Source organism: Burkholderia sp. BCC1977 (assembly GCF_905339595.1).
In the GTDB taxonomy this organism is placed as follows: Bacteria; Pseudomonadota; Gammaproteobacteria; order Burkholderiales; family Burkholderiaceae; genus Burkholderia.
Genome location: NZ_CAJPGQ010000034.1, coordinates 1 through 57,671 on the forward strand (window position 1 = coordinate 1; position 57,671 = coordinate 57,671).

General features: G+C 61.4%; 46 protein-coding genes and 2 pseudogenes (1 of these 48 running past the window's edge). 29 read left to right on the top strand and 19 right to left on the bottom strand.

The window, feature by feature from the left end; all coding sequences use genetic code 11:
- From U5771_RS24680 to U5771_RS24715, 8 genes and pseudogenes are all read right to left on the bottom strand, one after another.
- Positions 1 to 527, bottom strand: a pseudogene (locus U5771_RS24680) (integrase); the annotation flags it as partial.
- The gene (locus U5771_RS24685) at positions 524 to 1,183 is read right to left on the bottom strand and encodes a hypothetical protein (RefSeq protein WP_322026377.1); all 660 of its coding nucleotides are present in this window, start codon (positions 1,181 to 1,183) and stop codon (positions 524 to 526) included. The gene U5771_RS24685 and the pseudogene U5771_RS24680, both read right to left, overlap by 4 nt.
- 299 nt (positions 1,184 to 1,482) lie before the next feature.
- The gene (locus U5771_RS24690) at positions 1,483 to 2,085 is read right to left on the bottom strand and encodes a hypothetical protein (RefSeq protein WP_322026378.1); all 603 of its coding nucleotides are present in this window, start codon (positions 2,083 to 2,085) and stop codon (positions 1,483 to 1,485) included.
- Positions 2,086 to 2,311: 226 nt separating this feature from the next.
- Positions 2,312 to 2,878: a hypothetical protein gene (locus U5771_RS24695; protein WP_322026379.1), complete on the bottom strand. Its 567-nt coding sequence runs from the start codon at positions 2,876 to 2,878 to the stop codon at positions 2,312 to 2,314.
- Between the two features lie 123 nt (positions 2,879 to 3,001).
- On the bottom strand, positions 3,002 to 3,553 hold the full coding sequence (locus tag U5771_RS24700; protein ID WP_322026380.1) for a hypothetical protein: 552 nt from the start codon (positions 3,551 to 3,553) through the stop codon (positions 3,002 to 3,004).
- A gap of 204 nt (positions 3,554 to 3,757) precedes the next feature.
- Positions 3,758 to 4,078 carry a hypothetical protein gene (locus tag U5771_RS24705; protein WP_322026381.1) on the bottom strand — a complete coding sequence of 107 codons (321 nt, stop codon included), beginning with the start codon at positions 4,076 to 4,078 and terminating at the stop codon, positions 3,758 to 3,760.
- A gap of 77 nt (positions 4,079 to 4,155) precedes the next feature.
- Positions 4,156 to 4,815: a hypothetical protein gene (locus tag U5771_RS24710; RefSeq protein WP_322026382.1), complete on the bottom strand. Its 660-nt coding sequence runs from the start codon at positions 4,813 to 4,815 to the stop codon at positions 4,156 to 4,158.
- A gap of 218 nt (positions 4,816 to 5,033) precedes the next feature.
- Positions 5,034 to 5,429: a hypothetical protein gene (locus U5771_RS24715; protein ID WP_322026383.1), complete on the bottom strand. Its 396-nt coding sequence runs from the start codon at positions 5,427 to 5,429 to the stop codon at positions 5,034 to 5,036.
- A gap of 66 nt (positions 5,430 to 5,495) precedes the next feature.
- Between U5771_RS24715 and U5771_RS24720 the strand changes: the two genes are divergently transcribed.
- Entirely contained in the window at positions 5,496 to 5,753 is a 258-nt protein-coding gene (locus U5771_RS24720; protein ID WP_322026384.1) for a helix-turn-helix transcriptional regulator, read from the top strand.
- Positions 5,754 to 5,756: 3 nt separating this feature from the next.
- Here U5771_RS24720 and U5771_RS24725 read toward each other — a convergent pair whose 3' ends face one another.
- The 9 genes from U5771_RS24725 to U5771_RS24765 all read right to left on the bottom strand — a co-directional run bounded on the left by U5771_RS24725 (position 5,757) and on the right by U5771_RS24765 (position 12,464).
- A complete protein-coding gene (locus U5771_RS24725; RefSeq protein WP_322026385.1) occupies positions 5,757 to 6,056 on the bottom strand; it encodes a hypothetical protein in 300 nt (99 codons plus the stop codon).
- Between the two features lie 84 nt (positions 6,057 to 6,140).
- Complete coding sequence (locus tag U5771_RS24730; RefSeq protein WP_322026386.1) at positions 6,141 to 6,548, bottom strand: hypothetical protein; 408 nt, start codon at positions 6,546 to 6,548, stop codon at positions 6,141 to 6,143.
- Between the two features lie 106 nt (positions 6,549 to 6,654).
- On the bottom strand, positions 6,655 to 7,461 hold the full coding sequence (locus U5771_RS24735; RefSeq protein WP_322026387.1) for a DUF4942 domain-containing protein: 807 nt from the start codon (positions 7,459 to 7,461) through the stop codon (positions 6,655 to 6,657).
- 66 nt (positions 7,462 to 7,527) lie between these two features.
- A complete protein-coding gene (locus U5771_RS24740) occupies positions 7,528 to 8,655 on the bottom strand; it encodes a hypothetical protein (RefSeq protein ID WP_322026388.1) in 1,128 nt (375 codons plus the stop codon).
- Positions 8,652 to 9,557 carry a phage capsid protein gene (locus U5771_RS24745; protein WP_322026389.1) on the bottom strand — a complete coding sequence of 302 codons (906 nt, stop codon included), beginning with the start codon at positions 9,555 to 9,557 and terminating at the stop codon, positions 8,652 to 8,654. Before U5771_RS24745 ends, U5771_RS24740 begins: the two co-directional genes overlap by 4 nt.
- A gap of 56 nt (positions 9,558 to 9,613) precedes the next feature.
- The gene (locus U5771_RS24750) at positions 9,614 to 9,841 is read right to left on the bottom strand and encodes a hypothetical protein (RefSeq protein WP_322026390.1); all 228 of its coding nucleotides are present in this window, start codon (positions 9,839 to 9,841) and stop codon (positions 9,614 to 9,616) included.
- A gap of 12 nt (positions 9,842 to 9,853) precedes the next feature.
- Positions 9,854 to 10,849, bottom strand: coding sequence for a lambda-exonuclease family protein (locus U5771_RS24755; protein WP_322026391.1), 996 nt, complete (start codon positions 10,847 to 10,849; stop codon positions 9,854 to 9,856).
- A gap of 70 nt (positions 10,850 to 10,919) precedes the next feature.
- The gene (locus U5771_RS24760) at positions 10,920 to 11,891 is read right to left on the bottom strand and encodes a DUF932 domain-containing protein (RefSeq protein WP_322026392.1); all 972 of its coding nucleotides are present in this window, start codon (positions 11,889 to 11,891) and stop codon (positions 10,920 to 10,922) included.
- Positions 11,892 to 11,987: 96 nt separating this feature from the next.
- A complete protein-coding gene (locus U5771_RS24765) occupies positions 11,988 to 12,464 on the bottom strand; it encodes a hypothetical protein (RefSeq protein WP_322026393.1) in 477 nt (158 codons plus the stop codon).
- Here U5771_RS24765 and U5771_RS24770 point away from each other — a divergent pair.
- The 20 genes and pseudogenes from U5771_RS24770 to U5771_RS24865 all read left to right on the top strand — a co-directional run bounded on the left by U5771_RS24770 (position 12,463) and on the right by U5771_RS24865 (position 42,367).
- Positions 12,463 to 12,759, top strand: a complete 297-nt coding sequence (locus U5771_RS24770; RefSeq protein WP_322026394.1) for a hypothetical protein — start codon at positions 12,463 to 12,465, stop codon at positions 12,757 to 12,759. The two genes, U5771_RS24765 and U5771_RS24770, sit on opposite strands and share 2 nt — an antisense overlap.
- Positions 12,756 to 12,887 (top strand): hypothetical protein, encoded by a 132-nt coding sequence (locus U5771_RS24775; RefSeq protein ID WP_322026395.1) that lies wholly within the window; start codon positions 12,756 to 12,758, stop codon positions 12,885 to 12,887. The genes U5771_RS24770 and U5771_RS24775 overlap by 4 nt, the downstream gene beginning before the upstream one ends.
- Positions 12,888 to 13,738: 851 nt before the next feature.
- Positions 13,739 to 23,077: a hemagglutinin repeat-containing protein gene (locus U5771_RS24780; RefSeq protein WP_322026396.1), complete on the top strand. Its 9,339-nt coding sequence runs from the start codon at positions 13,739 to 13,741 to the stop codon at positions 23,075 to 23,077.
- Positions 23,078 to 23,084: 7 nt separating this feature from the next.
- On the top strand, positions 23,085 to 23,414 hold the full coding sequence (locus tag U5771_RS24785) for a hypothetical protein (RefSeq protein WP_322026397.1): 330 nt from the start codon (positions 23,085 to 23,087) through the stop codon (positions 23,412 to 23,414).
- 103 nt (positions 23,415 to 23,517) lie between these two features.
- Positions 23,518 to 25,275 carry a ShlB/FhaC/HecB family hemolysin secretion/activation protein gene (locus U5771_RS24790; protein WP_322026398.1) on the top strand — a complete coding sequence of 586 codons (1,758 nt, stop codon included), beginning with the start codon at positions 23,518 to 23,520 and terminating at the stop codon, positions 25,273 to 25,275.
- 404 nt (positions 25,276 to 25,679) lie between these two features.
- On the top strand, positions 25,680 to 26,267 hold the full coding sequence (locus U5771_RS24795; RefSeq protein WP_322026399.1) for a hypothetical protein: 588 nt from the start codon (positions 25,680 to 25,682) through the stop codon (positions 26,265 to 26,267).
- Between the two features lie 277 nt (positions 26,268 to 26,544).
- Complete coding sequence (locus tag U5771_RS24800; RefSeq protein ID WP_322026400.1) at positions 26,545 to 26,979, top strand: hypothetical protein; 435 nt, start codon at positions 26,545 to 26,547, stop codon at positions 26,977 to 26,979.
- A gap of 253 nt (positions 26,980 to 27,232) precedes the next feature.
- Positions 27,233 to 28,603 (top strand): hypothetical protein, encoded by a 1,371-nt coding sequence (locus U5771_RS24805; RefSeq protein WP_322026401.1) that lies wholly within the window; start codon positions 27,233 to 27,235, stop codon positions 28,601 to 28,603.
- A 232-nt stretch (positions 28,604 to 28,835) separates the two neighbouring features.
- Positions 28,836 to 29,501: a hypothetical protein gene (locus U5771_RS24810; protein WP_322026402.1), complete on the top strand. Its 666-nt coding sequence runs from the start codon at positions 28,836 to 28,838 to the stop codon at positions 29,499 to 29,501.
- A 110-nt stretch (positions 29,502 to 29,611) separates the two neighbouring features.
- Positions 29,612 to 30,937 (top strand): SWIM zinc finger family protein, encoded by a 1,326-nt coding sequence (locus U5771_RS24815; RefSeq protein ID WP_322026403.1) that lies wholly within the window; start codon positions 29,612 to 29,614, stop codon positions 30,935 to 30,937.
- Positions 30,934 to 32,517 (top strand): DUF5691 domain-containing protein, encoded by a 1,584-nt coding sequence (locus U5771_RS24820; protein WP_322026404.1) that lies wholly within the window; start codon positions 30,934 to 30,936, stop codon positions 32,515 to 32,517. The genes U5771_RS24815 and U5771_RS24820 overlap by 4 nt, the downstream gene beginning before the upstream one ends.
- A complete protein-coding gene (locus U5771_RS24825) occupies positions 32,514 to 33,605 on the top strand; it encodes an AAA family ATPase (protein WP_322026405.1) in 1,092 nt (363 codons plus the stop codon). Before U5771_RS24820 ends, U5771_RS24825 begins: the two co-directional genes overlap by 4 nt.
- Positions 33,605 to 35,881, top strand: coding sequence for a DUF5682 family protein (locus tag U5771_RS24830; RefSeq protein WP_322026406.1), 2,277 nt, complete (start codon positions 33,605 to 33,607; stop codon positions 35,879 to 35,881). Before U5771_RS24825 ends, U5771_RS24830 begins: the two co-directional genes overlap by 1 nt.
- A gap of 1 nt (position 35,882) precedes the next feature.
- The gene (locus tag U5771_RS24835; RefSeq protein WP_322026407.1) at positions 35,883 to 37,040 is read left to right on the top strand and encodes a VWA domain-containing protein; all 1,158 of its coding nucleotides are present in this window, start codon (positions 35,883 to 35,885) and stop codon (positions 37,038 to 37,040) included.
- A gap of 150 nt (positions 37,041 to 37,190) precedes the next feature.
- The gene (locus U5771_RS24840; RefSeq protein ID WP_322026439.1) at positions 37,191 to 37,598 is read left to right on the top strand and encodes a hypothetical protein; all 408 of its coding nucleotides are present in this window, start codon (positions 37,191 to 37,193) and stop codon (positions 37,596 to 37,598) included.
- 198 nt (positions 37,599 to 37,796) lie between these two features.
- Entirely contained in the window at positions 37,797 to 38,372 is a 576-nt protein-coding gene (locus U5771_RS24845; protein ID WP_322026408.1) for a hypothetical protein, read from the top strand.
- A gap of 67 nt (positions 38,373 to 38,439) precedes the next feature.
- Positions 38,440 to 38,822 (top strand): annotated as a pseudogene (locus U5771_RS24850) (integrase core domain-containing protein); the annotation flags it as partial.
- Between the two features lie 161 nt (positions 38,823 to 38,983).
- On the top strand, positions 38,984 to 39,436 hold the full coding sequence (locus U5771_RS24855) for a hypothetical protein (RefSeq protein ID WP_322026409.1): 453 nt from the start codon (positions 38,984 to 38,986) through the stop codon (positions 39,434 to 39,436).
- Positions 39,437 to 40,016: 580 nt separating this feature from the next.
- Positions 40,017 to 40,847 (top strand): hypothetical protein, encoded by an 831-nt coding sequence (locus tag U5771_RS24860; protein WP_322026410.1) that lies wholly within the window; start codon positions 40,017 to 40,019, stop codon positions 40,845 to 40,847.
- A 536-nt stretch (positions 40,848 to 41,383) separates the two neighbouring features.
- A complete protein-coding gene (locus U5771_RS24865; protein ID WP_322026411.1) occupies positions 41,384 to 42,367 on the top strand; it encodes a hypothetical protein in 984 nt (327 codons plus the stop codon).
- A gap of 152 nt (positions 42,368 to 42,519) precedes the next feature.
- On the opposite strand, the gene U5771_RS24870 is transcribed toward U5771_RS24865, so the two are convergent.
- Positions 42,520 to 43,932 (bottom strand): hypothetical protein, encoded by a 1,413-nt coding sequence (locus tag U5771_RS24870; protein WP_322026412.1) that lies wholly within the window; start codon positions 43,930 to 43,932, stop codon positions 42,520 to 42,522.
- A 104-nt stretch (positions 43,933 to 44,036) separates the two neighbouring features.
- Positions 44,037 to 45,470 (bottom strand): integrase family protein, encoded by a 1,434-nt coding sequence (locus tag U5771_RS24875; RefSeq protein WP_322026413.1) that lies wholly within the window; start codon positions 45,468 to 45,470, stop codon positions 44,037 to 44,039.
- Between the two features lie 599 nt (positions 45,471 to 46,069).
- Between U5771_RS24875 and U5771_RS24880 the strand changes: the two genes are divergently transcribed.
- From U5771_RS24880 to U5771_RS24915, 8 genes are all read left to right on the top strand, one after another.
- Positions 46,070 to 47,080, top strand: coding sequence for a zinc-binding dehydrogenase (locus tag U5771_RS24880; protein ID WP_322026414.1), 1,011 nt, complete (start codon positions 46,070 to 46,072; stop codon positions 47,078 to 47,080).
- Positions 47,081 to 47,473: 393 nt separating this feature from the next.
- Positions 47,474 to 47,935, top strand: a complete 462-nt coding sequence (locus U5771_RS24885) for a (2Fe-2S)-binding protein (protein WP_322026415.1) — start codon at positions 47,474 to 47,476, stop codon at positions 47,933 to 47,935.
- Positions 47,932 to 50,256, top strand: a complete 2,325-nt coding sequence (locus U5771_RS24890; protein WP_322026416.1) for a xanthine dehydrogenase family protein molybdopterin-binding subunit — start codon at positions 47,932 to 47,934, stop codon at positions 50,254 to 50,256. Before U5771_RS24885 ends, U5771_RS24890 begins: the two co-directional genes overlap by 4 nt.
- A 797-nt stretch (positions 50,257 to 51,053) precedes the next feature.
- Positions 51,054 to 51,248, top strand: a complete 195-nt coding sequence (locus U5771_RS24895; RefSeq protein ID WP_322026417.1) for a hypothetical protein — start codon at positions 51,054 to 51,056, stop codon at positions 51,246 to 51,248.
- A gap of 151 nt (positions 51,249 to 51,399) precedes the next feature.
- Positions 51,400 to 52,677 carry an HlyD family secretion protein gene (locus U5771_RS24900; protein WP_322026418.1) on the top strand — a complete coding sequence of 426 codons (1,278 nt, stop codon included), beginning with the start codon at positions 51,400 to 51,402 and terminating at the stop codon, positions 52,675 to 52,677.
- Positions 52,678 to 52,688: 11 nt separating this feature from the next.
- On the top strand, positions 52,689 to 54,908 hold the full coding sequence (locus U5771_RS24905) for a peptidase domain-containing ABC transporter (RefSeq protein WP_322026419.1): 2,220 nt from the start codon (positions 52,689 to 52,691) through the stop codon (positions 54,906 to 54,908).
- Between the two features lie 3 nt (positions 54,909 to 54,911).
- Positions 54,912 to 56,339 carry a TolC family protein gene (locus U5771_RS24910; protein ID WP_322026420.1) on the top strand — a complete coding sequence of 476 codons (1,428 nt, stop codon included), beginning with the start codon at positions 54,912 to 54,914 and terminating at the stop codon, positions 56,337 to 56,339.
- Positions 56,321 to 57,671 carry the 5' portion of an acyltransferase domain-containing protein gene (locus U5771_RS24915; protein ID WP_322026421.1) on the top strand. Its footprint extends 236 nt past the window's final position, so 1,351 of the gene's 1,587 nt are visible here — the first part of the coding sequence; the start codon lies at positions 56,321 to 56,323; the stop codon falls past the right edge of the window. Before U5771_RS24910 ends, U5771_RS24915 begins: the two co-directional genes overlap by 19 nt.

Below are 57,671 nucleotides of genomic sequence, written 5' to 3' on the forward strand. Positions count from 1 at the left end.
GGGTAGTGCTTGCTCGATAGATTCAGTTCACGGCAACGGCTGAGAAATTCCCGGTGCGTTGCGCGCAAGCCGCGCAGTTCTCCACGCGTGCCGAAGTAGACTTTGCCGAGCTGAATCTGCCGTTGCAGGAATGCCGTCAGCTCTTCATAACGTTCGAGCAGTTGCGCCATTGCTCCCGCGGCGCCTCCGTGCTTGCCTGGACGGCTGGGTTGTGTGGGTTTGGTGCGGATATAGTCGCGCGTGCGCACGTGAGGAATCAACGCACGAAAACCTTGTATACGGCCGTCCACATGCGGCGTGGCACAGCGGGCCAGCAACTGATACAACTGAGCACGCCGGATACCGGTTGTGCTTTCGATGAGCGCGAAGCGCTGACCTTGCATATACTGGCGGATCGCTTGTTCGCGCCGCAAGAATAGCGCGCGTCTCGGCTCCGGAAGCGCCGCTGGATCGACCGTTGGCCAACAGTGCAGATCGTGTAGTTCGAGGGCAAGCGCTTGACGTGTGAGGGAGGTTGCAGTTTTCAAGATGCCCCCTCCGCCGCCATAGCCTGCTTGAAGCGCGTATGCTTGCTGAGCGCGTCGACATGCAGATCTGGACTCGTCAGTCGCCCCCTCCGAGTCAGATCGAAGACCGCGGTTCGGGTCAGCATGGGATCGGCGGGCAAGGCATCGTGTTCGATGGTGTATAGCGGTTTCGGTGAGACTAGACTCTGCTCGACTCGTTCGAAAAGCTCGTGCGCCACGAATCGTGCGTTGCTGGTGATGTACGGCAACATCCGCAACCAGTTATCGATCCACTGACGATGAGAGGCTAACGCCTCGGCCGTCACAGTTGTGATCGGCAAGGGATCGAGGAGCTCGCGCACGCCGGAATCAACCGCGGCGAGGGGTGTGGCGTTCAAGACAACAAACTCGTTCGCGCCATCCCGATGGAGCACAAAATCTGCGATACGAGGTTTCTCGTCAACCAAGATGAAGCCCGGGTATTCGCAAAATGTCAGGATCGTCGCATGGGATTCGATCATGGCCCAGAAGTCGATCGCCTGTTGCGAATAGAGTACGAGGCGTCGCGACAGCTTCGGGCTCCAGACATGGAACTGATGCAGCCATTTCGATCGCTGGATGGCGATCGGCTGAAAGGCAAAGCGCTGTGTGGGATCATCCGGAGCGGAATCTTCCACCACCACCTCCTCGCGAAGTCACGACTTTACTTCTCGACGTCAACAAGATCGGAGTTTAGTTCGCATCTGCGAAAAGTAAAGTCAGATGCGTGAGCTGGCCGCCTTACGGGCCGACGGGGATTTCTTTGGGGACAGATGTCACAACTTTACTTCGTGGGACGCTAACGGCGAGTACCAGTGCCTTGGCTAGTGCGTCCATGTCTGCCTTCGAAATACCAAATTTGACGTGAAGCATAGGCACAGAAGAGTGCTATGCGTGTCCGATTTCTTGCTGCGGCTCTTAACGCTGCGCACGCCGCTTAACGGTGCCTTCGTTCCAACTGGTACACGACCTCGCGCCAATCGGGGATGCTTTGCAATTTGCTCACAATTGCGGCGACTTCCGGCTCGAACTTCGCGCGATGCAATAGCGGGGCTACGGCATATTGCTTTGCTTCCTCGGCAACGTGTTCGAAGTTGTGGTGAAAATCCTCAATCGTTTGTTCTCGTCCGATGCCCTTGGCTGCCAGGCGAACCAAAATCTCTAGCGCGTTACCTTGCGTCCAATCATATTCGCCCCAAGCGATTTCGCGAAGGCTATCGAGTGCAGAATCATGAAAATGGAAGAGAATCTCAAAGGTGGCGAATTGCCACGCGACGAGCCATCCCCCCAAGCCTCGCACACTAGGTTCGAATGCTTCCGGAGCTGGATATGAGGGCGAGTGGAGGCGAGATACTAGCATGTCGATGGCACGAGGGCCCAATCGCGCGGCGACGTCGGCGGCTTGCGAGCTGAACGCTACAAGATCATCGACGAGTATTGCGACTGAATGAATTGCCGTGGAGATAACCTCCGTCGTTACGTTGTCAACTGCTTGATCGCTTTTGAGTCGAGAGGACAGTAGATTGAGAATTTTTCGCATTCGAGGGCGGTCAGTAGTTGTATTCCGACAGCGGTTCGTTACCACATGCTAATCGCCTGATCCCGAAGTGAAGAAGCCAGCGCCCGTGCGAGCATGAAAGTGCGATACGGTTGCCCGGTCCGATCGTCCTTTCATTCGATTGTCAACGGCACAAGGCGTGTTGTTGAGCGTGACGCGATGGTTGTAGATTTCCGGCGCGGTGGACCGTAGCTCGGTCGCGTGTGCTCTAGTGAAAGACGATGGCGCCATTGTTCGAGCACATCTCAAAGGCCTTCATCCAGTCGACATAGGACTCGTAGAAGTAAGGTGTGGAAACTTGTGATGCCTGATCGCGATACTGAACGAAGTCTCGGTAGACCTTTCGGCAGACTTCCGGTCCGATCGTACCTTCTGCGTCCGAAAAATCGATGAGCTCCCAGAACGGTCCATGGTCGAGTTTCCATACCGTTTCGTCATATCTCAATTCGACTGCCTTGTTTCGGACCGACATGCTCGCCTGATATCCGGCTAGCTTTGCCAGTTCGTTCCTCCATGCGTTGTAGCCCGAATAGGAACCGGCTCTGAAGTCGAAGGACGATGCGAACTGGTACACCTTCCCAACTTCGAGACCACGAAAACGGTCAGGGAAATTGACGGGATCGAGAGTGACTTGATCCTTTCCTTGTGGTATTCCATCCGACGACATGACCGGGGATTCGACAATCACCAATCCGCTGTACGCCGTGACATCCAGTCCGGCGCGCGCCGCCGAGGCGCAGATAAAGAGGATCACGGAGAGGAGAGCTTGTTTCATGACGGTATACATATTGGCAGTGTCAGGCGCGCACGTGCGCAGCATGCCATGATCTATCGAATCCTACACTTGGGTGTACCGAAGTGCTTGTCAAGCAATGTCAAAGCAGACATGCCGGACAGGCTACGACAGTTGAAGAGAGCGTTCTCGAATGCCGCCGCCGGCTCTGCGGCAGAGCGCCGCTACCATAGCGTTGTTGGTCGCTCTCATCGACTTTGGCCGATGGCGGGGGCATGCAATTGCTGGTATTGGCGACGGACCGCTGCCTACAGTTGCGGACTGCATGCGTTCCCAAGCATTGAGATAGCGATGGGCTGGAACGATTGAAAGCTGGGCAACATGGAGAATGAGTAACTGTTCGATAATGTCGCGTTCCTTGTCCGCAAGTATCCACGGTTGACCTTGCTCGGCCCTTAACACGCACTGGTTCAGCGCTGCTTCTGCGCGCTTGTAAAGCGTTGGGTCGATGCTGCCTGCTTTAGCGTCTCGTAAGAAGAACGCGATATAGACAACATTCAGCAGCGTCGCGAACTGTTCCAGGTTGCCGCATCCTTGGCCCAACATGGCGAGAGCGAGATGGTGCTTCAGCGCGAGACGCTGTGCTTCTTGTGCCGGCAGGGGCAGCAGCAATGATTTCGTCAACGGCTTTCGGCCGCGCGGAGTGAGTCGAGTCATGGACCTCGTTCCGGAAGCGTGAGCTTGTGTCCCAGATGAAAATTGGTCGTGATGCGGCTGCTATTTTACGTTTCCAACAGCCAAAAAAAGAAGCAGTGCCGACGCGGAACCGGACGGGCGTGCTATGAGGCACGCCCGTCTATGCCCCTCGCCGATCGGGCTCGCACGGCACGCACACGATGCATGCCTGAGCGGGAATCGAAGCTATTCGCTGAAATAGAAGCCCGACTGTCGGATGGCGTCGAGCAACGCTGATGCCGGAACATCTTCGAAGGCACCCTCAGCCAGCAGCCGCGTATGCCTGGTACAGGTGCCGGTGATCAGCTTCGCGCGCAACAGATCCTGCTGCGCGAAGCCGTATGCCGAAGAGAGCGAGAGCAGGGCGTCGACCAGTTCGAGTGCGTGTTTGCGGCCCCACGGCGGGGTCGCGCTTGCGCGAGCCGTTTCGCCGGCCAGCTGGAGCAGCGCTGCCGCCGCTACGTGGAGCGGTTCAGTGGGAGCTAGGTTGCTTCGTTGCGAACTCATCGTTTCAGGTTGTCTTTTATGGCGGTTCCTGGATAACGGCAACGAGCTCCTATTGCTGCAGGATGGATTGCCGGTCGTTACCGCGCAGCTTGCCATCCGTTGTCGGTCTTGACCATGTCGAGCGTCTGCGTGAACTCAACGTCGACATCATTGCTGTAGTCGGCTCCCTTTCCATTGAAGAAGTTGGTGAGAAGCCGCAGATCAATGCTGGGACATGCCTGAACGATAGCGCGCCGGAAGACCAGGCTGGGAGCGGTGTTGTTGAGTGCTGCTGCGGCGTTGCCTACCTCGATTTTCGCATTCGACATCGCCTGGTACTCGTCCTGATGTTGCTGCTCGAACGTGCGGCCCGCGTCAAGATCGTTGGAATTCGCGGCAGCGTAGGCCTGTTTATTGTCATAGTACTGTTTCGCCTTCTGATCGGCGTCGGCGTTCAGGGATTGATACTTTTCGTACTGCTCTTGCCACTGCCTAGCATAGGCCTTGACGTCGCTGTCCGGGGACAGGCGTATGGTGTATTTGACATCCACGCGGTAGTCGTTGCCGGAGTCGCCAGGAATGCCATTTACCTTCTGGAAGTCCCGAAGTTCAAAATATCGGCAGTCACCGAGCGAACTCGCGACAACCTGCTTGGCGTCGCTTTCCGAAGGCGCGTTCTGTCCGCATGCGGACAGGATTGCGGCCGTGGCGGCGCACAATGCGAAGCGGACGATTCTGAAGTGGCGTTTGTTCTTCATGATTTCATTTCCCGTTGCTGTGGTGGTTGATGAAGTGGCGGGCATTTCTTGGCTCTCGGCGCGAGCCGGGCAGACGGAATAAAAAATGCCGACAGGGCGAACCTGTCGGCGAATGGTCCTGGCATCCGAGGGAGAGACTGCTGCCAGGACTCAGGCCACGGTTACGTTCCGCGCGTAGAGGAGCGTGATCGAATGCGGGCGGTTGCAACATCGTTTCCTTACATGTATCGACCCGCATCCCCGTCATTAGCCTGCGGCTGGACTTCCTGCACTGGGACTGCATTGATCGATTCGGCGTCCAGGTCAGCCAGACAGGTCCGGAAGATCGGCTTACCCAGCACGCCGCTGCGCTCCAGCGCAATCAATCGCTCCCGCCGTACGGTTATCGGGTGTGTCGCATCCCCGACGAGTTGCCAAGTCGCATCGACCAGCGCTGCCCGTGCGGACCGCCGCCGGAGTACGTAGACGGCTCCTGCAATGGGCCCGGCGCAGACCGACGCGACGACCCAGCCGAGCGGTCCAAGGCCTACCCGGGCAATGCGAAGCCGGCGCATGTCGAAGACGATGCCCAGCGCCGTCGCGGCAACGCCGGACAGCCAGACGAGTTGAAACATGTAAGCCTCCGCAAATATACCGTATACGGATAAAGAATATCCGCTATGTGTATCTAGAATTTGTTCATGACCCATCCGATCCACGATCCCCGCTACCAGCGGATTGCGACGCTGCTCGCAGACCTGCGCAAGCAGCGCGGTCTGTTGCAACAGGAAGTCGCCGATCGTCTCGGACGGCCGCAAGCCTTCGTGTCGAAGGTCGAGAGCGGTGTCCGTCGCCTTGACGTGGTCGAACTGCTGGACTTTCTGCGGGTATTGGATGTCGACCCGCACGCCTTAATTGACGCGCTGCTCGATCAGCCGATGTCGTCCTTGCCGCGGTGATCGCTAGTAGTCGCCCGGTAACAGGAACGTGGTCGAGGAGCGATCCCATTCGGTAATGACCCATACGGTTTGCCCGCCCGGCAGAACGTAGCAAGACAACAGCCGCAACCCGGTCTCGACCGAGAGCTCGTTCTGCTCGCGGTCGGACTCGGACAGATCGCCCCAGTCGCCGCGCACGTGACGGATCAGTAGATCGATAATCGAGAGACGTGCGTCCGCAAGAACTTCCAGTGCAGCGGGCGTCGCGAAGATCCGGCCGAGTTTGAAGCGCGGCCCGGCACGGTGTGTCGAAGGTAGATTCATGAAGATCTCAGGAAAAAGGGGCGAACAACGGCCTCCCGCAGGACCGGATACGAGTTCGTGAGAATGGAAGAAAGTCGGCGGGAATCACCGGCCCGTGGCTCGTGGCCCGCGTTCGACGTGCTGGTTGCTGGAATGCGTTTGCGTTGTCAGGCAGAAGTCGTAGACAGGCCAGCGGTAGCGGCGCGCAATGACGCGCGCACAATGCAGTGCGTCCGGATGTGCAGGCAGGTCGGCGCAGCACACGACGCCCCCGGCGACGAAATGCAGGTAGACGCTGAAGAACGACGGATGGTCGTCGTCCACCTCACAGCAGGTTCGTGTCGGATCATTGGCGTCGGGAAACTGCCGGACGCCGTGTATCTCGACGGCGTCGAATCGACCAGGGGCGTCCCGGATCAGACGGTTGGCGTAGCGGATCGCCGGGAAGGGGGTGGTTGCCGTGCGCAAGCGGACGGCCACGCGTCGCTTGAGCGCTGCTATAACGGATGACATGACGGTTTCTCCAGACGGGCGAGTGCGAGCCTCCGGCAAGATCGGATGCGCAGTCGCATAAGCTGAGGGGAATGTCAGACGCTGAGTGCGCCCGACGAACGTGGAACTACCGCGCTTCGGACGCGAGCGCGTTCGGGTAATGCTTCGCGAGGATCTTGTTCATCTTCTCGACCAGATCAGCACGCTTGAACGTCAAATGACCGTTGCCGTTCTTGAACCAGCGCAGGTGGAAATAGTCGTTCTCGGCTTCGCTGCGGCGGGCTTGCCGAGTGTCGGATACGAGGCTGTACGCACCGTTGCGATGATCCGGCTCGGGCTTGCCGTCGAGTATCGAGAACACCCGGATCAGATCGTCCAGTTCGTTGGTGACGCGGAAATTCGGTGAGCCGGAACTGAGCAGGTATCGCATGATGATGCGCTTGCCGAACTTGAAGGGCTGATTCGTTTTGTAGTTCCACGACAGCCGCTTGAAGCATTGCAGCACACCGCGCTCGAACATGTCGCCGCGCGCTCCGTAAAGCTGCGCGAAGGTCGCTTCGATGTTGGCGGCCGTCAATTCGGGCACGTCGCCTTCGGCAATCTGGCTGCTCCACGCTTCACGGGCCTGGGCGTCCATGAAGGTGCGCAGGCCCGATTCCACGAGCAGGTAATCCCAGCCGCGTATGTCGATGATGCGCACCATCGACGCTTCTGCCTCGTCGCGTTTCGCATAGTCCCCGGTAATGGTTGGCCGGCCGCGACAGCCGTAGCTTTCATCGAGCACGAGCCGGGGGAACCCGAGATGCGCAGCCTTGGCGAGTTGTTGGGCTTCGCCGAGCAGATCGAGGGCGGCGCGCACGCGTTCGACGACGGCGACGCGCTGGTTGGCGAGGTTCGTAATGCTGATGCTTGGAACGAGTTCGGTGGTATCCATGTGGCATGACGAGAATGAAGTGAAATGAAGGCGACAAGAAAGAAGCCGGGCGCGAAGCCCGGCTGTTTATGCCGCCACGTTGTGTTCGGCAAGCTGACGACGTAGTTCAGCAGCGCGGGCCTGAGAGCAGCCCAGATGACGGCGGATGTCGGCAACGGTCGGACGGACGAGCCCAGTCGCGACATCCTGAATGAGTCGCGACAGGTGGTCGTCGTTGGGAGCGCCGGTCGGTAATGGCGTAATCGGATCGTCGCGCGGCGCATGACCGGTGGTCGTACGGTCGTGACTGGGCGTTACGGAATTGCGACTAACGGTCTCGTCGTCGTGACTGGCCGCGACGGGCATGACTCCCGGCTGAGTCATGCCGCCCGCATCCGTGACTATCGTGACTACGGGTTCAGTCACGTTCGGCGCGTTCGTGACTGGCGTGACGATTGGCTGAGTCACGGCGGGCGTCACCGTGACTGCTGCCGGTGTAACGCCCGTCACGACAGGTAACGGTATTGGTAGCGGCGACCGAAGCGCGACGGTCCACAGCACGCACGCGACGCCCTCCAGCACCGCAGCGAACGCAAGACCGGTCAGCAGATCGACCCGAGCGGTCGTCGTGCCGAGTAACGCGGCGAGTCGTGCCGTGACCGGATCGGCGAGTAGCGCATCACGCCGCGCCGTGACTCGATCCGTCGTGACTTGCTGACGGCGGACATCATCGGCTTCGGCGTTCAGCGCGTCGATCCTGGCGGCGAGCGTGACCCGCCGACCCTCCAGCGTCATGCAGTTGCCGACACAGTAACGCGCGTTGGCTGCGGCGAGTTGCGCAGTCACGGCGGCGCGCTCCGTCATGACGGCGGTGAGACTCCGACCGGATGACGGAGCTGAATCCACCTGGACCGTCGCCGCCCGTTGCTCGCCGGCATGCTGTTGCGCGAACGCGAAAAACACCGCGTGACCGTAGCAGGCTGTGACCAGACATGCTCCCCATAACAGGCTACCGACACCCCGGACGACGATCGGCGCATCCCGAATCAGCGCCGGCAACAGATGCGCGCTTGCGACGAGCACTGTACCGATGGCGATCCAGATCAACCGTTCCGGTAACGTACCGCCGCGCTGCCAGCCCGCCAGAATCGACAGACTGAGCGCAGTGGTCGTCGCCAGCGCGGCCAGAGGGAACACCCAGCGTCGAACGCTCATGCTGCTTTGCCGCCGAGCAGGACGGCTTTGCGTTCGAGCTTCTGGCGCAACGTGACAGGCGTGTCGGCGGAGCCGCCATCGCCAGTGTCCGATTGCGGCGCGTCCTGCGGATAAAACTCTTCCGCAACAGCAGCACGCTCGTCCGGACTATCCTCGAATGCCCCGTTGGCGAAGCCGAGCCGGGCTGCGGCATCGAGTGCGGCCTGGTCGAATCCGGCTTCGCGTCGGCGCGCGTCCAGTTCCTTCGCCTCGATCAACGCTTGTTCGAGCTTGCTGCCTGAACGTACGCTGAGGTCGACGTAATAGATGGCCGAGCGGTAGCTCTGCGTGGTTGATTTGCCGCGCAACTTCAATTCCAGCGGCAGACAGGCCAGCAGGTTGCCGGACACCGCGCGGAAATAGTGCAGGCGTGCGGCGAGCGTACGAATCGAGTTATACGACGTGGTCCGGAAGATGAACGAACCGAGTTCGTCGTCGTCGCCGATGATTACGTTCAGCCGGCCGTAGGGCTTGCAGCCGCCCTGACGACCGAACACACAGCCATCCGGCGACGGGCAGGGCATGGCTTCGATACCGGCATCGGTGACACGTCGGCACATCTCTCCGTTGCCAACACAGATGGGCCGGCCGGTATCGCGATCAAACAGCGAATATTCCGCGCGCAGGTTCAAATCCGGATCGTTGAACAGCACTCGAACCGGAATCGCGCGTAGCTTGCCGGACGTTGCCTTGCGTAGCGTTTCGTTCAGTGGGTGCAGCATCCACTCACCGCGCTGCTGGACCTGGGTAGTGAGGGTGAACTGGTCGTCTTTTTCGGGAAGACGTTTGCCGTTCTTCTCGACAATTCGACCGATGGAGATGCGTCCGACAACGGGCGGAGTAATAGCGAGACCTTTGATCATGGTTTCCTCCAAATAGAAAGCGAAAGGGAGCGGTGGGCGTTGGGACGCCGTACCGGCTATCGTGCGAAGTGCGCTTCGAGCTTGTCGTGGATCTCTCGAGCGACGCCTTGCCACGCTTGGGCGCTGATCAGCGGGTGACCGCCGAATTGCTCCTTCAACTCATCGAGGGGAACGGTGGCAACGCGCTCGGCGTGCTTGCTGAGTGCGTCCATCACGAACGCCTGTGCGAGCGCGCCGTATCGCGAAAAAGTCATGATGTCCGACAGACACTCGAGATTCGTCATGGTGGGTGGGAGTCAGGTGGAAACGAGAAAGCGCCGGGAACCCGGCTTGGAGATGGCGTACTGCTGTTCGAACGACGGGTGATCGGCCAACAGACGATCGAGATCGACCGACGACGAATCCTTGCTGCGCTTGAACGACACCGAGCCGGTTTCGAATACAGCCCGGATTGCGTCACCCATCGCCTGCTGGATCGTCTGCTTGAACTGCGCTTCGAGCTGCTGGCGCGTTTCGATCTCGGCCCGCACGGCGACCAGATCGGCAAATACGGACGACAGACGCCGGTCGTCGGTGAAGTCGATCGTTTCGCCATGGCCGGGATACAGGTGACGTAGCGCGCGGTCGGCCGAGTCGGAGCCGTCCGCGGGTGGTGGTGTATCGGATTCCACGAACCGCCAGAACTGCGTTTCCAATTCGATGAGCCGTCCGATCAGGGCGTCGTCTCGGTCGATGCGATGCACTTCCAGCGCCTGACCGCACAACAACACCGCGACGTGCGCTGCCGTCTTGCCCGTCACGGCAAGCTGATGCTGGACTTGGAGTTGTACGTACTCGGGCACCCTGTCCCGCCAGAGCCTCGCGCCGAACTCTCCTGCCGTCTTGCATTCCAGAATCTGCACGTCGCGCACGCCGACAATCTCGCGATCGATGTTGGCCAGCAGCCACGGAATCGAGGGATGACGTAGCACGGCATTGACCTTGCGGACCTTGTTGCCGGTCTGCTGCGTATAGACGGCGGCAACGATCGGTTCAAGTAACGTCCCCCAATAGGTTGGCGAGGTGATGTCGGTCGGGGCGGGGCGAGGTAGACCTTCCGCCCGGCCGGTCTTGTCGAGCCACAATTCCAGTGCGCTCATGTAGGGATTGAGACCGACGGCAGCGGCCGCATCGGACCCACCAATGCCGGTACGACGGACAGCAAGCCAGTCGTCTCGACTCAGTTCTTGCGTCTTGACGAGCTTCAGCGCGGGCTTTCGCGCGAGCGGCGGTTCAAGGTGAGGGATATTCATTGGGCCTCCGGAAACAAAGAAGCCCGGTCAGGTTCGCCTGCCGGGCTGGGTTGTGCGATAAATGGGAGCGTCATGCGACGAGCTTCATGGCCTCGTCCCATGCCTTCTGTTTAAGCGTCGCCCCCGCGCCAAACCAGGCGGCATCGCGTCGGTGATCGTCGCTGCGCGCGCGACGGTGGTGATCCACATATTCGGTGACCGCATTGAGCAGTCCCCACGCCGTACCGGACGCCGATGCGAAGTCCGCGCCCTTGCCCCGACCGGCGTAGAGCTGGCTGACCGCTTTGATCGCACGTTCGTTGACGGCGAGCGCGTCGCGATCCGTAACGTTGGCGGTCGAATAGGTGAGTACGCGCCGCAAGAACGTTTCGGCGGCCGAGTCGGACACCTTGCGATCGGCCAGTGCCTTGGTCCGTGCGAGAAATGCGTCCCAGGACGAGATCGAGATGTGAAGCTGTCGCTTGACCGCGGCCGCATCGAACTGCGAGCGGTGCGGCACTTTGACCGCCGCGCCCGCGTTGTCCCCCAATGCGATTTGCAGTGTGTTGTTGCAAACCACACGAACCGACGTGAACTGCGCGGTGGTGGCGAGCGTGCCGTCGCAGGCTGTCGCCAACAGTAGATAGCCGTTCAACTGATCCTCGCCCTTGAGCGTGGCGCTCTGGCCGGTCCGCGCTAGCGCCCACAGCTTGCGGCCTTCTTTGAGCACGCCGGCCGTCTCGAGTTGGAACCCGCCGACCTCCGTGAGATCGCGGTAGAACTCCAGAATCTCCGAGGGTTGCACGACCTGATAGCGTGCCGACACGACGGATAGGGGCATCTTCGTATCGCTGCGGTAGAGCACCTTCTGTTCCGGGAAGGCATGAATCGAGCCGAGGCTTTTGTTGCCGGCGGCGACGAAGCGTACTTCGGCCTCTTCGATGCTCCAGTCCATGCCGGCGGCGCGCCTCCAGACTTCGAGCGGTTGTTTCGGGGCGAGTTGGTTGCCGAGGCCGTGCCACGGTTCCTGGCCGGTCCAGGCCATGCTTTCGACGAGATGCATGAGAGGATTCCTTATGAAAGAAGCATAAAACCCGGCTTGTGCCGGGCGGGATGAATGAAAAAATGTGGAAGAGGGGGAGGGCGCTAGCGCGCAACTTCAGCGCGAACGAACAGTAAATGTCCGACCACACGCCAGGCACAGCATGTTGTCGAGAACTTTCTGGTCCAGCGCTTCGCCGAGAGCTGCACCCGTTGCGCAGCCAGCGGCACCTGCGACGAGTCCGGCCAGGATGGCTCCGGCTATGCCGCCACATAGCGCGCCAGCGGGACCGCCAAGCGCACCAATGGCTGCGCCGGTTTCCACACCGGATAGCGCCGCAGCGGTGCCGCTCGTCGCTCCAGCTGCGGCGCCGATGGCGCTGCAAATGCGCCGCGCAATGTGCCGTTGCTCGGTGCGGAACGATTCGCACGACGGGCACGGCCATGCCAGGCCTCCTTGGTCGGGCCGATAGCGCGGCGAATCGTCTTCGTCCGGCTCTGGCTCCAATGGCTGGCGCAGTCCATACAGACGTTGCTGCCACGTATCGTCCCCGTCATCGTCCTCGTATGGATCGAACGGAGGACGCTCACGCATGGATCTGGATCTCACGCGCACGGGGATGGGTATCGCGCCGGACCTTGCCTACATACTTGCAATGACACGCGGCGAGCAATGCGCCACCGAGGAAGGCGAGTGCGAAAGCGGCAAGATAGTCGAGAGGAGAAGGAGGGAGCATCGTTTGACTCCTGAGAAGGATGACGACGCCAGCACGCGACTGTACTGGCGAAGCCTCAGGAAGGGCCTGGGCTCGCAGCAGTCATATGTGTCTCAAATTTTTTTGAATCGACAAACGAGCGTGCGAATGTCGTCATCAAGAGCTACCTCGTGAGCCTGCTTGATAACGCACGCCTCGTGAGGTGGCTAGCTCAGTTTCGGCCCGACTATCTGAAGCAGCTGCAGATGATTGCCGAGGTGAAGACGCTGATCCCCGTAAACGCGGGTGACAAGGCCGCCTGACGTACCGTTGTCCGATTTCCGGAGATCAACCACGACTCTCTCTGCCTTGAATGTCCGAACCAGCACATCTCGGAATTGATCGGGCGATCATTGGCCGAAATATCCCTCCTCCCAGGACGAACTTCGGGGTGCGCGTCAACACCGCGAGTGACCAAGCTGCTGGATGTTGCATATTGGCGACATAGTCGATGAACACGTTGCCCACCGAATTGTGAGGCAACTCTTTGTTGCAATCGTTTATGGAGCGTATTTTACTGAGCATGGGAAAGGTTAAATAAAAGGATGAGAATTTATGCGGTGTGCATATTCGGGGGCGCACGATTGTGTTCGCAATTCACGCGTTATGAGGTTGTGCGCAAGCTCCGATTGGGTAGATATTAAGTTGCTAATCAACACTGCGTTGCTCGGCGGAGCAACGGACTGCGAGTCGAGCGGTTGAAGGGGCCCATGCGGACGGCCTGGCGGACCGGCACGTTTATCATCGCTCGATCTATGTCACGAAAATCGAATATTGTTAAATTGATTTTTATTTATTGATAGTGAGATGTTTGTTGGGCGGGAAATATTGTTTGATTGAGTGGGGGTGGGAGAACGAGTGGCGGTGGGAAGCGGACGCCTCTCTCGTTGCCGTTCGCGCGGATATTCGATCTTCCCTTGCAATCTCTGACACTGTGTTGGCAACTATTTCGATAGTTTACGGCGTGAGAGACCATCATTCCGCCCGCTAACACGAGTGAAGAAGAATCGAGAAAGCTCGGCAGCATTGGTTTCGGCTGGTGAGCGTTTCTGCGCTTGCGTGAAGCGTTCCGTATCCACTCGTTCGACGTTCGAAAAGAGCGTCTGCCGCATCCATGAATAAGAACCAATATCGTCTGGTATTCAGCCGCATCCGTGGCATGTTGATCGCAGTCGAAGAGACTGCTAGTTCGTCGGGGAAAGCGAGCGGGGGAGAAACAGTCCGGGCTGCGGGTGGTAGTGTGCGGCTCGCGGTCGCGCAATTCGCGCTGCGGCACGCGGCGTTCGCGGTGCTGATCGTGTCTGGGGCTGCGCCGATGTGGGTCAATGCGCAGGTCGTGGGCGCGGGAGCGAATGCACCGTCAGTCATCCAGACGCAAAACGGTCTTCAGCAAGTCAACATTACGAAGCCGAGCGGCGCGGGCGTGTCGCTGAACACCTATTCGCAATTCGACGTACCCAAACAAGGCGTTATCGTTAATAACTCACCTACGCTGACGAACACACAGCAGGCGGGCTACATCAACGGCAACCCGAACCTCAGCCCGAACGGTTCAGCCAAGATCATCATCAACCAGGTCAACAGCAACAACCCCTCACAACTGAAAGGTTTCGTCGAGATTGCAGGCCAACGCGCCGAGATGATCATTTCCAATCCGTCGGGATTGGTGGTCGATGGCGGCGGTTTTATCAACACCTCGAGAGCAATCCTGACGACCGGCACGCCGAACCTGAATGCGGACGGTTCGCTGGGGGGCTTCAGCGTAACACGCGGCCTCATCACGGTACAAGGCGCGGGCCTGAACGCCACGAATGTGGATCAGGTGGACTTAATTTCCAGAGCCGTGCAGGCCAATGCAGCCATTTATGCCTCGAACCTGAACGTGATCGCTGGCGCGAATCAGGTCAATCACGACACGCTGCAGGCAACGCGGATTCAGGGCGATGGTGCTGCTCCTGCCGTTGCGATTGACGTGGCCCAATTGGGTGGGATGTACAGTAATCGCATCCTGTTGGTCGGCACAGAGGGGGGCGTTGGGGTCCGGAATGCCGGAACGATCGCGGCGGACGCGATGGGCCTGACGCTCACGACGGACGGCCGATTGGTGCAATCGGGCAAGATCAGTTCGGTCGGCAACGTCTCGGTATCTGCCGGCGGCGGAATTGAGAACAGCGGCACGACCTACGGTCAGCAGTCGGTCTCGCTGAATACCGGCGCCGATGTAACGAATACCGGAACAGTCGCCGCGCAACACAACGTGGGCGTGACGGCGGGTTCGCTGAATTCGACGGGCCTGCTTGGCGCGGGCGTGAACAGCGATGGTACCGTCACGCAAGTCGGCGACCTGCAAGTCACGACGACGGGCCAACTGAACGCGACCGGCAAGAACGTCGCGGGCGGCAATGTATCGGCGACCGGCTACGGCGTGAACCTCGCCGGCGGTACGACGGCCGCGAACGGCAACCTGTCGCTGACCGCGACGGGCAGCGACGTGAATCTCACGAATGCGACGACGAGCGCCCAGGGCGCGGTGACGGCCAACGCCGCAGGAACGGTCATCAACGACCACGGCAACCTGACGAGCGGAGGTAGTACGACGCTGACGGGCGGCAACGTATCGAACCAGGGCGGCACAGTGTCGTCGCAAGGACCGTTGTCCGTGACGGTCGCCGGTCAGATCGCCAACCGGGCCGGTGTGCTCGTGTCGGAAAGCACGATGGCGCTGCGCGGCAGCACCGTCGCGAATAATCAAGGCACGATCCAGAGCGCCGGCCATGCGACTGTCGACGGCGTGACGATCGACAACACGGCCGGCCGCATCACATCGCTCAATACCGATGGAATGGTGTTGGCGGCAACCGGCCAGCTCACTAACGTGGCGGGCACGACCGCGAACGGCGCGCAAGGCGGCGTGATCGGCGGCAACGGCGATGTGACCGTCCAAGGCGGCAATATCGCCAACCACGCGACGATTACGTCGAACACGAATCTTCACGTGTCCGGGCAATCGGTCGACAACAGCGGCGGAGCGCTTCAAGCTGTCCAGGGCGTGACGGTCGATGCCGGCACGCACCTCGCCAATAGCGGCGGCAGCATCGTCGGCCAGACGGCTGCGTTGAGCGGCACCACGCTCGACAACAGTTCCGGTACCGTGCAGGCGGATCAGTTTTCGTTGACCGCAACCAACGTGGTGAACCACGGCGGCACGATTACGCAGACCGGCACCGGCACGATGGCCGTCAATGTCGCGGGTACGCTCGACAACTCGAGCGGCGGCACGCTGCAGACCAACAGCACCGATCTGACGCTCGCGCCCGCGGCGCTGGTGAATGACGGCGGCACGATCACGCACGCCGGCACCGGTACGCTGACGCTCGGCAATGGGTCGGGCTCGGTGTCGAACATCGGCGGCAAGATCGCCAGCAATGGACATATCACGGCACAAAGCGGTTCGCTGAACAACACGTCGGGTTCGATCAATGCCCAGGCCGGGTTGACCGCTGCGGTTGGTGGCGTGTTGAACAACACCAACGGTAAGCTGCTGTCCAATACGGACCTGGGCATCACCAGCGGCACGCTGACGAATGACGGCGGACAGATCGGCGCGAGCACGAATGCGACGATCCATACCAGCTCGATGACCAATCAGGGCGGAACGATCGTCGCACCCAACCTGTCCGTGACCGCCGATTCGACACTCGACAACAGCGGCGGTACGCTCGAAGCGAACCAGATGGTACTGACCACGCCGAACTTGACGAACCACGGCGGGACGATCACGCAGTTTGGATCGTCCGCGATGGGTGTCAATGTGGACGGAACACTGGACAACTCAGCGGGCGGCGTGATTCAGACGAACAGCACGGACCTCACGCTCGCTCCGGCCCAACTGAACAATGCGGGCGGCACGATCACGCATGCCGGCACGGGCACGCTGACGGTCAAGCCGGGCAACGGCGCGAGCGCGCTGAACAATGCAGGCGGCACCATCGTCACCAAGGGCCAAGCGGTGGTTGACGCCAGCACTTGGGATAACTCGGGCGGTATCCTCGCCGCGCAGGGCAGCATCACCGGAACGATCGCGGGCGACGTGAACAACGCGCAGGGGCTGGTGCGTGCCGGAACGTCCCTGTCGTTGACGAACGGCGGCGCGCTGGTGAACCAGGGCGGACACATTCAGGCCGGCCAGGCGACGGCGGGCGATACGAGCACGCTCAGCATCCAGTCGGCATCGATCAACAATGCTGACGGCTCGATTGCCGACCTCGGCGCCGGCAAGATGACGGTGCAGGGTGGCAGCCGGATCACCAACAGTCATGCGGGCGGTGTGTCCGGCATGGGCGCGATCACCGGTAACGGCGACGTGACGGTCGGCGCGACGTCGATTTCCAACACCCAGGGCGGCCAACTGAGCGGCGCAAGCCTCCACGTTCAAGGAACGACCCTGGACAACAGCGGCGGGCAGATCGGTAACGTCTCGAATTCGAGCGGCGACGTGGACGTGACGACGAGCGGCACGGTCACGAACACGAACGGGCAGATCAGCTCCACGCATGACCTGACGGTAACGGCGCCGACGCTGCAAGGCGGCGGCACGTACAGCGCAGCCCACGACGCCAACGTGAACCTGCAGGGCGATTTCTCGGTGACGCCCGACTATCAGTTCAACGTCGGTCACGATCTTGCGTTCACGTTGCCCGGCACGTTCGACAACAGCGGCAACGTGCAATCGGTCAACAACCTGAACGTCAACGCGGGCAACATCGTCAACTCGGGCGCACTGTCGGCCGGTGGATTGCTGCATACGCAATCGAGCAATCTGACCAACACGGGTGCGATCGTCGGCGGCAGCGTGTCGCTCAACGCAACGGGCACGGTATCGAACCTCGGGCCGACGGCGCTGATTGGCGCGTCCGACAGCAACGGCACGCTCGAAATCCTCGCAAACGACATCGAGAACCGCGACGATACGACCGCGACCGACACGATGGCGACGACGGCCATCTTTGGCATGGGCAAGGTTGTCCTGGCCGGTGGCAAGGACGCCAGCGGCAACTACACGAACGCGGCCCTGATCAACAATTCGTCGGCGTTGATCCAGTCCGGCGGCGACATGGAATTGCATGCCGACAAGATCACGAACGAGCGTCGCGTGATGACGACTTCGACCGGCTCGGTCGATCCCGCGACGTTGGCGCCGTTCGGCGTTCCTATCAAGGGCCAAACGGGCCAAGTGGGCGTGAAAGACCCGACGAGCATCGGCGGCGTGTATACCGATCCGCCCCACGGCGGTCAGTGGAACAGTACGTATCAATACACGACCTACTACGCGGATAGCGCGACCGCGACGACCGTGACGGGCATCAGCCCGGGCGCACAGATCGTTTCGGGCGGCAACATCGATGCGTCGCAGGTTGGCACCCTGAAAAATTACTGGAGCAGCATCACGGCGGTCGGCAACATCGCCATGCCGCAGCATTACGATGGCGATGGTTATGCCGCTACCGGCCAGCAGGCGCCGAGCGTGACCGTGTCGTACTCCGGGCAGTATCACTACAACAACTACGACAACAGCGAATACAACTGGCAGTTGCCGTTCGGCAACGCCCCGTTCGTGACGAGCCGTCCGGGCGGCTATACGCAGGCCGCGCCGGCGTGGGTCAAGCAGTACTCGTTGCCGGACTACCATTCGACCTTGGGCTCGAACGGGTCGATTTCCGGAACCGGCGTGAGTATCAACAACACCGCAGGCAACGCGTCGATCCCGTCGCTGGGCTTGCTGCCCGGGCAAGCTGTGCCGGGCCTGACGATCGGTGGACTGAGCGGTAGCGCGAGCGGCACGAAGTCGGGCGCTTCGGCGGTGCATGGTGGGGTGACGACGGTCGATCCGGTCATCGCCAGTGCGACCGCATCGAACGTGCTGAACAACCTGACGATTCCGCAGGGTGGCTTGTTCAAACCGAACCCGTCGCCGAATGCGAGCTACGTGATCGAGACGAACCCGGCGTTCACGAACCAGAAGAACTTCATCTCGAGCGACTACTTCTTCGGTCAGATCGGCGTCGACCTTACCCACATTCCGAAGCGTCTGGGTGATGGTTTCTACGAGCAGCAACTGGTTCGCAACCAGGTCACTGCACTGACGGGCCGTGCGGTGCTCGGTCCGTACACGGATCTGCAGTCGATGTACCAGTCGCTGATGGCGGCAGGCGCTTCGCTGGAGAAGTCGCTCAACCTGCCGTTGGGCGCGAGCCTGTCGGCCGAGCAGGTGTCGCAGCTCACGAGCAACGTGATCATGATGGAGACGCGCATCGTTGACGGCCAGTCGGTGCTGGTGCCGGTCGTGTATCTCGCGAAGGCCAATCAACAGAACATCAACGGTCCGCTGATTACGGCCACCGACATCGACCTGAAGGATGCTCAGAACTTCACGAACAGCGGCACGGTGAAGGCGGACAACACGCTGTCGATCCAGGGTAAGCAGATCGACAATGCGTTCGGCGCGCTGCAAAGCGGCGGCCTGATGTCGCTGAAGACGGACGGCAACGTCGATCTCACTTCCGCCAAGGTCCAGGCCGGTAGCTTGAACCTGAACGCAGGCGGTGACCTCATTCTCAACACGGCGGTGAAAACCGACACGCGCGTGAGTCGCGACGGCGCAACGAGTATCACGACGACGCTCGGGCCGATCGCTCAGCTCGACGTGACCGGTGATGCGGCGATCAAGACGGGCGGCAACTTCCAGCAGAACGCGGGCAATCTGTCTGTAGGTGGCAATCTCGGGATGAACGTCGGGGGCGATTGGAATCTGGGTGCGGTGCAGACGGGCGAACACAAGATCGTGCAGCGTGCGAACGGCGTATCGAATACCGACATCAATAACGTGGTTGGCAGCTCGGTGAAGGTCGGCGGGCAGTCGAGTATCGGTCTCGGCGGTGACCTGACGGCAAAGGGTGCGCAGATCGACCTCGGCCAGGGGGGCACGATTGCAGCAAAGGGCAACATCACGCTCGGCGCGGCGAGTGCGACGTCGACGGTCAACAGCAATAGCTCGGGTGACGACGGCAGCCGAAGCTACGCGGAGACGCTGCATACGTCGGATCAGGTGCTGACGGGCACGACCGTCAAGGGCGGCGGTACGCTCAATGTTCTATCGAACAAGGACATCAACGTTATCGGTAGCACGATCGACCTGAGCAAGGGCGACGCGAACTTGCTGGCGGTCGGCAACGTGAATGTCGGCGCCGCAACCGAAACGCACGTATACAACTCGCGCGAGACGCATAGCCACAGTAGTGTCGTGAGCGGCACGAAAATCGCCAGTTCGCAGGATGCGACGACGACGATTGCCAACGGCAGCCTGATTTCCGCCGACGGCGTTTCTATCGGCAGCGGCAAGGACATCAATGTCCAGGGCAGTACGGTCGTTGGCACGCACGATGTTGCGCTCAATGCCGCGCACGACGTGAACATTACGACCTCGCAGAACACCAGCCAGTCGTCGACCACCTACCAAGAGCAGCACTCGGGATTGATGTCGGGCGGCGGATTGTCGTTCTCGATCGGCAATAGCAAGCTGGCGCAGCAGAATCAATCGTCGAGCGTGACGAACAACGCTAGTACGGTCGGTTCGATCGACGGCAATCTGACCGTTAACGCGGGCAATACGCTGCATGTGAAAGGCAGCGATCTGGTCGCAGGCAAGGACGTGACTGGCACGGCCTCGAACATCGTGATCGATTCGGCCACCGATACCACGCATCAGGCGCAACAACAGCAGACCAGCAAGAGCGGACTGACCATCGGCCTGTCGGGCTCGGTGGGCGATGCGATCAACAACGCGATCAGCGAGACGCAGGCCGCGCGCGAGTCCGCGCAAGACGGGAACGGCCGTGCCTCGGCACTCCACAGCATTGCAGCGGCGGGTGATGTGGCATTTGGAGGCATGGGTGGCGCTGCGCTGCTGAACGGCGCGAAGGGGCCGCAAGCACCGAGCATCGGCGTGCAGGTCAGCGTCGGTTCGAGCCATAGTTCGATGCAGTCGTCCGAAGACCAGACGATTCAACGCGGTTCCAGCATCAATGCGGGCGGAAACGCGAAACTGGTGGCGACGGGGAACGGCGCGCCGAAGGACGGCAACATCACGATCGCGGGCTCGAACGTGAACGCCGCCAACGTGGCGTTGATCGCGAACAATCAGGTCAATCTCGTCAACACGACCGATACGGACAAGACGCAAAGCTCGAACTCGTCGTCGGGATCGAGTGTCGGCGTGTCGATCGGCACGAATGGCATTGGCGTGTCTGCGTCGATGCAGCGTGCGCACGGCGATGGGAATTCGGACGCGGCAATCCAGAACAACACGCACATCAACGCCAGCCAGACCGCGACCATTGTGAGCGGCGGCGACACGAACGTGATCGGCGCGAACGTGAATGCGAACAAGGTCGTGGCGGATGTGGGCGGTAACCTGAACATTGTGAGCGTTCAGGACACGACCGTGAGCGCCGCGCATCAGTCGAGCGCGGGCGGCGGCTTCACGATCAGTCAGGCTGGCGGCGTCGGCGGGAGTTTCAGTGCGCAGAACGGCCATGCGGACGGTAACTATGCAGGCGTGAACGAACAAGCTGGCATCCAGGCTGGTTCGGGCGGGTTCGACGTGACCGTGAAGGGCAACACCGATCTGAAGGGCGCGTATATCGGCAGCACGGCCGATCCCTCGAAGAACACCCTGACGACTGGGACGCTGACGACGAGTGACATCGAGAACCACTCGCACTACAGCGCGAACAGCTCAGGCTTCAGTGCGGGGGCATCGGTCGGGCCGAGCACCAAGGCAGTCGGCCCGTCGTCGGTATCGGGTTCAGGCGGCGTCACGCCGATGGTGTTCCAGAACGACAGCGGCGACCAGAGTGCGACGACGAAGAGTGCGGTGAGTGCTGGCACGATCAATATTACGAAGCCGGGCGAGCAGACCCAGGACCTCGCGAACCTGAACCGCGAGGCGACGAATCTGAACGGGACGGTTTCGAAGACGCCCGATGTGCAGAAAATGCTGTCGCAGCAGGCCGACACGATGAACGCCGCGCAGGCGGCCGGTCAGACGGTTTCGCAGGCTATCGGGCTGTATGCGGACCACAAGCGCGATGCAGCATTGGATGCGGCTGACAAAGCCTATAAGGCCGGCGACCTGGAGGGCGCACAGGCGGCGCTGAATGAAGCCAAGGGGTGGATGGAAGGTGGTGCGTCGCGCGCGGAACTGCAGATGGGCGGCGGTGCGTTGATCGGCGGGCTCGGCGGCGGCAGCGCGCTCACGGCGATTGGTGGGGCCGCGGGAGCCGGCATGTCGTCACTGCTGGCAAACCAGGCGGAGAAGATCAGCAAGTCGGTGGGTGATACGACTGGCTCGTCGCTGGTCGGCAACATCGCTGCGAACGTCGCGGCAACGGTGGGTGGCGCACTGGTTGGTGGTAGCGCGGGCGCGGCGATGGCGTCGAATGTGCAGCTTTACAATGCAGGTAACGATTCGAACAATCAATCGTCAAACGACGTTTTTGCATCGTTGTCGAAGAAGGTCGCCCAAGCCATCGTCATGACGGCAGATGCCAAGGCCGGTGTCTGGAACGGGATGGTCAACATCGCGGGCGCGATCGCTAATATCCCGAACGGCGGGCCATTCGCGTCGCCTGGCGATCCGGGATACATTTCGCTCGGTGGGTTGAAGAAGCCGTATAAGTCTGGAACATCGGCCGGGCCTGACGCGGAGTTCCTGACGCCCATCTTGGCAACACTCGGTCTTGGCGGCAAAGCGGCAGCCGGAACTGATGCGGCAACAACATCGGCGGATGTCGCCACGGTTGGAACCGGTGCGCTGAAGAATGCGAGCGGCGATCTTTCCGCAGCAGCGAATTCGGGGAGAAATCAGCCGTATGGTCAGGGAGCAAGTGCCAGTCAGTCTCCAGGAGCTCAAGGGGCAAGCTCAGGTAGTAATATCTCGGCATCAAACGGTTCATCGAGTCCCACGACAATTGTTGCGAGCAATCCAGTTGATTTGAGTGCTTTCGATCGATTGAACGTTGTTGATCCGGCAGTAGGTAAATTTAGACCGGGTGAAGCCGGAGCAGCGGCAGAGCTTGAAAATTATCTGGGTGGCACGCTCCAACGTGCGCCTCAGGGCTCCTCGGTGGACTTTGTATTCAGCTCCGGGCCGAACAATGGTAAGACCGTTGATTTCATGCTTACGCCGGATACAGTCGCGCAGGCAGCAAAGATAAATCAGTTTTTTGATAAAAATCTTAATAATTTCATTGGCACTCTTTCGGATCACGCGGCAGTTGCGGATTTTGTGCCATTGGACTCTAGATTTTTGAGTGAATCAAACAAAACGTTGCTTATCAAGGCGATTGGAAATCTTCCGAAAAAATTGCAGGCGAAGATCATTCTGATCAAGTGAGGCGAAAATGGCAGGATCGATAGTTATTTCTAAAGACGTTCGCGTTCCGGTGAGTACGAGCCAGTTCGATTATTTGGTTAGTAGAATCGGTGAGCAGTTTGACTCGCCTGACATTTGGGTTAAGGATGAGGTTTATCTTCCTATGGAAGAGGGAGGGATGAGCTTTATCTCAACGGAATCGTTGAATTCTAACGGGCTGTCAATTTTTCTGACGGCTGTGACGCGGGCTAGAACCGCTTCTCAGGCTGAGGAATCATTTCCCCTATACGAGAATGTGTGGGATCAATTGGTTGAGAAGTTGCGGCAAGACACCCGGCTCGGAAATACGAGGAATTGATTCAAATCACGACTGTAGTTGGGCGCTGATGTGAATTGATGGTAATTGCCATATCGATAACGGGGGATGTTTGCTGTCTATTCCCGCCAATCAAAAAAATTAAATGAAAACGACCAGACGGCTGGCTGTTTTGCCAATCACTACTCTGATCACGCTAGCTGCGCAAGCACAACAGGCGCCGTCTCAGAGCGACCAGGCGGCCGCTACCCGCGCGAATGCCGAGCAGAACCAGCAAGCGCAACAGCGCCGTGACGCCCAGCAGCGCGACGCCATCGTGCAAGCGCCAGGCGTGCGTTCGGACGTGCCGCGCCCGGAAGCCTATCCGGTATTGCCGACCGAAACGCCGTGCTTTCGAATCGATCGTTTCGCGCTCGACGCCCCCGACTCGTTACCGGCAGCCGCGAAGATGCAGGGCGCATCCGCCTTGCCGATGGATCGCTTCGCCTTTGCGCGCGACTGGCTCACGCACTACGCCGGCCAATGCGTCGGCAAGCAAGGCGTCGATCTGATTGTCAAAGGGGTGTCGCAGGCCATCCTCGCACGCGGCTACATCACGACCCGCGTACTCGTGCCCGAGCAGGATTTGTCCACCGGCACCTTGAAGCTTGCCCTGATTCCGGGCGTGATCCGCCACGTGCGTTTCGAGGACGAGAAGTTGCGCGGAACGTGGAAGACCGCTTTCCCGACTCGCGACGGCGACGTGTTGAACCTGCGCGACATCGAACAAGGGCTTGAGCAGATGAAGCGCGTGACGAGCCAGGACGTCTCGATGCAGATCGTTCCCGGCGAGCTGCCCGGCGAAAGCGATGTCGTGCTCGACGTGAAGCGCGGCAAGCCTTGGACGGTCGTCGCATCGGTCGACAACTCGGGCACGCGCGCCACTGGCAAGCTGCAAGGCAACCTGTCAGTTGGCATCGACAATCCGCTTGGCCTGAACGACATGCTCAACGTCGGCGTCAGCCAGGACCTCGAATTCGGCGACAAGCGCCTCGGCTCGCATGGCTGGAACGGCTTCTATTCGATTCCGTGGGGTTACTGGACTGCGACACTCTCCGCATACACGAACACCTACTATCAGCAGATTGCGGGTGTGAACCAGACATTTATCGCGAGCGGCAACTCGAAGACGGTCGATCTCAAATTGGCCCGGGTGCTGGCGCGCAGCCAGAACGACGTGCTCGGAGGGTACTTTCGGCTGTCCCGCCGTTTTGGCAAGAGCTTTATCGAGGACACCGAGATTTCGCAGCAGCGTCGCAACAACACGATCATCGAACTCGGTCTGACCGACCGGCACTACTTCGACGGCGCGCAATTCGATGGCTCGCTCGCGTATCGTCAAGGCGTTGGCGGATTCGGCGCGCAGGACGACACACTGGCGACGAGCGGCCCGACTTATCGCTTCAAGATGGCCGTACTCGACGCGAACCTGTCGGTCCCGTTCGCGATCGGCAAGCAGCCGTTTCGCTATGTCGGCACGTTTCACGGTCAGTACACGGGGGACACCCTGTACTACCTCGATGACTTGACGATCGGCAGCCGATACACCGTGCGTGGCTTCGACGGAGAGACGATGCTGGCGGCGGCGCGCGGGTTCTATTGGCGTAACGAGCTGCAAATGCCGATCGGCCAGACGGGGCAAGCGGTGTATGCGGGTCTGGACTATGGCCGCGTATGGGGACCGCAACCGATTGTGCTCGTTGGTACGCAGTTGGCCGGTGCTGTCATCGGCGTGAAGGGAAGCATCGCGACGCGCTACGGTGCCTACGCGTATGACCTGTTTGCAGGCACGCCTGTCTATAAGCCATCAGGCTTTCCGACCGCACGCGTCACGGTTGGATTCCAGCTGACTTCGCAGTTTTAAGTGGGGAGTCTGTTGTAATGGAAGACAGGCGGTTGGATGAATCGAATGTGTCGAACGTGACGCAACCGGTACGGCTTCCGCCACGTCACCCGTGGTTGAACGGCAAGCGTCGCGCAATGGAGAAGGCGCGAAAGACATACGTCGAGCTGTCCACACCCGAGCGGACGCCTGTTCCTACTACCGAGCCACGAATTATCGTGAAGCAGAAGCGGCGGCCGGTTTTCGATTGATATTTCGAGTTTGATTGGCCGTATCTAGGCTCCCCTCCGGGTCTAGATGCTTTGCGCGGTAAGCAGTGTCTCCGCGCCTTTTTATGCAGAAACTACATCGGTTGGCTTGGGTCAAGTCATACAGGTGGGGTGTTGTTTGTTTTGTTAGTTATATTTAACAATTGAGAGAAAAAAATGAAGAAGCTGGTACTGGTTGGTCTAATGGGCTCGGCGGTTCTGCTGGCGGCATGTGGCGGCGGCGGTGACAGCAGCAGCGGTGCGACGTCCGGAAATGCAACGAGTTCGACGTCGCAGACCACGTCGACATCGTCAACGCCGTCGTTTGCGTGCACGGACGGCTACAAGAAGCTGACGATCTCGAATAGCAGCGTGATTGCCAATGCGAACATCAATCTTACGACTGACGATGGTATCGCTACGCTCACGCTCAAGACGCCTGCGAGCGGTCTGACCGGCGATCTGACCGTGTGTCTGGGCAAGATGGACCCATCTTCGGCCGGTGCGACCGGGGATTACATCTACGGTGTTGAGGTGCCTCAGGGGAGTCTTCACTCGATGGCCTCCGCAACGCTGACGCTGAACTTTACGACCAACGTTACGCCCAGCCCGAATCCGCCCGTGATCGAATTGGCGGATCATTCTAATGGACCGACGGTTTACAAGCCGCTGGTTCAGGGGGCGTCGTATGTGAATCCGCCGAACTACAGCCTTAGCGCGAGCGCGCAGGACGCCGGGATATACGTTGTCCGTCTGAAGCACTGAACATCGACTCGTCCAGAAGGCTGGGCCTTCTGGACGAGTCGATGATCCGGAGGAGTCCCTTTACCGACAAGAAGCATGGCGGGCCGTAGGAGTGTGGGCCTCGACGATCGCGAATCATCGGCCGCTTGCTTCTTCGAAACGATGAGACGCTGTTCCTAGCTCTCTTTGAAGGCCCCGTTGTACGGATTGTTAAGAACTTGCATGGTTGACTGATATGGTTCGTAACTCTCACGGTCGAACGAAGCGTAAGCCGCTCACCAAGGATCAGCTTCTGCCGATGTCGAACAATAAAATTCGGACACTGTCACTTGAGGGGCATGTCGCATTGTCCGTTCTGCGCCGCGGCCAAGGCGATGCGGTACAAATCGGCCGGCTCGCACAGATCGTTTATCTATCGTATTTCATGCGTGACGTGACGGCAGCGGGTTCCGACATCGAGCAATTTCGCGTCGCCGAGATCATCGTGGAAGACTGCGTGACCAGAGCACTTAACGGCGAGCAATGGGTTTTGAAGGACGAGGATTTTGCGGCCGTCGAGCGCATCTTGCTCTTGTACGATGCTCAGCTCGCGGCTGCTCCTGCGTATCGATTCGCGGACGCATGGCAGCAGTTCGAGCGTGTGGTCGTCACGCATTATCAGACTCCCATCGAGGGCTCGCGTGTCGAAACGTCGGCGATCGGTATCGATGCCGTCAGTGCGCTGATTCAATGAATTTCCACAACAGCTTGAGCATAAGGCTCCATTGATCATGGCGCGTACAGCTGAAGAGGCGTTTAAATATACGGTAGAGGTTGCGAAGGCGGCAGGGCTCACGCTTCTGACGACTGCATGGGCTGGGGCACAGGCGAACTACCTTTTCCGGTGTTCGAATGGACATGAGTTTGAGCGGCCCGCAACGTCTATCCTGTATAAGAATGCGACCGCGTGTCCCGAATGCAAGTACGAAGCGCTACGCGACCGATGGATGGCAATCGTCAGAGAGCGCGGAGGCGAACTTGTAGGGGGCGAATTTACAACGGTAGCCAAGCGTTATCGATTTCGCTGTGCGAAGGGGCATGAGTGGGAGGCGCTGGGACAGCATATCGTCGCCGGCCACTGGTGCCGGCGCTGCGTGGCGGAAGCCAATTCCGAGCGCCTACTGGACCATAACGGACTTGCACGCCTGCAGGCAGCGGCACAAAGCAATGGCGGCCGTTGCCTCGCGACGGAATATGTGGGTAGGGCGGCGCGCTACGAAATGGAATGCTCACACGGCCATCGCTGGCAGAGCAAGGGCGGGTTTATTTTAGACGGTCACTGGTGCCCGCATTGTGCGAGAAGGCAGAGTGCCGAACGACAGCGTAGGCCCGATGGCCTGCAGCGGTTGCAAGCAGCAGCAGCGTCGCGAGGTGGCGTTTGTCTGAGCGAAAAATACACGGGGCTGATGTCACGATACCGGTTTCGTTGCGCTGCCGGCCATGAGTGGCAAAGCTTTGCTGGTTCGGTATTGGATGGGGCATGGTGTACGGCGTGTCGATTCGACGAAGCGGGTGCGGTCGCATTTGAGCGATTGCGCGCTGTTGCCGCGCCACTCGGTTGGCGCTGCCTCTCTGATGCTTGGGTTGGGTACAAGGAACGGTACGAGTTTGAATGCGACAAAGGGCACCGGTTTACTCGTAACGCAGCTGCGCTATTGTACCGAGGCGAGCAAGCTCGTTGCGAGGCGTGCGAAGAAGGCGAAATCGAAGCGCGCTGGTTGAAGGCCATCGCCAGCCGGAGCGGAGAGCTTCTCAATGGCCCGTTTAAGGGACTGTCTGAACGCTACCGGTTTCGGTGTGCCGAAGGGCACGAGTGGGAGACGACAGGCGAACTGATCCGCAGAGGCAAATGGTGTCCGGAATGCGGGCGAGTGAAATCGGCAGAATGCAATATTCTGGCCGATGGGCTCGCCCGATTGCAGGCGATTGCTCTACTGCACGGTGGTCGGTGCTTGGCCGCACAGTACACTCGTAGTCGGGATCATTACCCGTTCGAATGTTCGAAAGGACATCGGTGGAAGGCGTCCGGGCAAATGGTGGTGCACGGACATTGGTGTCCGAAATGTGCAGGATTGGCTCGACGTCTGACGCTTGAGACCATGCAGGCGATAGCGAAGGAGCGTGGCGGCGTATGCTTGTCCACGGGATATGAAAGTGCGCATGCGAAATTGACGTGGCAGTGTCATCGTGGACACGTCTGGCAGGCGTCTGCGAGTAACGTGAAAAACCAGGGCCGATGGTGTCCCAATTGTGCATTTCTGGAAATGACGAAGGACCCGAAAAAGCGTCTGAGATGGGATTTCGAGGGCAAGGGCTGACCGAGCAGGCTCGGGCTCTGGCATTGGAAAGAGATGCGTGTGGATGGAAGTACGATACAGCACGATGGGTTCGAGTCTACCCACCTAGCATTCGCAACGCCTGAATGAAATTGAACAATCAACTGAGGATGCGAGGTTGACGGGGAAAATGAACTGCGACGAACTGCTCGTGAGTCTAGTGCGGGACGTGTAAGTCTGTACCATTCTGTTTTCATCGCCTCGCGGATTCTTCTTGAATTACGGATGGATAGCAATGCGTTTTCTGTGTTTGTCGATCCTCGCTGCAATGGGTTTTTCTGCGATGAGCGTCCAAGTCATCGCAGCGGAATGCCCTCTGGAGTTGACCCTAAAGTCCGATCCAGATGCGTTCATTAATCAACTGAAAAGTTTGCCTACGGAGAAATCGGAGAGGACCGTCGACCGTCCGCCAATATTCGGTCACTGCAACTATCAGACGTCCTCAGTCATGCAATTGAACGCAACTCCGGGAGGTCTGTGTTCGATCGGTGGTCAGCCCGTAATGATGTCCATGGTGAGTATCCTCGACAGCAGGTCAACTGTCGTTAGTCACGAATACCTAGTTCCGAAGTCGGACAAGTCCTTGGGGGCTATCAAATCGGCATTGAGTAAAATTGGTACTGTGGTGTCAAGAGAGGCTGAACCCAAGGCTTGGACGTCTGCAGATAGTCATTGGCTTGTCGATGCTGTCTACGGAAGTCGCGAAGACCTATGGACTGTCGCGCATGAAGTTCCGGATCAGGGTGAGAATCGAAGTCCTCACGATTTTTATATCGTGACGCATGTCCGCCGTGAATGGCTTGATTTTTCCAATAGAGACCTAAATACCTGCGCGCCACTTCCAGGCGGCAATCGTCCCGATGCAGGCGACGTTCGTTAACACGCACTATCTAGTTTCTCGTATGGTCACTTTTTATGACTGTTCTCTTGATAATACTTCGGCGCAGTGACTTCGCCGTTTATTTTTAACCTATAACCAAAGCGGCGTATATGCAGCTCACCGAACAACAGGTTCTGGCGTTGGCACCTGATGGTAGTTCGGCCGCGAATGGCAAGAAGCTCGCGCAGCCGAAGCAGTGGCCGATGCTTGGACGTAATGCCCGCGTGGTATGGGGGGAGTGCCAGGGGAGCGGCAAGAACCCCTATCAGGTCCGTGTGGATCTTGCCGATTTCGCGAGCAAGTGCTCGTGTCCCAGCTTCAAATTCCCTTGCAAGCATGCGCTCGGCTTATTGCTTCTAAGCGCCAACCAGCCGGACTTCGTTGAAGTTACCGACGAGCCCGAATGGGTTAGCGAATGGCTGAACAGGCGGGTGGACAACGCGGCCAAAAAGGAGGCGCGGGCGGTCGCCAAGGCGGAAGCGCCGGTGGACGAAGTCGCGCAGCGAAGACGTGCCGAGAAGCGCGAAGCGCGCGTCAATGACGGCATGGCCGGGTTGCAAGTTTGGCTGGAGGATCTGGTGCGCAACGGACTCGCGCGCTTGCCTGCGCAGGGCCCCGCGTTCTGGGAGCAGATGGCGGCACGGCTGGTCGACGCGCAGGCAACCGGCCTGGCCGCGCGAGTGCGCGCGTTGGCGGACTTGCCGGGAAGCCATGAAGCATGGCCCGAACGATTGCTCGCCGAGCTCGGGCGCCTTGCGTTGGCGGTTCGTGCCCATGAGCGGTTCGATTCTCTCCCGCCGGACCTGCAGCAGCATCTTCGTCAACTGATCGGGTTCAGTCAACGTGAAGAAGACGTGCTGGCAGACGCCGAAGCATTGCGCGATCGTTGGCACGTGATCGGACAGATCGTCGACGCAGACGAGCGCGTGCGTGTACAGCGTACCTGGCTTTTGGGCGAGATGAGCGGTCGACGTGCGCTGTTCCTGCGGTTCGCTGTAGGCAATCAGCCGTTTGCCGAGACCTGGTTGCCCGGCGCCGGGTTCGATGGTGAATTGGTTTTCTGGCCGGGTGCCGGATCTCAGCGAGCGATGCTCAAAGGCGCAGCGGTGCCGTTGCCGTCGCCCCTTGCATTTTCGCGCACTCGCGATCAGCTTGGCTTGCTTGACGACGCAGCGAATGCCCTGGCCGCCAACCCCTGGCATGATCGCCTTGCAACCGTGCTGGACGCAATCGTGCCGGTGTTCACCGACGGGACGTGGCATGCGGTCGATGCGACCGGGCATGGGTTGCCGCTTCATGGCAGCAACCACTGGACATGGCTGGCGATTGCCGGTGGTCGCCCTCGGGCCATTGCGGTGGAGTGGGACGGTTGGGCGATTCGGCCACTGGGCCTATATGCCGACGGACGCTATCAAAGCCTGACAGGAGTCGCATGATGCATGATCTCGTTCGCATCGCGCTCGTCGGAACGGCCAACGCGCCGCAGGACACGCCCACGCTCGCGGAGATCGATGCGTTGTTGCCCGACGGAACCCGGGAACAACGCGTGTTATGGCAGGCCGGGAGCCTAGCCGTGTACAGCGATGCCGGGCGGCTGCCGCATCCAACGAAACTGCCGTGCGCCGCGCCGGACGAAACGGTACCGGAAATGCCGGCAGCGCTCGTGCCCTTGGTTGATGCCGCGATCTCGGACGAGATACCGGGGCTCGGCGAATGGCTGGCGCCGCGCGTCGCGCAGGCCGGCTATCGCTTGCCGCCGGCACTGTTGCCGCGTGTGCTCGGCAAGGCCACCGCGTTGACACATTGGCATGACGTCCTCGGCGAACGCGGTCGATGGCTCGCATTGCAGAATCCGGACTGGGATGCGCGCCTGAGGAAGCTTCAGCCTCCGGAGCTGGATGAAGCGGCGTTGCTGCGTATCTGGGACGACGGGGAGACGACTGAACGTGCCAACGCGCTGGCGGCGTTGCACGGCATCGATGCCACCAAGGCCCGAGACCTGCTGGCCGCGGTTCTGCCGAAAGAGAAGGCGGAGCAGCGCCAGCAATTCGTCAACGCACTGTCGACCCATCTGGGCGCGGAGGATGAGGCGCTCCTCGAAAGCCTGCTCGACGATCGTGCACAAACGGTACGGATCGCGGCGGCCGACCTGCTCGCCCGATTGCCGGGTTCTGCTTTTATGCGCAGGATGTCGGCGCGGGCCGATGCCTGTGTGCGCTGGCAAGCGGCGACAGCCGTCAATGGCGCCGTCGCGAAGTTTGCCGCGTTACTGGGTAGACGCAACGACCCGGCGTTGTTCGTCGACATCCCCAGCGAGCTACCGAAAGATTGGGCGCGCGATGGCATAGTCGATGTGACGCATCACGGGGAGGGCAAACGTGCGTCCTGGTTGCGGCAGGTGCTGTCGCTTGTTCCACCCGCACGCTGGACCGAAGCCGCAGGCACAGAAGCGCAAGAGCTGATTCCATTGATGGCCCGCAATGACTGGGCCGATGCGCTGTTGGCCGGATGCGCTACCGCAGCGTGTCGAGCAAGCGATCACGAGTGGTCGGCAGCCCTCCTGAGGTTTGCACTGGGACGCGACCAACCGCCGGCTCGCCTGAGTGTGCTGATACCCGCCCTGTGGGAAGCTTCGCTTCCCGTAGTTTGCGAAAGCGAGCTGTGCCGCCAGCTTGCGCTGGGCGAGGTCGAGCTGGCTTCAGCATTCGCTCGCCGGCTGGATGCGCCATGGCCGACCGAGGTCGTTCGCACCTTATCTCGGACCTTCTTCTCGGATGCCAAACAAACCCGCACGCCGACAGACCTGATGCTGCGCTACGATCTGGCCGCTCTGGTCGAACTGGCGATATTGCGCGCGGCCGATGACGATCTGGCGTTACTGACACCGATCGTAGAACTATATGCCAGCTGGCTCGGCAGCGAATTTGCCGGCCAATCCCGAATGCTGGAGCAGGCGCGTGAAATCGTCACGCTCATGCAAGCCAAACACACCGTGATCAAGGAGATGCCGCTGTGAGCGACAACCTCAATACCGTGCTGCGCCAGCACGCCGAAACGCAATATGCCGAAGAACTGGCTGAACTGGCGCGCGACGACAAGCGTACACGGCCAGCAAACTGGCGGTTGTCGCCGTGGGCAGTCAAGACTTACTTGCTGGGCGGCAAGCTCGACAATGGCTTTGAGGTGACGCCGAAATACATCGGTAGCGGCCGCCTGATCGAGATCGCCGTCGCCACGCTTGCAACCGATCGCGCGCTGCTGCTTTACGGCGTGCCGGGCACCGCGAAGAGCTGGGTATCGGAACACCTGGCGGCGGCGATTAGTGGTGATTCCACGCTGTTGATTCAGGGCACCGCCGGCACGGATGAAACGGCATTGCGGTACGGCTGGAACTATGCGCGCCTGTTGTCGGAAGGTCCGTCCGAGCGCGCGCTGGTGCCCAGTCCGATGCTCAACGCGATGCGCGACGGCAAGCTGGCGCGGCTGGAGGAGATGACGCGTGTGCCGAGCGAGGTGCAGGACACGCTGATTACGCTCCTGTCGGAAAAGACCCTACCGGTGCCGGAACTCGGGATCGAGGTGCAGGCCCAGCGCGGCTTCAACGTGATAGCGACCGCGAACAACCGTGACCGTGGCGTCAACGAGATGTCGTCCGCGTTGATGCGCCGTTTCAACACCGTGATCCTGCCGACCCCGGAGACGTTCGATGAGGAAGTCGCGATCGTCAGCCGCCGGGTCACCGAATTGGGCAGGGCGCTGGCGTTGCCGGCCGAGAAGCCGGCGCTGCAGGAAGTGCGTCGCGTGGTCGCCGTGTTCCGCGAATTGCGCAACGGCCTGACCGAGGACGGCAAGACCAAAATCAAGTCTCCGAGCGGCACGCTGTCGACTGCGGAAGCGATTTCGGTGCTGGGCCACGGCATGGCCGTGGCCGGCTATTACAGCGACGGCGTATTGCGTGCCGCCGATCTGGCAGCTGGCCTGACCGGAGCGATCGTCAAGGACCCGGTACAGGACAAGCTGGTCTGGATGGAGTACCTGAAGACGGTCGTAAAGGAGCGCGACGACTGGAAGGACCTGTACCGCGCTTGTATGGAAGTGGTTTGATGGCGGTTCGCTATTACGGCATCCGCCACCATGGCCCTGGTTGCGCACGCGCATTGGCGGCGGCGCTGACGGTGCAACAGCCCGATATCGTATTGCTCGAAGGGCCGCCGGAAGCGGACGCCATCGTCACATTGGCGGGCGATGCCGCAATGCAGCCACCCGTGGCGCTACTGGTCTACCCGACCGAAGCGCCGCGGCTGGGCGTGTTTTATCCATTTGCCGAGTTTTCGCCGGAATGGCAGGCAATTCGTCATGCAGCGACACACAACGTACCGCTGTGGTTCATGGACCTGCCGGCGACGCATGGTTTCGCCGAATCCATCGCCCGGGAACGGGAGGTGGCCGAAGCCATGCCGGAGGGCGCTGACGGTGTCATCGATTCAGCGGGGGAAACTGGGGAACGCGAATCGTCGGAGCTGCTGGAAGGAGAATTGCCGCCGGCCTGGCGGATGGACCCGATCGGCCAACTGTCTCATGCCGCGGGCTACGCCGATCACGAATTGTGGTGGGAGATCGAAGTCGAACAGCGCCGCGACGCAGGCGAACTGTTCGCGGCCATCGAGGAGGCCATGGTCGCGTTGCGTGAACATGCGCCGGCGCCCTCGGTACGCGAAGCGCGACGTGAAGCCCATATGCGCACGCGGGTACGTGAAGCGCAAAAAGCCGGCTATCAAAACGTCGCTGTCGTGTGCGGTGCATGGCACGTACCGGCATTGACGCAGGTGGCCAAGATCAAGGACGACACGGCGCTCCTCAAGGGCTTGGCCAAAACCCGAACCGAAGCGACCTGGGTACCGTGGAGCGACGACCGCTTGGTCTATACCGGTGGGTACGGTGCCGGCGTTGAATCCCCAGGCTGGTATCGTCACTTGTGGCAGAGCCCAGACTCGGCCGGCTTGCGTTGGGTAACGGAGCGCGCGCGGCTGATGCGTGCTGAAGGTCTGGACGTGCCGTCCGCCAGCGTGATCGAAACGGTGCGTCTGGCAGACGCGCTTGCCGCCATGCGGGGTCTGCCGCTGCCGGGGCTCGCCGAGCACCGTGAAGCGATGATGACCGTACTCTGTCATGGACAGGTCGGACCGCTGTCCTTGATTCGCCACAAGCTGGAAGTCGGCGATCGATTGGGCGCGGTGCCTGAATCCGTCGTCGCCGCACCGTTGCAGCGCGACCTGGAGGTATGTCAGAGGCGCGTACGGCTCAAACCCACGACCGAGATCAAGCAGATCGATCTCGATCTGCGCGAAGAGGGCGGTCGACAGCGCAGTGTGTTGTTGCATCGTCTCAACTTGCTCGACGTGGGTTGGGGCACTCTACAGCGAGACAACAATCGCACCGGCACGTTTCGCGAGGCGTGGGAACTGCGCTGGCGTCCGGACATGGTCGTCACACTCATTGCCACCAGTCGCTACGGCAACACGATCGAGGATGCGGCAACGCATCGGCTGTGCGAAATCGCACACTCGGGCGCCGACTTGCCGCGATTGACCGCGATGCTCGACCAAGCCGTGCTGGCGCGATTGTCCGTGGCAATCGATACTTTGCTTGCCTGCATGCAGACGCAGGCGGCTGTTGCGGCTGATCTCGTGCATCTGATGACGGCACTGTTGCCGCTGGCGCGTGTGGTCCGATACGGCGACGTGCGGGGGACCACCGTCACTGATTTGCAGCCGATCATCGAAGCACTGGTCGAACGTATCGTCATCGGTCTCCCGGCAGCGACAAGCAACATCGACGAGACAGCCGCCACAGGAATGCTGGTGCATATGGACGGCGTGCAGGACGCGCTCGATACTCTCGGCATTGCGGCATTACGGGACGAATGGCTCGATTGCCTGGTCCGGCTGACCGCGGATGACGCCGTTGCCCCGACAGTGCGCGGATTCGCACTGCGTCTCGCTTTTGACCGTCACCGTATCGACGCCGAGGAAGTCGCGCGCCAGGCCGGACTGGCGCTTGCCGCCGTCGTATCGCCGGCGGCGTCCACCGGCTGGCTGACCGGACTTTTGCGCGGAAGCGGGCTGTTGCTGCTGCAACACGACGCACTCTGGCGTGTCATCGATACATGGCTTGCCGGTCTCGCTCACGACGTCTTTCTCGAGCGTTTACCGCTGTTGCGCCGCGCATTCGCCGATTTCCAGGCTGCCGAGCGGCGTGAAATGGGCGGCAAGGTCCGGCGACTCGATGCACCTGCCGTGGCGGCAGCCGCCGTCGTCGAACTCGACCATGCGCGGGCCGTCCGTGTCCTGCCGGTGCTTGCTGCGATCCTGGGGAAATGACATGAGCATCGATCTCCAAACCGACCGCATGCAACGCTGGCGCCTGATCCTGGGTAGTGACGCCCAGGACAGCTGCGGCGCAACACTCCCCACCGAACTGGTCCGTGCCGATAGTGCCCTTGCCGCGCTGTATGACAGCGAGCGTCAGGGCGGCCTCGGTGCCAGCAGCCCCAATGTTGCCCGCTGGCTGGGCGACATTCGCGAGTTTTTTCCGACGCCCGTCGTCCAGGTCATGCAGCAGGACGCCCTGGAGCGTCTGAACTTACGCAAGATGTTGCTGGAGCCGGAACTGCTCGAGTCGGTGGAACCGGATGTTCACCTCGTAGCGAGCCTGATGTCATTGTCGCGCGTGATGCCGGCCAAAACCCGCGACACAGCGCGCAGGGTAGTGCGGCGCGTGGTCGAGGAACTGGAGCGCCGGTTGGCCGAGCCGATGCGCCAGGCGATACGTGGCAGTCTCAACCGCGCGGAACGCAACCACCGGCCGCGCCTGAATGAAATCGACTGGCATCGCACCATCCGCGCGAATCTTTCGCGCTATCTCCCCGACCGGCGGACGGTGATTGCGGAAAAACTGGTGGGCTATGCGCGAAAACGTTCGGCGTTGCGCGACGTCGTTCTCTGCGTCGATCAAAGTGGATCGATGGCCGCGTCGGTGGTCTACGCTGGGGTGTTCGCGGCTGTGATGGCGTCCCTGCGAGCCGTGCGTACTCGCATGGTCGTGTTCGACACCAATGTCATCGATTTGACCGACGAAACGAGCGATCCCGTAGACCTGCTGTTCGGCGTGCAACTGGGTGGCGGCACCGACATCAATCGCGCATTGGGCTATTGCCAGCAGGTGATCAATCGTCCCGAGCAAACCATTCTCGTGCTGATCACCGATCTATACGAAGGCGGCAATCAACAACAGATGCTGCAACGCGCCGCGGCGCTCAAGACCGCAGGCGTCAACGTCATCTGCCTGCTTGCGCTGGCCGACAATGGTGCACCTGGCTACGATCACCAGAATGCGACCCACTTCGCCGCGCTCGGTATCCCGGCTTTTGCCTGCACGCCCGATCGATTTCCGGAATTGATGGCGGCCGCGATCCAGAAGCAGGACATTGTCCTCTGGGCGGCTCAACATGGTTTCATTACCAATCGCACGGATCGGTAAGGAAGCGCCGATGCGATCAGTGGTGCACGTGAGGATTTGGACAGACAGAGCAGATCTCCATTGCAATGCGATATGAACCGTAAAGAAATGGGAACCTTGGTGAGACGCAGCTCGAAACGACACGGTGGTCGGAGAGCGTTAACTAAAGAGATGTTGTTGCCGTTGTCGACCGAAAAGGTGCGATCGCTATCGCTGGAGCATCACATGGCGCTGGCAGTGGTTCGCTCAGGAAACGGAGATTGTGACAAAGTCACTTGCCTGCTGCGTGTTGTGTACTTGGCGTTCTACATGCGAAGCGAGACAGTCTCGGGTGCTGACCTCGAGTTGTACCGACGAGCGGAGGCCGTCCTAGACGCCTGCATCGCACGTGCAGAGCTTGGCGGGGCATGGACGCTTTGCGAAGGCGAGCTGGCTGACGTGGAGCGCGTGTTGGTCGTACATGACGAACAACTGGCAGCCATTCCAAAGCATCGCTATCTGGAAGCTTGGGATCGGCTACAACGTTTCATCAGTGGGACAGGGCGTTCACCCATTCCGGTAGGAGAAGAGATCGCTTAATGGACGAGACAGACTGATCCTTAATCTCTGTCTTCAGCGAGAGAGAGGATGGCCTGCCCTGACATAAGAAGTGCGGTGACTTGCTCGCCGGCGCCGGCTCGGACGGCGAACGAGTTGGTGCGATGCGCAGCTTGGTCGTTGGCCGGATGGCGACGCACAAGACATCCCGACTGAGCGTTTATATTGAAGGATTCTCGGATGCAAAGTTTGGTGCGATCGTTGGCGTTTCGGGTGCTCGCCTCTCCAGAAACCAATGATCATGAAGTGCGGATCGTCATTGATGGCGAGGACACCATTGATCGCCTAAGTCCGGCGATAGGACTCGATCCGATAGACTTCTTCGAGCAGCATACTCTACTTCAGGGCGGGCTCGCCCTGATTGCTCGCTGCGATTGCGGCGTCATGGGGTGCGGTGATTGGACTGCCAAGATTACGATTGGCGGCACCTTTGTCGAATGGAATGCAGATGTTATCGGAACACTTCGGTTTCCATCTGACGCCTACCGCAGGTGGATAGTCGGAGCGGCAAACGACCGTGGGTGGGAAGACGCAAACCGCCGGGCCGAGCGACTTGTTAGTGAAGTTCTAGCCGGCATGCTCTTGGATGACGGGAAGGTTTTTCAGTGGGCGAGCGCGCGCATTGCGCCTGGCCAGATCAGGCTCTCGTCCTGGGGCGATGGTGAACAGTCGCTCTTGAGCGTCAATTGGGATGAGGTACATACCGATACCGCGGTGGCAGCGGCCACGTTGTTTCGGCACGAGCGACGGCGCTGAGTCTACATCCGGGAGGACCGTGCTTTCCGTGCTGGTGACCTCAGACGTTTCTTGTAGCCATCCGGCAAGGTCGCAGGACGTGATCTTGACGCTATCGCGACTCATGCGGCTGTACGGCAAGCCCGCGTTTGTTCGGTCGGACAACGGCGCCGAATTTATCGCTGCCAAGGTCATGCGTTGGCTACGAGACGCTGCAATCGGTCCGGCCTTCATCGCGCCTGGCAGTCCATGGCAAAACGGATTCGTCGAAGGCTTCAACGGCAAACCGCGAGACGAATTGCTAAACCGCGAATGGTTCCGCAGCCGTGCCGAGACCCAGGGGCTCATCGAACGCCGGTGGCAGTTCCACTACGAGCGCGGCCCCCACAGCGCGCATCGCTATCAGCCGCCGGCCACGGTTCGTCGAGCTTGGCTGGTTCCAATAGTATCGACGCGAGACTCGCTGCGTGATTGGTCATAGAGTTCCGCCTCGGGTCAGCGGCGCTAGGTGTAAGCCCCAGTTAAAAGAAATATTGACTTCGATGGAAATTGCAAGACAATAACTTAAGAATTAGAAATTACGGGGATGCGCATCAACCCACAGAGTTTTCCGACTATCCGGGGAGAAAGACATGGCAGACCAAGATCAAATCCCTACGCTTGTTGCCGTGGCCTCAAATCCGACACAGTTGCAGGCGGCTCAGCGCATCGCGGCACGCAAACTACTCGGTTATGATGGTGAGGTGTTTCCAGCGGACGGATGTGCCATAACGCTGTCGGTCTTGTTACAGCAAGCAGGAATCCCTGTTCCTGACACGTTCCGGGCCATAGAGCTTGGGGAGATTTTGGCGAGTACGCGAAATTGGGTGAAGGTGGGCATCGGAGGGCAGCAAATCGGCGACATTGGCTCGACATGCGGCTCAACTGCGGAACATGGATCAGATCACATATATCTGGTTCTCAAGGTGTTAAATTCGGATGAGATGGTGATTGCAGACAACCAAAGCGATTCTCCTCATTTCCGGTTCGCCAGCGGAGCTGGTGGAAAGACACCGACGACCTTCTTTTTAAGGGCGCCCGCGTGATAAGGCAGTCAGGCGGCGAACTGAGAATGCGATTCGTTTAATAGAAACTCAATCGATCATGCCAATAGTTACAGCGTCATCGTTTGCCGATCCGAAAGATGTTGCCGCGTATCGCAAAGCGATAGCAGAAGGCAAGACACGAGAGGAGGCCCGGCGAGAGGGCGACGACGGTATGGGCTGTTGGGGAGATGACACGACCTCCCCGGACAAGCCTATGTGCGCGTTGCCGCGCGAGGATTGGATAGCAAAGTGGGGCGATGGTGGTTTGGCTCGTGGGCAGCTCGTCGCTGTAACCTATCAAGGCCAGACGGTTGTCGGAGAGCTTCGCGACACCATGCCATCTAAAGCAAACATAGAGAATGGCGCGGGCATCGATCTAAACCCTGGATTCGCAAAGGCCTTTGGCCTTGTGCCGCCTTTCATGATCCACGACGTTGAATGGGAGTGGGGATAAGGTTGACGGGGAGGGGGCGAGAGTCTATCGATTTCTCGGACCAGAATTTACTTTCATTGCCGACGGGCCCGGTGCGCTCCGTTCGGTAGCAACGAATATAAAGACCTCATATCGAGCGGGGCCGGCATGAACGGGGTGGCGAGAGCTTTAGTGCTGACGGCGGGGAGCGGGTTGCTCGCCGGGTGTGCCTCGACACCTTTGATTTACCCTCTGGTCGACCCGGCGCACCAGCTTGTGTCAGGAAGCTTTCTAACCAAAGCACAGGTATGCCTCCGCGATGCCGACGGCGCTGAAACCTGTTCTTTCGTGTCAGATTCACTGCAAGCTCTACAAACGGCGAGCGCTTACTACCAAGATCAAGCGGTCCAGAAAGACCAATGGCGGCTTGGCTTAGGCGATGGCGTGTTTTTCGGTAGCTTGGCCGCAGTGGCGGGTGGTTTGTTCAAAATCACTGGCTTGATCAATGGCGGCGCAGGAGTGGCAGCAACGTCTGCGGCCGCTACTGGACATTACAATCCATCGGGGCAGGCCCTCATTCTCTCTCGGGCCGCAACCACTGCGATGTGTTACCAGAACGCGTTGATCGTCACGAGCGACCAGGCTTTCCAATCGCTTTTGGGAGTGGGAAATGCGAAATATCGGCAGGATGCGCTCACGATGATGGACGGGGTGATAGTGCGGCTCCAGCAACTGCATGCCAATCTGAACACCGACATGCGTAACCTATCGACGACGAACTTTACGATTGACCAACTAACGGACCTTGTTCTCAAGTCGAAACCCACACCGCTTTCCAGCATCCCTCATATCGAGAAAGCCAACGCGAAAAACGCAAAGGTAAGTTTCGCCTACACGGACGACACTCCCAATGCCACGGACAAGCAGGTCGCGAACTGGGACTCGGATGTCAAAACCGTGCTGGCCCGAATGGACCTCTGCACGGTCACAACAAAGTGACTTGCGACCGAATGCAACGATTGCTGGTCTTGTCTTTAATCATGAGGCGCATTTCTTGATGCGCCCCGCACGCATCTATCTCCCTGAGACACTGGCCGTAGCTGCGGACTGCGGGCGAACCCCTCGACAGCTGATGGCACGGCGCGCGAGCGACTTGATGCCCCGTATCCGGTTTTCCGCATATGGAACGCGTGGAGACCACAACTAGTTTGTTGACCAAATGCGCGCCGCCTTCGCGGCCGTGGCACGTGACGAACGCCGCGTCACTTGTCGTGGACACCGCCGTTCAGCAAATCTATGCTAGTACCTCTGCCGGTGGCCTCAGCGCGCAAAGTGTCGATCGCCAACTCCGCGCAGGTTTTCAGCTCGAGTGCGTGAGGGTAGACGGAATCAAGCAGCATGATCGAGCGAGGAAGTTGGCGTCGAACAGGGCGGCGATGGCCGAGGTGTCGGTTCGAGGCTGACCCGGGGTAAGCTACCGTTCGGCGGAATTTGGCGGTAATCTCGCCGAACAGACTGATACAACGAGGGCGTGAATGACTGCAGAGTTACGCAGGACATTGATTGATCATGGGTCCCTCAAACCGAGGGCTGAAAACATGATTCGAGGCCTTCGACCGGAGTGGCTCCATTTTGAGGCCCACGAGCTCAAACATCCGCTCTCGACATACCAGATTTCGCTCGATCGGGTTGCGGCAGCGTGGCTCAAAATATTCCCGTTGTTGAGCCGGATGGAAATCGAGGTCACGCTCGGGAGGCAGGCAACCGACGGCGGCATTCTGCTTGGCGCCTATGAGACTTTGCTCGACCGACTCAATGATCACATTGATTCGTGCGAGCAAGTTTTGCGGTGTCTCCGGCCGCCGATTCAAGGCAAGACCCTCAAGTTTCATCAGAAATTCCTTGAAGCGACAAACCTGCCCGGATGGGAGGCGCTTCACAAAGACGTGATCAAAAAATATCGCGATCCACGCCTCGGTGTCGTGTTGAACGAGCTAAAGCATTACGCTGGTCATTTAACCTTATGCAACGCGAGCACGGCCGATGGACCGATTTGTGGCTTCTTCTTGAACGGCCCGTATCCGGGGGGCGCCATCGGGCCCAGCAAAAAACTTCATAAGCCGATGGGCGATATGCTCACCGCCTTTTCGTTTAAGATGGACATGGCGATGCACTTTTGGTTTGTGTATCTACTAGGGGAGGCGGTCGCGCAGTGCATAGAGCAAACGATCAAACGTGACCATGGAGATACAGCCGTTGAGGTGAAGCCTACGAGTCAGTCCTTGGACTGGGCTAGGCTCTGCGAGGAATGCGCGGGATTGAAGGGGGCATTCTTTCCAGATGAGGAGGCGATGAAGAGGCCCATTATCGTTGTTCCCACCGATGGCTCTTCGTTGTTGATCAGGCTTGGCCCTGGCCGCAGATATCGTCAGCTTCAACCAATGAACGTGAGCGTCGTCATGAAGATCCAGGAAGGAACGCCGTCCTACGCGATGCCGTATTTCCGACAGGGCCCGTGACGTCGCCGCTAGTCGGGCCGATGAAGTGTATTGATTTTCCGGGCGCGGAACTCTGAAGGGTCGTTTCGGGAATGAATAAACGGTCCTTTTCAACGAAATGGTCGAGTAACACCATTTGACCAGCGTAGTCGGATCACTGCGGACTTGCTGACTCAAAACAGTTGCGGCTCCGGTGATCGCTGAGAGTCTGCCAATTTTTGTAACGCTTGTTCGAAAAGCTGGTCTGGATTCGCGAATCTCGAGCGCTCACCTTGGAAAAGGGCCTCCAAGTCTTCTCGCGTTAGTACGAGTACTCCCGTCTCTGCTGCTGCGGCCAAATCCGCTTTGACTTCGTCGCGGGTCATCGCCGTAACGATGACAGGAAGAACTCGAACATGTTGAAGCCCAGACGTCGAGAGCGTTTTGCGCAGAGACGCTTCGCGAGCACTCAATTTCGACAGTTTGCTTTCGGCTCGGAGAAGCCCGAGCGTACATTCCACGACGAGAAAGTCGCCTCGAGGGCTGACCGCCAAAACATCGAAGGCGTCGCGGGTCTTGGCGTTCATTCCGAAACTTACGGGCGCGAACCCCAATCCCCAAAGCGTCCAGGTCACTGCTGATTCGAAGTCGTCTGCGGCTTTGCCTTTCGGCGGAAGGTCGGGAAGCAGATAGGCTTGGAGCAGCTTTCCGGTTTGGTCCACGCTGGCGAGCGCTGCCGCCCGCGCGTTTTGATATGTCTGCGGGTCAGCAAACCAGCGTAAATGGTGCGCATGCCCGCCATATGAAGCGATGCATTGGACAATCGCCCCAAGCGGCACGTCGAGAGCTAACTGCCCGACCGCATCGCCTGATCTCTCGACCCAATCGAGTTTGTCGCCTTCGATCGACCCTCGGTCGACCACCACCCCCTTGTCGATCACGCGGTATCCGAGCCGAGCTTTCGCACGCTCAACCCCAGGCGCAATCCAAAGCCCCAAATCCGCCTTGCCGTCCTTGACGCTTGAAAGCAGCCACACCTCTGTCGCCGTGTGCGCGACGACTTCGAGGACACTTTGTGTGTTCGGCGCGGCACCCAGCCCGTATTCCACACTCAGCTCAGCCATTGAGTCGTAAGGGCGGATGGCCGCTTTGAGCATCCAGTCGGTTCGCGGCTGCGGCGTAAGCAGATCCCGCCTCGCGCCGCTTATGGTCAAGACGGCGAGGCGATTTCCTTGGTTCAGTCCCTCGGCATGAAGGAGATCGGCCGGCCCCACGGAGATGTTTTGATTGTCTTCGGGTCGAATGACAAGGTTTCCGAGCTCGGGAATTGCGAAGCCGTTGGGTGATGCCATTTGTTCGATGGCTTGGGCGAAAGCCGCAACTCCCCCGGTGAGTTCGACCTGGCCCGCCACAAGCCCACCGGCCTCGAACAAGTCTTTGATCGGATTGTGAAAAACGGCAGACAAATACACGCGCGCTGCCGAAATCACAAGATCGTCATCGCGCTTGACCGCTATGAATGTCAACCTTGCCTTTGTGTATGCCGATTCCCACGGCTCGATGGCCTCGAAGAAAGCAGCGATCATCCTTTGAACATGTTGATTCACAAGGTCTCCGACGGGGTAAATCGACGAGTTATCGATCCTGCATCACCGGGTGTTGGACAGATTTTCCGCTGCGGTGCGATGGTGGTGAAACCGCCGTGGTCAACTCAAGCGCGGTAACTTTGCTTCTCCGGATCATCCGACGTCGCGACAACTGACGCAAGGAGATGATCAAGGTTTGCTTGCTGCAGCATCCATCGTTCAATCAAATCATGCCATTTCCTCAAGAGATCTAGCGGGCGCCGCCGATAGTGCTTTTCTGCCAATGCGGATGGCTTGTGCCCCTGAATTTGGGCCACAACCCCTACAGGAACCTCAACCCACTCGGAGAGCGTGCCGAAGGACCGCCGCAATCCATGCAGGGTGAGGTGAGGCAGATCAACGGCTGCCAGCGCACCGTTGTGTGCTTTCCTGGGCTCGGCGATCTTTCCGTCTTCCGATCTGTTGCTGGTGAACACCCATTCAGAGGGGGCCCATGACTTTCGTTGCTCGGCGAGGCTAGCCAGTTGCCGCCTGTTCGGAGGTGTTTCGTTCATTTGCTTGAGGTTCGACAGGAGGCTCGCCAAATACGGTGTGAGAGGGATCGTACGACCGCCGGTCCCTTCGATCTTGTCGTTCATGGTGAGGCTGCGCCAGCGGAAGTCCACGTCCTTCCAACGCAATGCGGCGAGCTCTTCGCGGCGAGCTCCAGTGATCAGGAGACCCTGCAAGTACGTGCTGATAACTGGATTACCTATTTGACGTACGGCCGTGAACCATGCGCGCAGTTGTTCCCGTTGCAGGCAATCACTTTTGGCCTTGGTGCGTGGTACGGCGGCGCGTACCGCTCGAGCGGCGTACGCATTTGGCGCGATGGACCCCGAGTATTCGGGCCGGTCATTGCACCATCGAATGAAGGCACGAAGTTTGCGGTAACTCTGCTCAGTGTTTGTTGGACGCTTTTCTGCTTCGGACTCAAGCCACATGGCCACTCGCTCGGCGGTGAGATCCGACAGCTTCAGCGGCATCAATGTAGCCAGCGGCCCAGGAATCGTTGTCCCGCGCCCCCGCTTCCAAGGCAGGCCGCCAGCTTGTGCGAGCTTTTCGTGATCGTAGTAGTGTCGATCGCTCCATTTGCCCCGGTGCGCGTTCAGATACGCTGACCAAGCTCCCGATACAGTCGAGTTCTGCCTGAGGGACTCGAGTTTGCGTGCTTCATGCTCGGCGCGTTGTTCCGCTCGTTCTTCGCGAGGATCTATGCCGCGATCCATCAGCGCCTTGAGCCGGGCAGCTTCCTGCCTCGCGCCGAGGCGTTCGATCGTCTTGCCAGTGGCCGCGTCGATCGTTGTGTGCCGCTCGAGCAGCCAAGCATTCGGCGAGCCGATGGTGAGGCGAACGGTCTTGCCAAATAAACGACCCTCGAATACGTAGGATTTCATTCCCGAGGCTGTGACGCGAAGGCCGAGCCCTTGTTGCTTCTTGTCCCAATAGATCGTTTGTTGTCGTCCTGGCACGCACTCGTAACCGGTGATGCGCTCGATCGTGAAATTTTCCTTTGTCACCTGGTGTCCCTATTCTCAATGTCATGTAGGCGCCGTGTAGGAGAATTCTAGGGATTCAGGTCAATCCAAGTCAACATCAAGACTCGATGGAAAGCGTAAAAATCGTTTATTATCAGTTGGTTGGTGATAAACATGGAAATCGATCTATTTCGATCATCATGCTGGACTGCGGCCTTCTAAGCCGTAGGTCACACGTTCGAATCGTGTAGGGCGGGCCAGTCTGCTCTTATCCTGATGCAGGCACATGTATTCCAGTCGTCGCGTCCGTGACGACAGCGATCCCCGAAACGTCGCCTAATTCCCGTTTGACCGATCACCGACATCCCGGGATACACACGCACCCACGCCGCATCGCACGTTCCGCAGACAAGCGAATGTCCCCCCGATTTCAAAAGTGTTTTCGCGGAATATCCCTTCCGCGACACAGCGTCGGCCACGGATACTGACGGCCGCACACGTTCCGCACCGGCGGAAACCACATCGAACCCTGCATGAGCGATGCCGCGGACATCCCGCGTCCCGGCTGATTACCCTCACGACGCATCCGGCATGACTGCCACGCCGCAGGCATCGCCGATCACCCGAACCACACACCACCCATGACCCAACCCCTCCACCACGCATCATTGCCGACCCGCTTTCGCGCATGGACCTGGCAAGGCTGCGAGCATCCCGAGCAACTGCGTCTCGAACAGATCGCGATGCCGGCGCTGAAGCCTGGCCAGGTGCTGGTCCGCAACCACGCGATCGGTCTGAATCCGGTCGACTGGAAAGTGCTCGGCGGCGCGCTGGTGAACTGGTCCGAGGGGCATGTGCCCGGCGTCGACGGCGCCGGAACGATCGTCGCCGTCGTGGACGAGCATGCGCGCCATCTGCTCGGCCGCCGCGTGGCCTACCACCAGGGCCTCGACGAACACGGCAGTTTCGCGGAATACACGCCGGTCGCCGCGTCCGCGCTGCTGACGGTGCCCGACGCCCTCGATTTCGAAACGGCCGCGAGCGTGCCGTGTCCCGCGCTGACCGCGTGGCAGGCGCTCGAGAAAGTGCCGTGCCGGACATCCCGCGAGATCCTCGTCAGCGGCGCAGGGGGCGCGGTGGGCAGCTATCTGGTGCAGATGGCCGCCGACCGCGGGTTCGAGGTCACGGTGTCGTGCAATGAGCGTCATTGGGCGCGCCTGCGTGCGCGAGGGGCGACCCATTTCGTCGCCGGCCCGATCGACGAACCCATCGACGCGGGGCACGAACTGGCCCGGCGTTTCTATGCAGTGTTCGACAGCGTCGATGCGCAAAGCGCGGCCCGCTGGGCGCCGGCGGTGTCCGCCAATGGGCATGTCGTGTGCATCCAGGGCCGGTTCGACGCACAGCCGCTGCCGCCGTTTACGACGAGCGTATCGCTTCATGAAGTCGCGCTGAATGCATTGCATACGTACGGCGATGCGGCGGCATGGCTCGAGACGACCACCGCGGGCAGCATGCTGCTGGCCGGAATCGCGAACGGCACCCTTCAACCCGAAGCGCGCATCACGGGCGACTTCGAGCATTTGCCCGAACAACTGGAAGGGCTCCGGCATCGCCGGTTCTCCGGCAAGCCGGTGGTGCTCGTCGGATAACGAGCGCGCGCCGGACGGTCGCGCGCCGGTTGCCCGTCCGTCGACAAGACGGGCACACCGCGTCGCGCTGCGCCGAAGCGGTTCGACCGCGTTGATGCGCCAACCACCAGAATCTTCCAGCTCGCCCCGATCCGACGGCAAACCGGAATTCATCTGATAATACGTGCGGCGATCCACGCAAACGAGCGATCGTCCGAATCCCGCCGCACCGCTGCACCGCCGCACCGTTGCACAGGCAACCAGGCGGCAGCCTCACCGAGATTGCATCGTTCTCCGACGCAATCCGGAAACGAAACGGCGTCAGGCCCACCTGGTCGTTCGGAATGTGCCCAGCGCCGTTCAAATCCCCACACGACGCCCGCGCGACGCGGCGCCGCCAACAGGAGGTGAACGATGATCACGCTGACCGTCAACGGTAGCGAACAGCATTTCGACGGCAATCCGGACATGCCGTTGCTCTGGTATCTGCGCGACGTCCTCGGCCACACGGGCACCAAGTTCGGCTGCGGGATGGCGCTGTGCGGTGCGTGCACCGTCCATCTCGACGGCGTGGCGATCCGCGCGTGCATCACGCCCGTCGCAGTCGCGGCCGGCAAGCGCGTGACGACGATCGAAGGGTTGTCGACCGACCTGACTCACCCGCTGCAGCAGGCCTGGCAGGAGCTGAACGTCGCGCAATGCGGCTACTGTCAGTCCGGACAGATCATGCAGGCCGCTTCGCTGCTGAAAACGAATCCCCATCCGAGCGACGCCGACATCGACGACGCGATGTCCGGCAACATCTGCCGCTGCGGCACCTATACGCGCATCCGCGCGGCGATCCGGCTGGCGGTGCGCCGCGGAGGTGCCGCATGAACGCGCCGGAATGCTCCGTCCATAACGAAAGTCGCCGCGCGTTGCTGCTCGGCTTCGCCGCCGGCGGGCTGCTGCTCGCGTTCGGCGTGCCGTCGCTCGCGCGCGCGGCCGCGCCGGTGCTGCCGCCGGTCAGCCCGAATCCGCAGTACGGCGGCGCGGGCATGCCGCACGGATTGCGCGACGATCCGAACCTGTTCGTCGCGATCGCGCCGGACGGCACGGTCACGGTGACCTGCATCCGCTCCGAGATGGGGCAGGGCGTGCGCACGAGCGTCGCGCTCGTGGTCGCCGACGAACTGGGCGCGGACCGGGCGCGCGTGAAGGTCGCACAGGCGGTCGGCGACGAGCCGCGCTACGGCAACCAGAACACCGACGGCTCGCGCAGCCTGCGCCAGAGCTTCGCCGCACTGCGCCGCGCGGGCGCGGCCGCGCGCACGATGCTCGAGCAGGCCGCGGCGGCGGTGTGGGGCGTCGACGTGCATCAGGTGAAGGCGACGGTGCACGAGGTCGTCGATACGAAAACCGGGCGCAAGCTCGGCTTCGGCGAACTGGCCGCGAAGGCGGCCGCGCTGCCGGTGCCCGATACGAAAACCGTAACGTTGAAGGCGCCGGCGGAGTTCCGCTATATCGGCAAGGGCAAAACGGCGTTGATCGACGGACGCGACATCGTGAGCGGCCGCGCGCACTACGGGATCGACACGCGGCTCGACGGCATGCTGTACGCGGTCGTCGCCCGCCCGCCGGTTTATGGCGATACGGTCGCGTCGTTCGATGCGTCGGCCGCGGAGAAGCTGCCGGGGGTCGTCAAGGTCGTACAGCTCGCGTCGACACCGCTGCCATCCGGGTTCCAGCCGCTCGGCGGCGTGGCCGTGATCGCGCGCGACACGTGGACGGCCATCCAGGCGCGCGCGCAACTGAAGATCGACTGGCAGCACGGGCCGCACGCAGGCTACGACTCGGCCGCCTACCGCAAGACGCTCGAAGCGGCGGCCGCGCAGCCGGGCGACGTGATCCGCAACGACGGCGACACGGCCGCGGCGCTCGCGGGCGCCGCGAAGCGGGTGCGCGCGACGTACTACATTCCGCATCTCGCGCACGCGACGATGGAGCCGCCCGCGGCCGTCGCGCGCGTGGCCGACGGCCGCTGCGAGGTGTGGACCTGCACGCAGGCGCCGCAGACCACGCGCGACGAGATCGCGAAGGCGCTCGCGCTGCCGGCCGAACGGGTCACGGTCAACGTGACGCTGCTCGGCGGCGGCTTCGGCCGCAAGTCGAAGCCGGACTATGTGGTGGAGGCCGCGCTGCTGTCGAAGGCGGTCGGGGCGCCCGTCAAGCTGACGTTCACGCGCGAGGACGACATCGCGCACGACTATTTCCACGCGGTGTCGCTGGAAGCGTTCGAAGGCGGCCTCGATGCGGCGGGGAAGGTGGTCGCGTGGCAGCATCGCACGGTCGCGCCGTCGATTCAGTCGACCTTCAAGGCGGGCGTCGTGCACGAGCAGCCGGGCGAGCTCGCGCAAGGCATCGCGGATCTTCCGTTCGCAGTCCGGAACGTGCGGATCGAGAATCCGGCCGCGGAAGCGCACACGCGGATCGGCTGGTTTCGTTCGGTGTACAACATTCCGCACGCGTTCGGGATTCAGAGCTTCGTGTCGGAGCTCGCGCACGCGGCGGGTCGGGATCCGAAGGATTTCCTGCTCGACCTGATCGGGCCGGCGCGACGTTTCGAGCCGCACATCACGGTGAGGAACGTGAACTACGGCGAGGATCCGGCGTTGTATCCGGTCGATACCGGGCGGCTGCGGCGCGTGATCGAGACAGTCGCGCGCGAAGCCGGCTGGGGGCGCAAGCTGCCGCAGGGGCACGGGCTCGGGATCGCCGCGCATCGCAGCTTCGTGTCGTACACGGCGGCCGTATGCGAAGTGCAGGTCGGCGCGGACGGCGCGATTACGGTGCCGCGCGTCGACATCGCGATCGACTGCGGGCCGCAGGTCAACCCGGAGCGCGTGCGATCGCAGCTCGAAGGCGCGGTGGTGATGGGGCTCGGCATCGCGCTGCACGGCGAGATCACGTTCAAGGACGGGCACCCGGAGCAGAGCAATTTCAACGGCTTCCAGGTGCTCCGGATGAACGAGGCGCCGCGTGAAATCCGCGTGCACCTGGTCGCGCCGGACGACTACGAGACGCCGCTCGGCGGCGTGGGCGAGCCGGGCCTGCCACCGGTCGCGCCGGCGCTGACCAATGCGATCTTCGCGGCGACGGGCACGCGCATCCGCAGCCTGCCGGTCGCGGACCAGCTCGCGAAGCCGAAAGCGGGGTGACGCGGTGTCGCGCGCCGGGCCGTCTGCATGGCCCGGCGCGTGCATTCGCTCGCGCGCCCAGGCCATTGCGCGCGATCCATTCATGCATTGTATTTGCATATAAATTCGACGGGTTCCGCCCGGCCGCTCGGCCGCCAGGACAATCGCTTTCCAGCATCAACTGCGGGAATTCAATCGCGACATTTACGCCCTGAATTCCGCTTGGAAATAGAATAAACGGCCCTCTGATATCGGGTTTGCCCGATGGTGCGGTATCGTACAAAGAGCGTCCGGAAAGTGTCGGATCATTGGCCCGTCGAATTCAGCTTTGTAAAAAATTCAATGAGGAAAATCTGGTGCCGATCAACCATTTGCTAATGATTGATCGGATGAGCGGCATTTGGCGCGTGGCTATTCTAGGTCGATCCTCGGGCGGGTATTCATTTTCGTTTTCGTTCCTGTGTTGCGTGACGTGCAGGGTGCCGTGGTGCCCGCGCGCGGTGGCGTCTGCTCGTCTGCGGATCGAGATCGTCGAGCCGGTGGTCCGGCGTCGCGAGACTTGGCGGCATATCGAAAGCGGATGGCTGATCGAATGCCGATTGATCGCGAGAGTATTGCGAAATGGTTATTCTGGATATTCGAATCGATGGGGCGCTGCACGCCGTTTTGCCGGATGGATTAATTAAATATTACCGGTTGATGTAATCGTGTCGATCGGAAAGTTAACGTATTTAACGTATTGATCTGCGTCGCGATTGCGGCGCGGTTCGATGCCTCGCTAGATGGGTTATCTAGCATTCTCAATCTGGAGAAACGCAATGCAAGAACTGAATCAGCAGGAAATCGCACAAGTTTCCGGCGGCTACTACGGCGGCGGCTCGATTTTCGACACGCTGGGCAACGTGGTCGAGCTGTACGGCCAGACGCTCTACAACGTCGGCGAAGCGCTGACGACGGCTGTCGTCGGCACGGGCAACGCAGTGCTCGGCCTGCTGACCGGCCAGCACGCGTAAGCCTGACGCGATTTCCGCGCAGTGGCGCGCGCTGCGTCGCCATTGCGTGAATCGCGGATCGCCGCGGCACCGGAGCGGGGCGCCGCGGCGTTCTTCCCGGGCAACCGGGATGCATCCGTCGAACCCAACTGACTGTCTGTCATCCCGTATCTTGACGAACCCGACTTCTCTCTTCCGGCACGAAGCGCAACAGGCGCAGCGCACCGGCGCGCTGGGCGAGATCGTGCTGGCGCGCCCCGTGCCGCTGACGCTGCTGGCGGCGGCCGCGGTCGCGATGGCCGCGTGCGTGCTGCTGTTCTTCGCGTTCGGCACCTACACGCGTCGCACGACGGTCAGCGGCGTCGTGATGCCGGATGCGGGGCTGGTGAAGGTCTATGCGCTGCAGCCGGGGATCGTCGTCGAGCGCGACGTGAAGGAAGGGCAGCACGTCGCGCGCGGGCAGACGCTTTATACGGTGTCCACCGACCTGCAGAGCGCGGCGGAAGGCGCGACGCAGGCCGCGCTGATCGCGCAGGCGCGGCAACGCAAGGCGTCGCTGCTCACGGAAATCGACAAGACGCGCAGCCTGCAGCAGGACGAACGCGCGACGGTGCGCGCGAAGATCGCGAACCTGGGCGGCGAGCTTGCGCAAATCGACGATCAGCTCGCGGCGCAGCGGCTGCGCACGTCGATCGCGGCCGACGGCGCGACACGCTATCGCGGCCTGCTGGCGCAGGACTACATTTCGAAGGATCAGGCGCAGCAGCGCGAGGCCGACCTGCTCGACCAGCAGTCGAAGCTGAACGGGCTGCTGCGCGAGCGTGCGTCGACGGCACAGTCGCTGACGGAAGCGAACAACCAGCTGGCCGGCCTCGACCTCAAGCAGCAGAACCAGCTCGCGCAGATCGATCGCAACGTGATCGACGTCGACCGGAACCTGATCGAAAGCGAGGCGAAGCGCCGGATCGTGGTCACCGCGCCGGAAACGGGCGTCGTGACGGCGGCGATCGCCGACGTCGGCCAGTCGGTCGATACGTCCCGGCCGCTCGCGAGCGTCGTGCCGGGCGGTGCGCGCTGGCAGGCGCACCTGTTCGTGCCGAGCACGGCGATCGGCTTCGTGCGGGCCGGCGAGCCGGTGCTGATCCGCTATCAGGCGTTCCCTTACCAGAAGTTCGGCCAGTACCGCGCCGTGGTCGTGTCGATCGCGCGCACGGCGCTGTCGGCGGCCGAGCTCACAAATGACGGCGGCCCGGCGGCGACGCCGGGCGAGGGGCGCGACGCGACCTTCTATCGCGTGATCGTCGCGCTCGATGCGCAGCACGTGACCGCGGATGGCGCGCGGCAACCGTTGCAGGCCGGCATGACGCTGCAGGCGGACATCCTGCAGGAGCGCAGGCGCCTGTACGAGTGGGTGCTCGAGCCGCTTTACAGCCTGACCGGCAAACTCTGACGAGGTCGCGCATGGCATTACTCGATCGACTCTCGTTCGGCCTCGGCCGCCAGTTGCCGATGATCCTGCAGACCGAAGCCGCGGAATGCGGGCTCGCGTGTCTCGCGATGGTGGCCGGCTATCACGGCCATCACGCGGATCTCGCGACGCTGCGCGGACAATTCCCCGTCTCGCTGAAGGGCGCGGGGCTCGGGCGCGTGATCGAGGTCGCGCAGCGCCTCGCGCTCGGCACGCGCGCGGTGAAGCTCGACATGGCGCAGCTCGGCCAGCTTCGCTTGCCGTGCCTGCTGCACTGGAATTTCAATCACTTCGTCGTGCTGAAGGAAGTGAACGGAAAGACCGCGACGATTCACGATCCGTCTCACGGCGTCCGCAAGGTGCCGCTTGCCGAGGTGTCGCGCGCCTTCACCGGCGTCGCGCTCGAGCTGTGGCCGGCCGCCGGGTTCGCGCCGCGCGCGGCACGGCCGGCGGTGAAGCTGCGCGAGCTGCTGGGCCCGGTCTCGGGGCTGTCGCGCTCGCTCGCGCAGATCCTCGCGCTCGCCATCGCGCTCGAAGTCTTCATGCTGGTGCAGCCGTTCTTCCTGCAGTGGGTGATCGACGAAGTGATCGTCAGCGCCGATCGCGACCTGCTGACGGTGCTGGCCCTCGGCTTCGGCCTGTTGCTGCTGATGCAGCAGGCGACCGGCACGATCCGCGCGTGGGCGCTGATGCACGTCGGCGTGACGCTGAACATCCAGTGGCGCGCGAACGTGTTCACACATCTGCTGAGCCTGCCGGTGCGCTACTACGAACGGCGCCATCTCGGCGACGTCGTGTCGCGCTTCGGCTCGATCGACACGATCCAGCAGACGCTGACGACGTCGTTTCTCGGCGCGGTGATCGACGGGCTGATGACGATCGTGACGCTCGCGATGATGTTCGTGTACAGCCGCGTGCTCGGATGCGTCGCGCTGGCGACGATGGCGCTGTACGCGCTCGTCCGGTGGCTGTGGTACGGCCCGCTGCGGCGCGCGACCGAGGACCAGATCGTGCACGCGGCCAAGCAGCAGAGCCACTTCCTCGAGACGGTGCGCGGCGTGAAGACGATCAAGCTGTTCAACCGCCAGACGGAGCGCCGCGCGAGCTGGATCACGCTGCTGGTCGAGCAGGTCAATGCGAGCCTGCACGTGCAGAAGTTGCAGATCTTCTATCAGCAGCTCAACGGCCTGCTGTTCGGCATCGAGAACGTGCTGATCATCTGGCTCGGCGCGCGGATGGTGATGGACGGCCAGTTCACGGTCGGCGTGCTGATGGCGTTCAACGCGTACAAGAACCAGTTCGACAGCCGGGTCGGCAGCCTGATCGACAAGTATTTCGAAGTCAGGATGCTGCAGCTCCAGGGCGAGCGGCTGGCCGACATCGTGTTCGCGGAAAGCGAGCCGGACGCGAGCCTGCGCAACGTGCCGGGCGAGGCCGACGCGCTCGACGCGAGCATCGAGATCGACGGGCTGTCGTTCCGCTACGCGGACGGCGAGCCGCTGGTGCTGGACGGCGTGAACGCGAAGATCGCGGCGGGCGAGTCGGTCGCGATCGTCGGGCCGTCGGGGTGCGGCAAGACGACGCTGATCGGCGTGCTGCTCGGCATCCACGAACCGACGGGCGGCACGGTGCGGATCGGGGGGCTCGAGGTCGGTCGGCTCGGCATCGAGCGGCTGCGCGGGCTGGTCGGCACGGTGCTGCAGGACGACGTGCTGTTCGCGGGCTCGATCGCGGACAACATCAGTTTCTTCGACCCGGACGCCGACCCGCGCTGGGTCGCCGAATGCGCGCGCATCGCGGCCGTGCACGACGACATCGCCGCGATGCCGATGGGCTACAACACGCTGGTCGGCGACATGGGCACGGTGCTGTCCGGCGGGCAGAAGCAGCGCGTGCTGCTCGCGCGTGCGCTGTACAAGCGGCCGGGCATTCTCGTGCTCGACGAAGCGACGAGCCATCTCGACATTCAGCGCGAGATGCAGGTCAACGCGGCCGTCACGCAACTCGCGATGACGCGGCTGATCGTCGCGCACCGGCCGGAGACGATCGCGTCGGCGCAGCGCGTCATCATGCTGCAGGGCGGCAAGGTCGTGCTCGACCAGTCGACCGCCGCGATGCGCGCGGCGGCTGCGGCAAGGACGTCCGCCGCGCCGGCCGCGTCGCAGCCGGCGACGCATGACGCCGGCGCGGCGGAACCGGTCGCGGGGCGTTGAGCGATGAAGTACTCCTTCGCTACCGTGCTGTGTGTCGTCGCGTTCGCGGTGTTCGTGCCGCTTGCGCGCGCACAGCTGCTGGACGTCTACGGCACGCGCCACGACGTCGCGGCGACGCCGGCCGGGTCGATGGCGTCGGCCACCGCGTGCGGCGCACAGCATGCCGACGCGCGCCCGCTCGCGCTCGAGGACGCGATCCTGCTGGCGATCTGTTCGCATCCGCAACTGAGCCGCACGTGGTCGGATGCGCGCGCGGCGGCAGCCGAGGTCGGCGTGTCGAAGGCCGCGTACTGGCCGACGCTCAATGCGACCGCGGGCATCGAGCGCGACAACCTGACGACGGGGTACAGCGGCGGCTACACGCAGGACCAGCGCAGCACCAGCCGCTACGGCATGCTCAACCTGAGCTGGGTGCTGTTCGATTTCGGCAGGCGCGGCGCGACGCTCGACCGGGCGCGCGCGCTGCTGCGCGCGGCCAACGCCGCGCACGACGACGCGTTGCAGAGTGTCTTCTACGACGCGGCGCAGGCGTTCTACGCGCTGCGCGACGCGCAGGCGGCGCTCGCTGCCGCGCAGGCGGTCGAGCATGCGGCGCAGGAGAGCCTGGCCGAGGCGAGCGCGCGGCACGACGGCGGCGCCGGCACGCTCGGCGATGCATTGCAGGCGCAGACCACCTATCGCAAGGCGCTGCTCGATCGCGTGAGCGCGGAGGGCGACCTGCAGAACGCGATCGGCACGCTGGCGACGACGCTGGGCGCCGACGCCGATACGCCGCTGCGTATCGCCGACGCGGAGCGGTCGCCCGATCGAGACGATTTCACGCGCGGCATTTCCGACCTGATCGCGGAAGCGAAGCGCCATCACCCGAAGCTGATCGCCGCGCGCGAAAAGCTCGAGGCGGCACGCGACGAGGTGCGCGCGGTGCGCGCGCAGTCGTTGCCGACGATTTCGTTGACGGGCAGCCTCGCGCGCAACAACCCGTCCTACCAGCAGCAGGCGTCGTTTCTCCAGTTGCAGCGCAGTCACAGCAACTCGATCGGCATCCAGGTCTCGATTCCGCTGTTCGAAGGGTTCGCGTCGGGCTACCGCGTCGCGGAGGCGAAGGCGCAGGCGGACGCGCAGGAGGCCGACGTGCGCAACACCGAACTCAAGGTGTCGCTCGACGTGTGGAAGAGCTACCAGAGCCTGCAGACCGACACGACGAATCTGGACAACTCGCGGCATCTGCTCGATACCGCGCTGCATTCGCTCGACATCGCGCGTGGCCGCTACAAGGCGGGCGTCGGTACGTTCACCGAGTTGCTGAATGCGCAGTCGGCGCTCGCGGATGCGCGCCGGCAGCGCGTGCTCGCGGTGTCGAAGTGGCGGATCGCGAGACTGAAGCTGGCCGAGAGCCTTGGGAGATTGGGATTATGGAACGACGCGAGTTGAACGGCGCGGGCCCCGAAGCGGGCGGCACGCAAGTGCGCGGTTGCGCGTTCCTGTTCCCCGGACAGGGCGCGTTCTATGCGGGCGCGCTGCGGCAGCTCGGGCGCGCACACCCGAGCGTGCGACAGACCCTCGACACGCTCGACGCGGTCGCGAACGAGCGCCTCGGCCGCCCGCTGACCGGTGCGCTGTGGCGCGACGATGCCGGGCTCGACACGTGGCTGCGCGAAGCGCCCGATCTGCTGCAGCTCGGGATCTACGGCGCGTCGGTCGGGATGTTCGGCGTGTTGCGTGCGCATGGCGTGGTGCCCGACGTGCTGATCGGACACAGCTTCGGCGAGATCGCGGCGCTGGTGTGCGGCGGCATGTATTCGATCGAGCAGGGCGCGCGGATCGTCTGCGACCGGATTGCGTCGTTGCAGGCGGCGGCGCCGGCCGACGGGATGATGGCCGCGATCTCCGCGGGTGCCGACGCGACGCGCGAGCTGATCGACGCGAGCGCCGTCACGCATGCGGTGCGCAACGTGTGCGTCGCGGTCGAGAATCATTCGTCGCAGACCGTCGTATCCGGCCCCCGCGATGCGCTGGAGCGTTTCGTCGCGGCATGCGCGGCGCGCGGCGTTTCCGCGCAGACGCTCAGGTCTCCGTATGGCTTCCATCACCCCGATCTGGCCGGCGCGCGCGAGCAGTTCGCCGCGCGTCTTGCCGCGTATCGGCATGGCCCGCTCGCGATTCCGGTCCATTCACCGATCCTCGGCCGACGTTACAGCGGCGCCGACGATCCGGGCGCGCGGCTCGCGTCGCATTTCGTGCTGCCGGTGCGGTTCGCGGATGCGATTCGCGCCGCGTGCGCGGACGGCATCGGACGCTACGTCGAATGCGGCGCGCTCAACGCGCTGGCACGCATCGTCGTGCGCATCGCGGGGCCCGGCACGGTCAGGACGTTCGGCGGCCCGTCGAACGCGACCGAGGAATCGAGCGTCGTCACGACCATCACCCGTTATTTCCAGGAGGACAGCATCATGAAGGACGATATTCGCATCGGCAACGCCGGCTCCGGGTTCGACGCGTTCTGGCATGCGCGCGGACCGCACATTGTCGACTGGCTCAAGGGCGAACTGCGTCACGCGTTCGATGCGGCAAGCACGGCACCGGCCGGCGCCGCGCCGACGGCCGTCGGGTTCGCGCCGCAGGCCGAGCCGCCCATCGCGTCCGCGCCGCGCCTGGCGGCCGTGGCCGCGCCGACGCTGACGGCGGTACCCGCGCCGTCGGCACCTCACGAACCGCTCGCGGCGGCGAAGCCCGCCCACGTGCCGCGCGAGCGGCTGTTCGCGG

Excerpts from the sequence above, each read along its gene's own strand:
- U5771_RS24690 (WP_322026378.1), bottom strand. The coding sequence starts at position 2,085 with ATGCGAAAAATTCTCAATCTACTGTCCTCTCGACTCAAAAGCGATCAA.
- U5771_RS24695 (WP_322026379.1), bottom strand. The coding sequence starts at position 2,878 with ATGAAACAAGCTCTCCTCTCCGTGATCCTCTTTATCTGCGCCTCGGCG.
- U5771_RS24700 (WP_322026380.1), bottom strand. The coding sequence starts at position 3,553 with ATGACTCGACTCACTCCGCGCGGCCGAAAGCCGTTGACGAAATCATTG.
- U5771_RS24705 (WP_322026381.1), bottom strand. The coding sequence starts at position 4,078 with ATGAGTTCGCAACGAAGCAACCTAGCTCCCACTGAACCGCTCCACGTA.
- U5771_RS24710 (WP_322026382.1), bottom strand. The coding sequence starts at position 4,815 with ATGAAGAACAAACGCCACTTCAGAATCGTCCGCTTCGCATTGTGCGCC.
- U5771_RS24715 (WP_322026383.1), bottom strand. The coding sequence starts at position 5,429 with ATGTTTCAACTCGTCTGGCTGTCCGGCGTTGCCGCGACGGCGCTGGGC.
- U5771_RS24720 (WP_322026384.1), top strand. The coding sequence starts at position 5,496 with ATGACCCATCCGATCCACGATCCCCGCTACCAGCGGATTGCGACGCTG.
- U5771_RS24725 (WP_322026385.1), bottom strand. The coding sequence starts at position 6,056 with ATGAATCTACCTTCGACACACCGTGCCGGGCCGCGCTTCAAACTCGGC.
- U5771_RS24730 (WP_322026386.1), bottom strand. The coding sequence starts at position 6,548 with ATGTCATCCGTTATAGCAGCGCTCAAGCGACGCGTGGCCGTCCGCTTG.
- U5771_RS24735 (WP_322026387.1), bottom strand. The coding sequence starts at position 7,461 with ATGGATACCACCGAACTCGTTCCAAGCATCAGCATTACGAACCTCGCC.
- U5771_RS24740 (WP_322026388.1), bottom strand. The coding sequence starts at position 8,655 with ATGAGCGTTCGACGCTGGGTGTTCCCTCTGGCCGCGCTGGCGACGACC.
- U5771_RS24745 (WP_322026389.1), bottom strand. The coding sequence starts at position 9,557 with ATGATCAAAGGTCTCGCTATTACTCCGCCCGTTGTCGGACGCATCTCC.
- U5771_RS24750 (WP_322026390.1), bottom strand. The coding sequence starts at position 9,841 with ATGACGAATCTCGAGTGTCTGTCGGACATCATGACTTTTTCGCGATAC.
- U5771_RS24755 (WP_322026391.1), bottom strand. The coding sequence starts at position 10,849 with ATGAATATCCCTCACCTTGAACCGCCGCTCGCGCGAAAGCCCGCGCTG.
- U5771_RS24760 (WP_322026392.1), bottom strand. The coding sequence starts at position 11,891 with ATGCATCTCGTCGAAAGCATGGCCTGGACCGGCCAGGAACCGTGGCAC.
- U5771_RS24770 (WP_322026394.1), top strand. The coding sequence starts at position 12,463 with ATGGATCTGGATCTCACGCGCACGGGGATGGGTATCGCGCCGGACCTT.
- U5771_RS24765 (WP_322026393.1), bottom strand. The coding sequence starts at position 12,464 with ATGCGTGAGCGTCCTCCGTTCGATCCATACGAGGACGATGACGGGGAC.
- U5771_RS24780 (WP_322026396.1), top strand. The coding sequence starts at position 13,739 with ATGAATAAGAACCAATATCGTCTGGTATTCAGCCGCATCCGTGGCATG.
- U5771_RS24785 (WP_322026397.1), top strand. The coding sequence starts at position 23,085 with ATGGCAGGATCGATAGTTATTTCTAAAGACGTTCGCGTTCCGGTGAGT.
- U5771_RS24790 (WP_322026398.1), top strand. The coding sequence starts at position 23,518 with ATGAAAACGACCAGACGGCTGGCTGTTTTGCCAATCACTACTCTGATC.
- U5771_RS24795 (WP_322026399.1), top strand. The coding sequence starts at position 25,680 with ATGAAGAAGCTGGTACTGGTTGGTCTAATGGGCTCGGCGGTTCTGCTG.
- U5771_RS24800 (WP_322026400.1), top strand. The coding sequence starts at position 26,545 with ATGTCGAACAATAAAATTCGGACACTGTCACTTGAGGGGCATGTCGCA.
- U5771_RS24805 (WP_322026401.1), top strand. The coding sequence starts at position 27,233 with ATGGCAATCGTCAGAGAGCGCGGAGGCGAACTTGTAGGGGGCGAATTT.
- U5771_RS24815 (WP_322026403.1), top strand. The coding sequence starts at position 29,612 with ATGCAGCTCACCGAACAACAGGTTCTGGCGTTGGCACCTGATGGTAGT.
- U5771_RS24820 (WP_322026404.1), top strand. The coding sequence starts at position 30,934 with ATGATGCATGATCTCGTTCGCATCGCGCTCGTCGGAACGGCCAACGCG.
- U5771_RS24830 (WP_322026406.1), top strand. The coding sequence starts at position 33,605 with ATGGCGGTTCGCTATTACGGCATCCGCCACCATGGCCCTGGTTGCGCA.
- U5771_RS24835 (WP_322026407.1), top strand. The coding sequence starts at position 35,883 with ATGAGCATCGATCTCCAAACCGACCGCATGCAACGCTGGCGCCTGATC.
- U5771_RS24840 (WP_322026439.1), top strand. The coding sequence starts at position 37,191 with ATGTTGTTGCCGTTGTCGACCGAAAAGGTGCGATCGCTATCGCTGGAG.
- U5771_RS24845 (WP_322026408.1), top strand. The coding sequence starts at position 37,797 with ATGCAAAGTTTGGTGCGATCGTTGGCGTTTCGGGTGCTCGCCTCTCCA.
- U5771_RS24855 (WP_322026409.1), top strand. The coding sequence starts at position 38,984 with ATGGCAGACCAAGATCAAATCCCTACGCTTGTTGCCGTGGCCTCAAAT.
- U5771_RS24860 (WP_322026410.1), top strand. The coding sequence starts at position 40,017 with ATGAACGGGGTGGCGAGAGCTTTAGTGCTGACGGCGGGGAGCGGGTTG.
- U5771_RS24865 (WP_322026411.1), top strand. The coding sequence starts at position 41,384 with ATGACTGCAGAGTTACGCAGGACATTGATTGATCATGGGTCCCTCAAA.
- U5771_RS24880 (WP_322026414.1), top strand. The coding sequence starts at position 46,070 with ATGACCCAACCCCTCCACCACGCATCATTGCCGACCCGCTTTCGCGCA.
- U5771_RS24885 (WP_322026415.1), top strand. The coding sequence starts at position 47,474 with ATGATCACGCTGACCGTCAACGGTAGCGAACAGCATTTCGACGGCAAT.
- U5771_RS24890 (WP_322026416.1), top strand. The coding sequence starts at position 47,932 with ATGAACGCGCCGGAATGCTCCGTCCATAACGAAAGTCGCCGCGCGTTG.
- U5771_RS24895 (WP_322026417.1), top strand. The coding sequence starts at position 51,054 with ATGCAAGAACTGAATCAGCAGGAAATCGCACAAGTTTCCGGCGGCTAC.
- U5771_RS24905 (WP_322026419.1), top strand. The coding sequence starts at position 52,689 with ATGGCATTACTCGATCGACTCTCGTTCGGCCTCGGCCGCCAGTTGCCG.
- U5771_RS24910 (WP_322026420.1), top strand. The coding sequence starts at position 54,912 with ATGAAGTACTCCTTCGCTACCGTGCTGTGTGTCGTCGCGTTCGCGGTG.